At 71.2% G+C, this 57,333-nt stretch carries 49 protein-coding genes, 1 tRNA gene and 1 pseudogene (1 of these 51 only partly in view); 26 read left to right on the forward strand and 25 right to left on the reverse strand.

What is annotated here, in order from left to right:
* Together ACFU53_RS08315 and ACFU53_RS08320 are read right to left on the reverse strand one after the other, a co-directional pair.
* The coding region (locus tag ACFU53_RS08315) for an alcohol dehydrogenase catalytic domain-containing protein (RefSeq protein ID WP_383987553.1) at positions 1-764 on the reverse strand (764 nt) is incomplete at its 3' end.
* Between the two features lie 150 nt (positions 765-914).
* Positions 915-3,311: a SpoIIE family protein phosphatase gene (locus ACFU53_RS08320; protein ID WP_383987556.1), complete on the reverse strand. Its 2,397-nt coding sequence runs from the start codon at positions 3,309-3,311 to the stop codon at positions 915-917.
* A 1,000-nt stretch (positions 3,312-4,311) separates the two neighbouring features.
* Between ACFU53_RS08320 and ACFU53_RS08325 the strand changes: the two genes are divergently transcribed.
* From ACFU53_RS08325 to ACFU53_RS08340, 4 genes are all read left to right on the forward strand, one after another.
* Positions 4,312-5,244, forward strand: coding sequence for a PfkB family carbohydrate kinase (locus tag ACFU53_RS08325; protein ID WP_383987559.1), 933 nt, complete (start codon positions 4,312-4,314; stop codon positions 5,242-5,244).
* Between the two features lie 150 nt (positions 5,245-5,394).
* The gene (locus ACFU53_RS08330; protein WP_383987562.1) at positions 5,395-7,734 is read left to right on the forward strand and encodes a Tat pathway signal sequence domain protein; all 2,340 of its coding nucleotides are present in this window, start codon (positions 5,395-5,397) and stop codon (positions 7,732-7,734) included.
* A gap of 236 nt (positions 7,735-7,970) precedes the next feature.
* Complete coding sequence (locus ACFU53_RS08335; RefSeq protein ID WP_383987564.1) at positions 7,971-9,620, forward strand: glycosyl hydrolase family 28-related protein; 1,650 nt, start codon at positions 7,971-7,973, stop codon at positions 9,618-9,620.
* Between the two features lie 49 nt (positions 9,621-9,669).
* Positions 9,670-10,959, forward strand: a complete 1,290-nt coding sequence (locus ACFU53_RS08340; protein WP_383987567.1) for an alginate lyase family protein — start codon at positions 9,670-9,672, stop codon at positions 10,957-10,959.
* Positions 10,960-11,050: 91 nt separating this feature from the next.
* On the opposite strand, the gene ACFU53_RS08345 is transcribed toward ACFU53_RS08340, so the two are convergent.
* Together ACFU53_RS08345 and ACFU53_RS08350 are read right to left on the reverse strand one after the other, a co-directional pair.
* On the reverse strand, positions 11,051-12,028 hold the full coding sequence (locus ACFU53_RS08345; protein WP_383987570.1) for a glycoside hydrolase family 88 protein: 978 nt from the start codon (positions 12,026-12,028) through the stop codon (positions 11,051-11,053).
* Between the two features lie 138 nt (positions 12,029-12,166).
* Positions 12,167-13,048 carry a LysR substrate-binding domain-containing protein gene (locus tag ACFU53_RS08350; protein WP_383987573.1) on the reverse strand — a complete coding sequence of 294 codons (882 nt, stop codon included), beginning with the start codon at positions 13,046-13,048 and terminating at the stop codon, positions 12,167-12,169.
* 71 nt (positions 13,049-13,119) lie between these two features.
* Here ACFU53_RS08350 and ACFU53_RS08355 point away from each other — a divergent pair, with 71 nt between their 5' ends.
* The 4 genes from ACFU53_RS08355 (at position 13,120) to ACFU53_RS08370 (ending at position 16,163) form a co-directional block, all read left to right on the forward strand.
* Complete coding sequence (locus ACFU53_RS08355; protein ID WP_383987576.1) at positions 13,120-14,325, forward strand: thiolase family protein; 1,206 nt, start codon at positions 13,120-13,122, stop codon at positions 14,323-14,325.
* On the forward strand, positions 14,322-15,017 hold the full coding sequence (locus ACFU53_RS08360; protein ID WP_383987579.1) for a 3-oxoacid CoA-transferase subunit A: 696 nt from the start codon (positions 14,322-14,324) through the stop codon (positions 15,015-15,017). The genes ACFU53_RS08355 and ACFU53_RS08360 overlap by 4 nt, the downstream gene beginning before the upstream one ends.
* Entirely contained in the window at positions 15,014-15,694 is a 681-nt protein-coding gene (locus tag ACFU53_RS08365; protein ID WP_383987582.1) for a 3-oxoacid CoA-transferase subunit B, read from the forward strand. The genes ACFU53_RS08360 and ACFU53_RS08365 overlap by 4 nt, the downstream gene beginning before the upstream one ends.
* A 127-nt stretch (positions 15,695-15,821) precedes the next feature.
* Positions 15,822-16,163, forward strand: a complete 342-nt coding sequence (locus tag ACFU53_RS08370; RefSeq protein WP_383987585.1) for an alpha/beta hydrolase — start codon at positions 15,822-15,824, stop codon at positions 16,161-16,163.
* A gap of 243 nt (positions 16,164-16,406) precedes the next feature.
* Here the strand turns inward: ACFU53_RS08370 and ACFU53_RS08375 are convergent, their stop codons facing one another.
* The 13 genes from ACFU53_RS08375 to ACFU53_RS08435 all read right to left on the reverse strand — a co-directional run bounded on the left by ACFU53_RS08375 (position 16,407) and on the right by ACFU53_RS08435 (position 27,511).
* Positions 16,407-17,348, reverse strand: a complete 942-nt coding sequence (locus ACFU53_RS08375; protein WP_383987588.1) for a DUF6924 domain-containing protein — start codon at positions 17,346-17,348, stop codon at positions 16,407-16,409.
* Positions 17,349-17,549: 201 nt separating this feature from the next.
* The gene (locus ACFU53_RS08380; RefSeq protein ID WP_383987591.1) at positions 17,550-18,218 is read right to left on the reverse strand and encodes an ABC transporter; all 669 of its coding nucleotides are present in this window, start codon (positions 18,216-18,218) and stop codon (positions 17,550-17,552) included.
* Positions 18,215-19,753 carry an ABC transporter permease gene (locus ACFU53_RS08385; RefSeq protein ID WP_383987594.1) on the reverse strand — a complete coding sequence of 513 codons (1,539 nt, stop codon included), beginning with the start codon at positions 19,751-19,753 and terminating at the stop codon, positions 18,215-18,217. Before ACFU53_RS08385 ends, ACFU53_RS08380 begins: the two co-directional genes overlap by 4 nt.
* Positions 19,750-20,616: an ABC transporter ATP-binding protein gene (locus tag ACFU53_RS08390; protein WP_383987597.1), complete on the reverse strand. Its 867-nt coding sequence runs from the start codon at positions 20,614-20,616 to the stop codon at positions 19,750-19,752. Before ACFU53_RS08390 ends, ACFU53_RS08385 begins: the two co-directional genes overlap by 4 nt.
* Entirely contained in the window at positions 20,613-21,467 is an 855-nt protein-coding gene (locus ACFU53_RS08395) for an anti-sigma factor family protein (RefSeq protein WP_383987600.1), read from the reverse strand. Before ACFU53_RS08395 ends, ACFU53_RS08390 begins: the two co-directional genes overlap by 4 nt.
* On the reverse strand, positions 21,464-22,006 hold the full coding sequence (locus ACFU53_RS08400; protein WP_383987719.1) for an RNA polymerase sigma factor: 543 nt from the start codon (positions 22,004-22,006) through the stop codon (positions 21,464-21,466). Before ACFU53_RS08400 ends, ACFU53_RS08395 begins: the two co-directional genes overlap by 4 nt.
* Positions 22,007-22,223: 217 nt before the next feature.
* A complete protein-coding gene (locus ACFU53_RS08405) occupies positions 22,224-22,625 on the reverse strand; it encodes a cytidine deaminase family protein (protein WP_383987603.1) in 402 nt (133 codons plus the stop codon).
* 304 nt (positions 22,626-22,929) lie between these two features.
* Positions 22,930-23,100, reverse strand: coding sequence for a hypothetical protein (locus ACFU53_RS08410; RefSeq protein ID WP_383987606.1), 171 nt, complete (start codon positions 23,098-23,100; stop codon positions 22,930-22,932).
* Positions 23,081-23,218: a hypothetical protein gene (locus tag ACFU53_RS08415; protein ID WP_383987729.1), complete on the reverse strand. Its 138-nt coding sequence runs from the start codon at positions 23,216-23,218 to the stop codon at positions 23,081-23,083. Before ACFU53_RS08415 ends, ACFU53_RS08410 begins: the two co-directional genes overlap by 20 nt.
* Positions 23,170-23,433 carry a TetR family transcriptional regulator gene (locus tag ACFU53_RS08420; protein ID WP_383987609.1) on the reverse strand — a complete coding sequence of 88 codons (264 nt, stop codon included), beginning with the start codon at positions 23,431-23,433 and terminating at the stop codon, positions 23,170-23,172. The genes ACFU53_RS08415 and ACFU53_RS08420 overlap by 49 nt, the downstream gene beginning before the upstream one ends.
* Positions 23,430-26,792 carry a discoidin domain-containing protein gene (locus tag ACFU53_RS08425; protein WP_383987612.1) on the reverse strand — a complete coding sequence of 1,121 codons (3,363 nt, stop codon included), beginning with the start codon at positions 26,790-26,792 and terminating at the stop codon, positions 23,430-23,432. Before ACFU53_RS08425 ends, ACFU53_RS08420 begins: the two co-directional genes overlap by 4 nt.
* A gap of 54 nt (positions 26,793-26,846) precedes the next feature.
* The gene (locus ACFU53_RS08430; RefSeq protein WP_383987615.1) at positions 26,847-27,083 is read right to left on the reverse strand and encodes an RICIN domain-containing protein; all 237 of its coding nucleotides are present in this window, start codon (positions 27,081-27,083) and stop codon (positions 26,847-26,849) included.
* Positions 26,984-27,511, reverse strand: coding sequence for an RICIN domain-containing protein (locus ACFU53_RS08435; RefSeq protein WP_383987618.1), 528 nt, complete (start codon positions 27,509-27,511; stop codon positions 26,984-26,986). The genes ACFU53_RS08430 and ACFU53_RS08435 overlap by 100 nt, the downstream gene beginning before the upstream one ends.
* Positions 27,512-27,845: 334 nt before the next feature.
* Here ACFU53_RS08435 and ACFU53_RS08440 point away from each other — a divergent pair, with 334 nt between their 5' ends.
* The 8 genes from ACFU53_RS08440 (at position 27,846) to ACFU53_RS08475 (ending at position 38,218) form a co-directional block, all read left to right on the forward strand.
* Positions 27,846-28,901, forward strand: a complete 1,056-nt coding sequence (locus ACFU53_RS08440; protein ID WP_383987621.1) for a LacI family DNA-binding transcriptional regulator — start codon at positions 27,846-27,848, stop codon at positions 28,899-28,901.
* 157 nt (positions 28,902-29,058) lie between these two features.
* The gene (locus tag ACFU53_RS08445) at positions 29,059-29,232 is read left to right on the forward strand and encodes a hypothetical protein (RefSeq protein ID WP_383987624.1); all 174 of its coding nucleotides are present in this window, start codon (positions 29,059-29,061) and stop codon (positions 29,230-29,232) included.
* A 162-nt stretch (positions 29,233-29,394) separates the two neighbouring features.
* Complete coding sequence (locus ACFU53_RS08450; RefSeq protein ID WP_383987627.1) at positions 29,395-30,537, forward strand: LacI family DNA-binding transcriptional regulator; 1,143 nt, start codon at positions 29,395-29,397, stop codon at positions 30,535-30,537.
* A 372-nt stretch (positions 30,538-30,909) separates the two neighbouring features.
* Positions 30,910-32,301 carry an ABC transporter substrate-binding protein gene (locus ACFU53_RS08455; RefSeq protein ID WP_383987629.1) on the forward strand — a complete coding sequence of 464 codons (1,392 nt, stop codon included), beginning with the start codon at positions 30,910-30,912 and terminating at the stop codon, positions 32,299-32,301.
* 1 nt (position 32,302) lies between these two features.
* A complete protein-coding gene (locus ACFU53_RS08460) occupies positions 32,303-33,181 on the forward strand; it encodes a carbohydrate ABC transporter permease (protein WP_383987631.1) in 879 nt (292 codons plus the stop codon).
* A complete protein-coding gene (locus ACFU53_RS08465) occupies positions 33,178-34,110 on the forward strand; it encodes a carbohydrate ABC transporter permease (protein ID WP_383987634.1) in 933 nt (310 codons plus the stop codon). The genes ACFU53_RS08460 and ACFU53_RS08465 overlap by 4 nt, the downstream gene beginning before the upstream one ends.
* Before the next feature lie 54 nt (positions 34,111-34,164).
* Entirely contained in the window at positions 34,165-36,342 is a 2,178-nt protein-coding gene (locus ACFU53_RS08470; protein WP_383987637.1) for a beta-galactosidase, read from the forward strand.
* A 124-nt stretch (positions 36,343-36,466) separates the two neighbouring features.
* Positions 36,467-38,218, forward strand: coding sequence for an RICIN domain-containing protein (locus ACFU53_RS08475; protein ID WP_383987722.1), 1,752 nt, complete (start codon positions 36,467-36,469; stop codon positions 38,216-38,218).
* Positions 38,219-38,344: 126 nt separating this feature from the next.
* On the opposite strand, the gene ACFU53_RS08480 is transcribed toward ACFU53_RS08475, so the two are convergent.
* The gene (locus tag ACFU53_RS08480; RefSeq protein WP_383987640.1) at positions 38,345-38,482 is read right to left on the reverse strand and encodes a hypothetical protein; all 138 of its coding nucleotides are present in this window, start codon (positions 38,480-38,482) and stop codon (positions 38,345-38,347) included.
* Between ACFU53_RS08480 and ACFU53_RS08485 the strand changes: the two genes are divergently transcribed.
* Entirely contained in the window at positions 38,481-39,263 is a 783-nt protein-coding gene (locus tag ACFU53_RS08485) for a DUF899 domain-containing protein (protein ID WP_383987643.1), read from the forward strand. The two genes, ACFU53_RS08480 and ACFU53_RS08485, sit on opposite strands and share 2 nt — an antisense overlap.
* A gap of 41 nt (positions 39,264-39,304) precedes the next feature.
* Here ACFU53_RS08485 and ACFU53_RS08490 read toward each other — a convergent pair.
* From ACFU53_RS08490 to ACFU53_RS08505, 4 genes and pseudogenes are all read right to left on the reverse strand, one after another.
* Positions 39,305-39,448: pseudogene (locus ACFU53_RS08490) on the reverse strand (PT domain-containing protein); the annotation flags it as partial.
* Between the two features lie 179 nt (positions 39,449-39,627).
* Positions 39,628-40,053 (reverse strand): hypothetical protein, encoded by a 426-nt coding sequence (locus ACFU53_RS08495; RefSeq protein ID WP_383987646.1) that lies wholly within the window; start codon positions 40,051-40,053, stop codon positions 39,628-39,630.
* A gap of 6 nt (positions 40,054-40,059) precedes the next feature.
* Positions 40,060-40,731, reverse strand: coding sequence for a YrhB domain-containing protein (locus ACFU53_RS08500; protein WP_383987649.1), 672 nt, complete (start codon positions 40,729-40,731; stop codon positions 40,060-40,062).
* 81 nt (positions 40,732-40,812) lie between these two features.
* A tRNA-Ser gene (locus ACFU53_RS08505) sits at positions 40,813-40,885 on the reverse strand.
* A 323-nt stretch (positions 40,886-41,208) separates the two neighbouring features.
* On the opposite strand from ACFU53_RS08505, the gene ACFU53_RS08510 reads away from it, so the two are divergent.
* The 6 genes from ACFU53_RS08510 (at position 41,209) to ACFU53_RS08535 (ending at position 49,230) form a co-directional block, all read left to right on the forward strand.
* A complete protein-coding gene (locus ACFU53_RS08510; protein WP_383987652.1) occupies positions 41,209-41,871 on the forward strand; it encodes a lysophospholipid acyltransferase family protein in 663 nt (220 codons plus the stop codon).
* Between the two features lie 145 nt (positions 41,872-42,016).
* A complete protein-coding gene (locus tag ACFU53_RS08515; protein WP_383987655.1) occupies positions 42,017-43,147 on the forward strand; it encodes a DUF5937 family protein in 1,131 nt (376 codons plus the stop codon).
* Between the two features lie 340 nt (positions 43,148-43,487).
* The gene (locus ACFU53_RS08520; RefSeq protein ID WP_383987658.1) at positions 43,488-45,176 is read left to right on the forward strand and encodes an ABC-F family ATP-binding cassette domain-containing protein; all 1,689 of its coding nucleotides are present in this window, start codon (positions 43,488-43,490) and stop codon (positions 45,174-45,176) included.
* A 365-nt stretch (positions 45,177-45,541) separates the two neighbouring features.
* Positions 45,542-46,750, forward strand: coding sequence for an RNA ligase (locus tag ACFU53_RS08525; protein WP_383987661.1), 1,209 nt, complete (start codon positions 45,542-45,544; stop codon positions 46,748-46,750).
* A gap of 2 nt (positions 46,751-46,752) precedes the next feature.
* Positions 46,753-47,673 carry an AAA family ATPase gene (locus tag ACFU53_RS08530; protein WP_383987664.1) on the forward strand — a complete coding sequence of 307 codons (921 nt, stop codon included), beginning with the start codon at positions 46,753-46,755 and terminating at the stop codon, positions 47,671-47,673.
* 204 nt (positions 47,674-47,877) lie between these two features.
* A complete protein-coding gene (locus tag ACFU53_RS08535; RefSeq protein ID WP_383987725.1) occupies positions 47,878-49,230 on the forward strand; it encodes a DEAD/DEAH box helicase in 1,353 nt (450 codons plus the stop codon).
* Between the two features lie 16 nt (positions 49,231-49,246).
* Here ACFU53_RS08535 and ACFU53_RS08540 read toward each other — a convergent pair whose 3' ends face one another.
* Complete coding sequence (locus ACFU53_RS08540) at positions 49,247-52,180, reverse strand: ATP-binding protein (protein WP_383987666.1); 2,934 nt, start codon at positions 52,178-52,180, stop codon at positions 49,247-49,249.
* A 189-nt stretch (positions 52,181-52,369) separates the two neighbouring features.
* On the opposite strand from ACFU53_RS08540, the gene ACFU53_RS08545 reads away from it, so the two are divergent.
* The 3 genes from ACFU53_RS08545 (at position 52,370) to ACFU53_RS08555 (ending at position 54,204) form a co-directional block, all read left to right on the forward strand.
* Positions 52,370-52,831 carry a pyridoxamine 5'-phosphate oxidase family protein gene (locus ACFU53_RS08545; RefSeq protein WP_383987669.1) on the forward strand — a complete coding sequence of 154 codons (462 nt, stop codon included), beginning with the start codon at positions 52,370-52,372 and terminating at the stop codon, positions 52,829-52,831.
* 82 nt (positions 52,832-52,913) lie between these two features.
* On the forward strand, positions 52,914-53,390 hold the full coding sequence (locus tag ACFU53_RS08550; protein ID WP_383987672.1) for an iron chaperone: 477 nt from the start codon (positions 52,914-52,916) through the stop codon (positions 53,388-53,390).
* Between the two features lie 472 nt (positions 53,391-53,862).
* Positions 53,863-54,204 (forward strand): VOC family protein, encoded by a 342-nt coding sequence (locus ACFU53_RS08555; protein WP_383987675.1) that lies wholly within the window; start codon positions 53,863-53,865, stop codon positions 54,202-54,204.
* Between the two features lie 89 nt (positions 54,205-54,293).
* Here ACFU53_RS08555 and ACFU53_RS08560 read toward each other — a convergent pair whose 3' ends face one another.
* Complete coding sequence (locus ACFU53_RS08560; RefSeq protein WP_383987678.1) at positions 54,294-56,414, reverse strand: bifunctional serine/threonine-protein kinase/ABC transporter substrate-binding protein; 2,121 nt, start codon at positions 56,412-56,414, stop codon at positions 54,294-54,296.
* Between the two features lie 53 nt (positions 56,415-56,467).
* Positions 56,468-57,333 carry the final stretch of a bifunctional serine/threonine-protein kinase/ABC transporter substrate-binding protein gene (locus ACFU53_RS08565; RefSeq protein WP_383987681.1) on the reverse strand. It continues 1,327 nt past the right edge of the window, so 866 of the gene's 2,193 nt are visible here — the last part of the coding sequence; the start codon falls outside the window, past its right edge; the stop codon is at positions 56,468-56,470.

The following is a 57,333-nucleotide window of genomic DNA, read 5'->3' on the forward strand; positions in this document are numbered from 1 at the left end:
GCCTCGATGACGACGTCGGCGCCGAAGCCGCCGGTCAGCTCGCGGATCGCCTCGACGGCGTCGGTGTCCTTGGAGTTGACCGTGTGGGTCGCGCCCAGTTTCCTGGCGGTGTCCAGCTTGGCGTCGTCGATGTCCACCGCGATGATCTTCGCCGCGCCCGCCAGGTTCGACCCGACGACCGCCGCGGCCCCGACGCCGCCACAGCCGATGACCGCCACGCTGTCACCGCGTCCGACGTTTCCGGTGTTGATGGCGGCGCCGATGCCGGCCATCACCCCACACCCCAGCAGACCGGCGGCGGCCGCCGACGCGGCCCGGTCGACCTTCGTGCACTGCCCAGCCGCCACCAGGGTCTTCTCCGCGAAGGCGCCGATGCCCAGCGCCGGCGACAGCTCGGTGCCGTCGGTCAAGGTCATCTTCTGCTTCGCGTTGTGGGTGCTGAAGCAGTACCACGGGCGTCCGCGCAGACAGGCCCGGCACTGTCCGCAGACGGCACGCCAGTTGAGGATGACGAAGTCACCGGGGGCGACATCGGTGACCCCCTCCCCCACCGACTCCACGACGCCCGCGGCCTCGTGGCCCAGCAGGAAGGGGAACTCGTCGTTGATACCGCCTTCCCGATAGTGCAGATCGGTGTGGCAGACCCCGCAGGCCTCGATCTTCACCAGCGCCTCACCCGGGCCGGGGTCGGGCACGATGATCGTTTCCAGGCTGACAGGGGCACCCTTGCCCCGCGCGACGACAGCACGGACCTGGTGAGCCATGGCCACTCCTCGGCAGTAACGAGATCGGCAGTAACGAGACCTGAGTCTGGCGTTGCTTATCGCGGTACGCATCGCACGTACCGCAACACAGCATCGTGGAGCGCCGACCGGGGGTCAAGAAGTTCCACGGTCATCGGCGCTGCTCCGGATCTACGCGTTCCGCTCCTCGTCGGGGAGAGCCTGCTCGGCCCAGATGGTCTTGCCCGTGCGGGTGTGGCGGCTCCCCCAGCGTTGGGTGAGCTGGGCGACGAGCAGGAGACCGCGGCCGCCTTCGTCGAAGGCACGGGCCCGACGCATGTGCGGAGCGGTACTGCTGGAGTCCGAGACTTCGCAGATGAGCGTGGTCTCGCGGATCAGCCGCAGCTGGATCGGGGCCCCGCCGTAGCGGATGGCATTGGTGACCAGCTCGCTCACGATGAGCTCGGTGACGAAGGAGACCTCCTCCAGTCGCCAGGCGGCCAGTTGCCGGCAGGCCAGCTTGCGGGCATGGCCGACGAACGCGGGGTCGGCGGGAATGTCCCAGGTGGCGACCCGGTCGGCGTCCAACGCCCGGGTCCGGGCCAGGAGCAGGGCGACGTCATCGACGGGCCGGTCCGTCAGCAGGCTCCCCATGACTCCGTCACAGGTCTCCTCCAGGGGACGGCCCGTGCCGCGGAGAGCCTGGCGCAGCCGAGCGAGTCCGTCGTCCAGGTCACGGTCGGGTGCCTGGACCAGGCCGTCGGTGTAGAAGGCGAACACGCTGCCCTCGGGGACGTCGAACTCCGCGGTTTCGAAGGGCAGACCGCCCACCCCCAGCGGCGGCCCGATCGGCAGGTCGAGGAATTCGGCCTCGCCGTCCGGGGCGATCAGGGCCGGTGGCGGGTGGCCGGCCCTGGCCATGGAGCAGCGGCGCGAGACGGGGTCGTAGACGGCATACAGGCAGGTGGCCCCGATCTCGCCCGGGCTCTCCGCGTCGGCGTCCTCGGCCTCGTCCGCCGTCCGCTCGGAGTCCAGGCGCAGGACGATGTCGTCGAGCTGGGTGAGCAGCTCGTCCGGCGCCAGGTCTACGTCGGCCAGTGTGCGTACGGCCGTGCGGAGCCGGCCCATGGTGGCGGACGCCTGCACGCCGTGGCCGACGACATCGCCCACGACGAGCCCCACTCTGGCTCCGGACAAGGGGATGACGTCGAACCAGTCGCCACCGATCCCGGCGCGCGTGCTGGCCGGCTGGTAGCGGGAGGCGACCTCGACGGCGGCCTGCCGGGGTGCTCGGTGGGGAAGGAGGCTGCGTTGCAGTTCGAGGGCGATGGCGCGTTCGCGGGTGTAGCGGCGGGCGTTGTCGACACACACCGCGGCGCGGGCGGCGAGTTCCTCGGCCAACAGCAGATCGTCCTCGCCGAAGGGCTCAGCCGTGCGGTGGCGGGAGAGGATCGACAGGCCGAGGGTGATGCCGCGGGCTCGCAGGGGCACGGCAATCATCGAGTGGATGCCATGGATCTCGATGCTGCGGGCACGCTCCCGTGAGCCCGCCGCCCACAGCTGCGCGGTGATGTCGTCGACCTCGTAGAGCAGGGCGCGGCCGGTGGTCAGCGCGCGGCCCGGCGGCGACCCCTCGACGTAGGTGTGCCTGCTCCCGACCGGGATCACGGCCTCGGGGCAGCCTTCCAGCACGGACTGGTGAGCGGTGCGGCGAAAGACGAGGGCATCGGCACCGGGCGCGGGAGCCGCTTCCTCACCGGCCAGTACCGAGTCGAGCAGGTCCACGATGACGAAGTCGGCGAGATGATCCGTGCACACCTCGGCGAGTTCCTCGGCGGTGCGCGTCACATCCAGGGTGGAGCCGATCCGGTTGCCGGACTCGTTGAGCATGCTCAGACGTCGGCGGGCGAGGAACTGCTCCGTGCTGTCGATCGCGGCCAGGCACATGCCCCGCACCTCGCCGGTGCCGTCCTTCAACGGGCTGAGGGAGACCAGCCAGGCATGTTCACGGGCCTCGCCCGGCGCGCGCAGCCAGGCCTCGTACGGCACCGGCTCACCCGTCCGCAGTACGCGCCGCACCGCGTCGTCGAGCCCCTCGAAGCCCGGGAGCCGTCGCAGTCCGTCGACCGACTCCCCCACCCGTCGACCGAGCAGGTCCTTCTGCGGCCTGCCCATCACCCCTTCCATCGCGGAGTTCGCGGACACCGCGAGTCCGTCCTGATCGAAGAGCGCGATCGGCACGGGGAGCTGGTCCAGGGCCCATCGCCGGAGCCGCAGGGCCGGCTCCGGCACCGTGGCCGTCAGAAACCACTGGCCCTCCCCCGCCGAGTCCAGCAGCGGATGGGCCTCCAGCTCCAGTTCCACGTCGTGACCGTCCCGGTGCCGCGCGCGTACGGGGCCGCGCCAGTCGGCCGGCTCGGCGAGACGGCTCCGGGCCGAGGCCGGAAGGGCATCGGCCAGCAGGTCGGCCGCCTTGCGGCCGACCACCTCGCCGTGCTCGTATCCGAGCACCCGTCGGGCGCCGGCACTCCACGCGGTGACCAGCCCCCTGGCGTCGACCGCGGCCGAGGCGACACCGTGCTCGCCCATCGTTCCTTCTCTCCGTACGTCCGGAGCCGTCGTCCATGGGCTCACAGATCGACTGCAAGGCACTGCTTTCAGGGTTCATTGTGCGCCGGGCACGCCGCACATCGCGCGAACTGCGCGGATCCGATGCGCCCCTCCTGCCACGAGTGAGCAGCCGTACGGTGCGGTGCTTGGGCATGGAGCGCAGGGCGTCGACGCGGGGGCGGGTGAGGATACGGGGGGCGACCTGCTCGCGGGCCCCCTGGGCGCGGGGCAGCGAGCCGGGGTAGTGCACGCGGACCTGACGGCCCACGAAGAGGATGCCGTTGGCCGGCCGAGCACGGCCGAAGGGCCCCGCACCGGTCGCGCTGCGGCGCAGGCGGTCGAACGACCCGGCCTTCGGCGCAGACGCGGGGACTGCACGCGTTGGATCGGATCGCCGCTCGATCGGATCGCCGCTCGTGCCGGAGGGACAGGACAGCCGTGACGCCCGCAGTGCGGGCGGCCGACTCGGGCGGCCGGCAAGACAGTGGGCCCGCCCGGCTAAGCGTGGTCGTGGAGACCGCCGTGTGGGCGAGGGTACGGGGCCGTTGTGCGGCCTACGCTCGCCGGGGCCTCATGGAGCAGCGTGTCGTCGGTGAGCGCTTCCACCATGAACGGCGCGACGTCCACCCTCCCCGGTCACGTGGCCCCCGGAGGCAGAGACTGTCAGAGGCGTCCCCCCGTCGCCCACCTGGCAACCACCAGCAGCAGGATCGTCCGCCGATCCGTGGTGAGGCAACACGTGCCCGGCCGTACGAAGGCATGATGGCTTTGCTGGCACGGCACCACGGCACCACGGCCGCCACGCGGCGCGGCCGCCGCGAGGCTTCGGGCGGATGACGCGGCAGTACGTCGGCTGTACATGCATCTCAACGCTCCTGCCGTACAGCAGGTCAGTGGTCCATCGCAGTCGGCCCTGGCCGGTCGGCCGCCGTGGAGGCTGGTCGCCGAGTCGGCCGGGCGACGGGAGAGTGGGGAAACCTTGGCAGAGTCGGGGCACGGGCCGGTGGTGGCGGCGCGGGGGCGGCGTCCTCGCGGTCTGTTCGTCGGGTTGTGCACGCTGGATGTGATTCAGCTCGTCGACCATGTTCCGGGTGCCGACGAGAAGCTGACGGCTCGCGAGCAGGTCGTGGCCGCAGGCGGACCGGCCGCGAACGCGGCCGTCACGTTCGCCCACCTGGGCGGCGCGGCCACGCTGCTCACCTCGATCGGCCGCCATCCGCTGGGAAGCGCTGTCGCTGCGGACCTGGAGCGGCTGGGTGTGACCGTGGTGGACCTGACGGCCGACTCGGTCGAGCCGCCCGCTGTGTCGTCCGTTCTGGTGACCGCGTCCAGCGGGGACCGTGCCGTCGCCTCGACCAATGCGACGGGGTACCGGCTCGCCCCGCCCAACGATCTCGACGCGTTGGTGGCGGCCTGCGACATCGTCGAATTCGACGGCCACCACATGGAGTTGGCCGTGGCCGCCGCCCGCGCGGCACGTGCCGCCGGCCATCGGACCGTCCTCGACGCGGGCAGTTGGAAGGCCGGCACGGAGAAGCTGCTGCCGTCGGTCGACGTGGCCGTCTGCTCAAACGCCTTCCACCCGCCCGGCACGAACACGCCGACGAGCACGCCGACGGACACCCTGCGGTTCCTGCGGGATCACGGGGCCGGCTGGTCGGCGGTCAGCCGGGGCGGGCAGCCCATCGTGTGGGCGGGCCCCGACAGCGGGGGCACGGTGGATGTGCCTGCCGTACGGGTCGCGGACACGCTGGGCGCGGGTGACGTCCTGCACGGGGCGCTCGCCCATCGGCTCGCAATGCAGGACGACTTGACGTCGCAGGGCTTCGTCGAGGCCCTGCGCGGTGCGGCCGTGGTGGCCTCGCGGGCGTGTGCTTCGTTCGGAACTCGGGCGTGGATGCGGGGAGGGTGAGCCGACGTACAGTCGCCGTACAGTCGATTCATCGGAGCTATCCAAGCTCAGTAACGCCTCATTGCCACCTCGTTGACGCATGCTCACCCTGTCTCTATGTTTCATCGCGGTATAGCTCCGATGATTCGCGTGAGCCTGTTTGGAGGCACCATGCCCTCTCCCTTCGCGCCCGATCCGTCCAGACGTACCGTTCTCGCCACTGGATCCGCCATGGGCGGCGTCCTACTGACTTCGGGTCTGCCCACGCGGGCCACCGCGGCCGACCAGGCCGCGGCCGAGGCCGCCGCGACCTCCGCCGACCCCTGGCGCACTGTCCTCGACGACGCCGACCTGGTCTGGCGGCGGATGCCGGCGACCTGGTACGAAGGCCCGTTCCTCGGCAACGGTTTCCTCGGTTCCGGGATATACGCCGAGCCGGGCGCCGCGTCGACGGCCGTCCGCTTCAACATCCAGCACTCCGAAGTACAGGACCACCGGCCCGAGTTCGGCTCGCTGTTCGGTCTGGCCCGGCTGCCGATCGGATACTTCACGCTGGAGCCGGTGGGCGCGATCACCGGCCTGGACTGGCGATTGTCGCTGCGGGACGCCGAGTTGACCGGCACGCTCACCACGGAAAGGGGCACGCTGTCCCTGCGGGCGCTCGTCCACAACGACCGCTCGGTCCTCGCCGTGGAAGTGACGCCGAGCAAAGGTGAGCGTGACTTCCGCTGGGTGTTCCACCCGGCGGACGCGATCAGTCCGCGGGCCGCTTTCAAGCCGCTGCCGGACGGCTACCGCGGCAACCCGCCCGCCGAGGTCACCGACCACGACGGCGTGACCGCCGCCGTGCAGCCACTGCTGGCCGGCGGGCAGCACGTCACCGCGTGGCGGGAGCGGACCAGGGGCCGGACGCGGACGCTGTACGCGCATGTCGCGCACTCCTATCCGCGGACCACGGCCCTTGGCCGGGCCCTCGCGGCGGTCCGTGCCGCGGACCGACTGCCCTACTCCGCCCTGGCCGCGCCCCACCGCGCATGGTGGCACGCCTACTACCGCAAGAGCTTCCTGTCCGTCCCCGACGCCCGTATCCAGCGCTTCTACTGGATCCAGCTCTACAAGACCGCCGCCGCCGCCCGCCGCGACGCCCCGGTGATGGCGACATGCGGCCCTTGGCTGGAACCGACGCCGTGGCCCAACACCTGGTGGAACCTCAACGCGCAGCTGGAGTACTGGCTGGTCCACGGCTCCAACCACCTCGAACTCGACGCGATCACGCGGGTGTTGAGCGAGTACCGGAGCAACCTCGCCAAGGAGGTGCCGACCCCGTACCGCGCCGACTCTCTCGGCATCCCCCGCACCACCGATCCCAGCCTCGTCAACGGCGCGGCCAGCGCCCTGATGGGGTACGGCGTCGGCATCCCCGGCCAGGATCCGCCGACCCCCGAAGTCGGCAATCTGACTTGGGCGTTGCACAACGTCTGGCTCAGCTACCGGCACACGATGGACAAGTCGATCCTCCGTGACGTCCTGTTCCCGCTGCTGCGCGGGGCGATCAACTACTACCTGCACTTCCTGGAACCCGGCCCGGACGGCAGACTGCACCTGCCCGCCACCTTCTCCCCCGAGTACGGCGGCAACTCACGCGACTGCAACTACGACCTGATGCTCCTGACCTGGGGCTGCCGCACCCTCCTCGAATCCGCCGAACTCCTCGACATCGACGACGCGCTGGCACCCCGCTGGCGTGAGGTGCTGAGGAAGCGAGCGCCGTACCCGACGGACGCGAACGGGTTCATGATCGGCGCGGACATCCCCTTCGCGAAGTCCCATCGCCACTACTCCCACCTCCTCGCGGTCTACCCGCTGTACGAGGTGACCGGCGACTCCCCCGAAGAACGCGCCCTCATCGAGAAGTCGTTGGCGCACTGGGTGGGCTTCGAGGGCGCCCTCCAGGGCTACACCTTCACGGGCGCCGCCTCGATCTCCGCGCTGCTCGGCAGGGGCGAGGACGCGTTGCGGTACCTCGGCGAGCTCATGACCCGCTTCATCAAGCCCAACACCATGTACCAGGAGTCGGGGCCGGTCATCGAGACACCTCTCTCCGCCGCCCAGTCACTGCACGACATGGTGTGCCAGTCGTGGGGCGGCATCATCAGGGTGTTCCCCGCCCTGCCCGCCGCCTGGGGTGACCTGGCGGTGCACGACTTCCGTACGCAGGGCGCCTTCCTGCTCAGCGCGCGCCGCCAGGGTGGCACCACGCGCTGGGTGCGACTCGTCAGCGAGGCGGGCGCCCCCTGCGTGGTGCGGCACGGGATCGTGGGGCCGATCGACGTACGGGACGGGCGGGGCCGCCCCCTCCGGTACTCCGCCGTCGGCGACGGCGCGATCCAAGTCCCCCTGCGCAAGGGCGATTCGGCGCTGATCACCACCGCGGGCGACCGACCCGACCTGACCCTCAGGCCCGTACGCCCGAACGGGGACGCGCCCCGCTGGGGGCTGCCCGGCATCTGAGCCGCGAGGGGGGGGCGGGATCTCAGCCAGTTCACTCACCTGAACCGGGCAGTGAGCCCCTCCCCCCAAAGGTCCACACCAATAAAGGCTGTACTAGCCCTTTCGCCCTCCAGTGCGCCGTGGCATGCTCACCGCTCAGCGCACATCTGAACGTCGTTCATATCCATGAAAGACCATGGGAAGGGCGAACGGGCATGAGAGACGCACACGCGGCCGTCAACGGCCATCAAAATGTCATGAGCATGACCAGGCGTGCGGCACTGGGAAGTGCCATCGCCATAGCAGCCGGTGCCGGTACCGCGGCGGCAGCCGGCTCGGGAACGCGGCCGACCGGTACCCCGCTCCTCTGGCGGGAGTTCACGCGCACGCCCTTCACCCACCCGCAGATCCCGTACATCGGACGGGCAGGTTGCCGCGGCGGGGCGGTCCCCCTCCCCCGGCGCCCCGCTGTCGCCGACGTACGCGATTTCGGCGCCGTGGCGGACGGCACGACCGACTCCGCCCCCGCGATCAACCGTGCCATCGCCGCTGCCGGCAGGGCCGGCGGTGGCACGGTCACCATCCCGCCCGGCACGTTCCGGATCGACGACGTGATCCGCCTGGACCGCTCGAACGTGATCCTCAAGGGGGCGGGCAGCAGCCGTACGACGCTGTACGCGACGAAGAACCTCACCGAGCTGATCGGGACGTACGGATCCCGCTACGGCGGCGACAAGTCGGGCTGGTCATGGGCGGGAGGCCTGATCTGGCTGGCCCCCAAAGCCCGTTGGGCCTCCCTCGTCGCCGCGATCAGGGCGAAGGCGTGGCCCTTCGAGGGATGGACGGGCAACAGACGCGACGAGTGGCGCCCGCTCACCAGGGTCGCTCCGGCCCGGCGGGGCTCCTGGACGATCACGGTGACGGACCCGTCGCCGCTGCGCCCCGGCGCCCTGGTGCTCCTCCGGCTGGCCGACGACGCGGACCACACACTCCTCGAGCACATGTGCGGCGGCGGCCCGGGGCCGGAGGCCTACTTCTGGGACGACAAGACGAAACTGACGTCGTACGTCCCCTACGAGTGGCCCGTGCGGATCGCCCGAGTGCGGGGCCGGAAGGTCACCCTCGAACGCCCGCTCCCGCTCGACGTACGCCCGGAATGGAACCCGCAACTCACCACGCATGTACCGGAGTTGACCGGATCAGGCGTTGAGGGGCTGACGCTGGAGGCGGCGGAGACCCCACAGCAGCCGCATCTGCTGGACAAGGGCCACAACGGGGTCGTGCTCCAGTGCGCGTACGACTGCTGGGTGGACGACGTGACGGTCCGCCATGTCGACAACGGCTTCGGCCTCGTGTCCGCCTCCGCGTGCACCCTACGACGGACACGTGTCACCGGCCGCGGTACCCATCACCCCTACTTCTGCCGCGAGGGGTCGCACGACAACCTCATCGAGGACTTCACGATCGAGGAGCGCACCGGCCCCGCCCCCTCGAACACCCAACTGCACGGCATCAACGTCGAGGGACTCTCCTCGTACAACGTCTGGTCCCGCGGCGACATGCGCATGGGCACCTTCGACAGCCACCGCGGCCTGCCCTTCGCCAACGTCCGCACCGACATCACCCTGAACAACAACGGCCGCCACGGCGGTGACGCGAGCGCCGGTCCTCTGTTCGGCGCCCGCTTCACCCACTGGAACATCCGCGTCACCAACGCCCGCGCGGGACTGGTCAGGATCGACGGCCTGGCACCGTACTCCGCCACCGTCGGCATCGACGAGGTCAGGGAGTTCGACCAGATCGACGTCCCCGACTTCACGGGTGACCTGCATACGCGCCTGGAACTGTACGGCAGCCCGCACGCGGTACGACCGCGCAACCTGCACGCGGCGCAGCGCGCGCTGTAGCACGCGAATCACCGCCCCGCACGTTCACCTACCTGAACGGAGTGGATCGATGAGCGCACTCTCGACAGTGTCACGCCTGGGCGTCCTCCTGGTGGCCTTCGCCGCGTTCGCCGTCGGCGCCGCCGTCCCCACCGCCTCGGCGCGAATGACGGCAGGGACCATGCCCAAGGTCCCGCACACCGCCGTACTGGACGGCGCCCGTCTCCATCAGACCAAGCTCCGCCTGGATCGCGGTGACCGCCAACTGCGGCGAGCTGTGCAGGCGTTGACGTCCCGCGCCGACAAGTGGCTGGGCCAGGGCCCCTGGACGGTCGTCGACAAGCCACGGCCCGCGCCCGGTGGTGACCGCCACGACTACCTCAGCCAGGCTCCGTACTGGTGGCCCTCCAAGCCCCCGACCGCCGACAACCCCTGGGGCTGCCCGTACGTGCAACGCGACGGCGAGCGCAACCCCGAGGTCGACTCCGGCACCGACCGCCGGGACGTCGAGAAGACCTTCGACGCCGCGTACGACCTCTCCCTCGCCTGGTACTACACCGGCGAGAAGCGGTACGCCGAGAAGGCCGGGCAGGTACTGCGCACCTGGTTCCTCGATCCGGCCACGAGGATGAACCCGAACCTGAACCACGCGCAGTTCATCCCCTGCAGGTTCGACGGTCGCGCCATCGGCATCATCGACTTCTCGCAGTCCTTCACCAGCGTCCTCGACGCGCTCGCCCTGCTGGACACCGGCGCCCCGGGCTGGACCAGGACGGACCGCACCGGTATGGCGAAGTGGAACAGCGACTTCCTCGGCTGGCTCAGGAACAGCGACTTCGGCAAGGAGGAGGCCGCCGCGACCAACAACCACGGCACTTTCTACGACATGCAGCTCGCCGCACTCGCCTACGCGACCGGAGACAAGGACCTGGCCCGTCGCACGGTCCTGAGCGTCCGGAGCACGCGCATCGCGGCGCAGATCGCGTCCGACGGCCGCCAGCCGCAGGAGCTGACGCGGACCAGGAGCTGGCACTACTCGACCTTCGCCCTGGTCGCCCACACCCGGCTCGCGGCCGTCGGCCGGCACGTCGGCGTGAATCTGTGGGCGTACCGGGGCCCGGACGGACAGAGCCTGTTCAAGGCCGTGGACTACCTGTTGCCCGCCGCGACAGGATCCGTCGCCTGGCCGCACCAGGAGCTCGGATTCCTCCGGTACGCGGCGACCGACGTGGTCCACGCGGCCGCCGACGCCGGGGATGCGCGTGCGCGACGGGCGGTCCCGTTGCTGGAGGAGCCGCCGGGCGGCGACCTGTGGGCTCTGCGTCCGGCGGTGGAACAACTGGACTCCATCGCGGGCTGATCAGCGCCGGTGCCTGCCCTGGTCCGAGGGCATCCCGCGCAAGCCGTGCGCCGACCGCGTACCTGGCCGTGTGTCGACCGAGCGCCGGCCGTCAGACCGTGGACAGGTCGATCGCCCGGTCGACATCGCGTGGCCGCAGCACGCGCAGGACGCCTTCGAGCAGGTAGTAGTCGGCATACGGAAGGGAGATCTCGATCCCGTCCTCGTTCGGCCGGTTGCGCGTGCAGCGGGCCACTACCGCCTCCGCGCGGGCGGAGTTCCTCGTCAGGCAGGTCTCCGCCAGCGCGGTGAGCAGTCGTAGCGCCACCTCACGGTACGAGCGCCGCCCGGTGGCCGCGGACAGGTCGCGACGTCCGCAGGCCGTGATCGCGCCGGCCGACGCGTCCTTGACGTCGTGGGGCTGGTGCGGCGCACGGTAGTCCCACACGGGGACGTGGTCCGGGGTGAGGGCCCGCACCGCGAAGTCCGCGAGTCTGCGTGCGGTGGCCAGGAACTCGCCGTTCCCGGTCCGCCGGTACATGGTGGTGAATCCGTACAGTCCCCACGCCTGCCCACGCGACCAGCACGACGTGGGGCTGTAGCCCTGCACGGTGTTGGGGCCGATCGGCGCGCCGCTGTCCGGGTCGAAGTCGAACACGTGCGGGGTCGATCCGTCCGGGCGCGGGAACACCCGTTGCGTCGTCTTCGTGTGCTCCACCGCGATGTCCAGGTACTTCGCGTCGCCGGTCTGCCGGCTCGCGAACGCGAGCAGGTCGAGGTTCATCATCGTGTCGATGATGACCCGGCCCTCGTTCCTCTGATCGGTCAGCGCTCCCCACGCGCGGATGAAACGCCCGCGCGGGTTGTACCGCTGGATCAGGGAGTCGGCGGCCCGTAAGGCGCCCGCCCGCCATACGCCGTCGCCCGTGAGCCGCCAGGCGGTGACCCACGACGGGTAGAAGAGGAAGCCGAGGTCGTGCGTGCCCGTGTCGTACTGACGAGGGGCAAGCTTCTCCGCCGACGACAGTGCCCATGAGCGAAACGCGTCGTCCCTGGTGTGCAGCCACGCCATCCACAGCGTTCCGCCCATGGGGCCGCTCCAGACCCCAGCGGTGAATGGCCTTGAGCCGGGCACCGTACGACGCGAGGAAGACCGCCTCGTGACGCTCGGGGATGGCGCCGAGCTCATGCCCACCCTCGGCGTCGGCGATCGGCGTCGGTGGAGGTCTCAGAATGTCGCCTGGATGATCCCTACGGTGCGCACCAGGTGCGGCTCGGAACGGTCGGCGCGGTGGGCGACGGCCAGCTCCACGCCGGCGTCGGCCCCGGCCAGCGGTAGGTAGGCGACGCCGTCGAGCGCCAACGCGGTCACGGGCTCGGGCACGACTGCGACGCCGAGGCCGCCGGCCACGAGCGTGACCAGCGTCGAGGTCTCGCCGACCTCGTGGCGGATGTGCGGCTCGACGCCGGCGTCGCGCAGAAGGCCCAGCACGACGTCGTACATCACCGACCGGCGGTCGGCGGAGTGCACGATCAGGTCGGTACCGGCGAGGTCCGCGGCGCGCAGCCGTGACCGGCGGGCGAGGGGGTGGTCGACCGGTACGGCGACGACGAGCCGGTCTCGGCGCAGGGTGCGCACGGTGAGGGAGAGGTCGGCCACCGGAGGACGCAGCAGCGCGACGTCGATCGCGCCGGTGCGCAGCGCCTCGACCTGGTCGGGCGCGAGCATCTCGCCGCGGAAGGAGAAGTCGACGCCGGGAAGCTCCTTCGAGAGCCGCCGCGAGAGCGCGGGCAGGAGGCTGTACGTCGCCGAGCCCACGCATCCGATCACGAGGTGGCCCACCGCGCCGGCCGCGACGCGCCGGGCGTGGTGGGTGGCCTCGTCGACGTCGGCGAGGATCGCACGCGCCCGATCGAGGTAGGCCCGGCCGGCCTCGGTGAGATCGACACGGCGTGTGGTGCGGTGCAGCAGCTCGACGCCGAGCTCGGCCTCGAGCTGGCGGATCTGCTGGGAGAGCGGCGGCTGGGCCATGTGGAGCCGCTCGGCGGCGCGACCGAAGTGGCGCTCCTCGGCCACCGCCACGAAGTACCGAAGATGACGCAGATCCATATGTCATCCATATCAATCGGCTCGGATATACGTACTTCAGAATATCGTGGCCCGGGACTAGCGTCGCCGCCATGAGTGCTTTCCTCTACGCCGCGACGCGGACGCCGTTCGGCCGCTTCAACGGCGCGCTGGCCGGCGTCCGCCCTGACGACCTCGCTGCCGCCGCTATCACCTCGACGCTCGCCAAGGTGCCGGGCCTCGACCACGCCGCGATCGACGACGTGGTGTGGGGCAACGCCAACGGCGCCGGCGAGGAGAACCGCAACGTCGGCCGCATGGCGGCGCTGCTCGCCGGGCTTCCGGTGAGCGTGCCCGGCACCACGGTCAACCGGCTGTGCGGCTCGAGCCTCGACGCGGCGATGATGGCCGGCCGGATGATCGAGTCCGGCGACGCCGAGGTGGTGTTGACCGGCGGCGTGGAGTCGATGACGCGGGCGCCGTGGGTGCTGCCCAAGTCGGCGAAACCGTTCCCGGTCGGCGACGTCACCGCGGTCTCGACCACGCTCGGCTGGCGGCTGGTCAACCCGCGGATGCCGAAGGAGTGGACGGTCAGTCTCGGTGAGGCCAACGAGCAGCTCCAGGAGCGCTTCGGGATCTCCCGCGAGCGGCAGGACGAGTTCGCCGCCCGCTCCCACCGGCTCGCCCACGAGGCGTGGGAGTCGGGCTTCTACGAGGACCTGGTGGTGCCGGTCGAAGGCGTCGACCTGACCCGCGACGAGGGCATCCGAGCCGGATCCACACCGGAGGTGCTGGCCGGGCTCAAGCCGGTCTTCCGTACGGCGGAGCAGGGCGGCACCATCACGGCGGGCAACGCCAGCCCGCTCAACGACGGTGCCTCCGCGGTGCTGCTGGGCAGCGAGAAGGCCGCGGCCACGATCGGGGCCGACCCGATCGCCCGCATCGCCGGCCGCGGCGTGATGGCGCTGGAGCCGCAGGCCTTCGGCTACGCCCCGGTCGAGGCCGCGGGCCGTGCGCTGGTCCGGGCCGGGATCGGCTGGGACCAGGTGGGCGCGGTCGAGCTCAACGAGGCCTTCGCCGTGCAGTCACTCGCCTGCCTCGACGCGTGGAAGGTCGACCCCGGCATCGTCAACCAGAAGGGCGGCGCCATCGCGATCGGGCACCCGCTGGGCGCCTCGGGCGGTCGCATCCTCGCCACGCTGGCCAAGGTGCTGCGCGAGACGAGGCAGCGCTACGGCGTCGCCGCGATCTGCATCGGGGTCGGGCAGGGGCTGGCCGTCGTACTCGAGAACTGCGACGTGACGGGGGCGGCCGAGTGAGCCGGGCCGAGATCGTCGAAAGCGCCGATGCGGCCGTCGCAGGCATCGAGGACGGGTCCACCGTCCTCGTAGGCGGCTTCGGCCTGGCCGGGATGCCGTTCGATCTGATCGACGCGCTCATCCGGCAGGGTGCGAAGGACCTCACGATCGTGTCCAACAACGCCGGCAACGGCGACGTCGGGCTGGCCGCGCTGCTGGCCGCCGGCCGGGTGCGCAAGGTGCTCTGCTCCTTTCCGCGCCAGGCCGACTCCTGGGTCTTCGACGGCCTCTACCGCGCGGGAAAGGTCGAGCTGGAGGTGGTGCCGCAGGGCAACCTCGCCGAGCGGATGCGCGCGGCCGGTGCCGGCATCGGCGCGTTCTACTGCCCGACCGCGGTCGGCACGCCGCTGGCCGAGGGCAAGGAGGAGCGTGAGATCGACGGTCGGAAGTACCTGCTGGAGTACCCCATCAAGGGCGACTACGCACTGATCGGCGCGCACGTCGCGGATGCGCTGGGCAACCTCGTCTATCGAAAGACCGCCCGCAACTTCGGCCCCGTCATGGCCACGGCCGCGACCACGACCATCGTCCAGGTCGGCGAGGTCGTCGAGCACGGGATGCTCGACCCCGAGGCCATCGTCACCCCGTCCATCTACGTCGACCGGGTCGTCCAGGTGAAGGCCCGTCACTACACCGTGCAGGGGGCACGATGACCACCACGTCAAGCGGTCAGGCGTACGCCGGGGCGCCGAGGAGTGCTGACCGCCGGCTCTCGATGGACGAGCTGGCCGCCGTCATCGCCCGCGACATCCCGGCCGGTGCCTTCGTCAACCTCGGTATCGGGCAGCCCACCAAGATCGCCGACCACCTGCCGGCCGGCTCCGGAGTGGTGCTGCACACCGAGAACGGCATGCTCAACATGGGTCCGAAGGCCGAGGGCGACGCGGTCGACCCCGACCTGACCAACGCCGGCAAGGTCCCGGTGACCGAACTGCCGGGGGCGGCGTACTTCCACCACGCCGACTCCTTCGCGATGATGCGCGGCGGGCACCTCGATGTCTGCGTCCTCGGGGCGTACCAGGTCGCCTTCGACGGCGACCTCGCCAACTGGCACACCGGTAAGCCCGACGACATCCCTGCCGTCGGCGGTGCCATGGACCTCGCCATCGGCGCCAGGGACGTCTACGTGATGATGACGCTCTTCACCCGCTCCGGTGAGCCGAAGCTCGTGCCGCGGTGCACCTACCCGCTCACCGGCGTCGGCTGCGTCAGCCGCGTCTACACGGACTGCGGCGTCTTCGACGTCGGCCCCGACGGCGTACGGATCCGGGAAACGTACGGCGTCAGCGCCCACGAGCTCGCGGAGGCACTCGGCATCACGCTGTCCTAGCTCGGCGAAGGGCGATGTCAGCGCTGCAGCCATGCACTGACGTGGCGTGCATGCTCGCCACACTCGCCACACATCTGCGCAGGCCAGATCCATCGGAGTCCGACGTGAACCCCTACCGTCCTGCGACATGACGACTGCAACAACCAAGCGGCGCGCCTCGATCATCCACGGTGACGGTGCGACTCCTGAAGATCACTGGTTCGGCCGGCTCGCCGAGCAACTCGACACGGACGGCATCCGGACCATGATCGCGGCTCTTCCGAACCCGCAGGACCCGGACCCCGCGCGGTGGCCGGCCGACGTACACGCCTCGTTGGGATCCCCTGACGAGAACCCGATCGTCGTCGCGCACGGTCTGGGCTGTCTGACCGTGCTGCGGTGTCTGCGCTCACTTCCGGGACCTGGCAACTTGGCACCCTCGTGCTGGTCTCCGGATTCGTCGACCCCCTGGCTGCCCTCCCGGAACTGAACACCTACATCGGAGACGGCTGTGACGTGGAGGGCTCAGCGACCACATCGGTCGACTCACGATCCTCAGGTTCGACGCGGACCCGTTCGTTCCGCCCGGTCACACCGACCGTCTTGCCACCCTGCTCGGATTCTCCGCGGAGGTGGTTCCCGGAACCGGTCACTTCCTCGCTTCCGACGGCGTCACTTCGCCGCGCCAGGTCCTTGAAGCCATCACGTCGTAAGGGACGGAGCTCATCCGAGCTCATTCCTCCCACCACGGCTCCACGCCCGCCACGGCGACGAACTCGTGGAAGTCCATGTTGCCGATCTCCAGGTTGCACGCCAACGATCCGACCACGCCGCACGGTAGGAGGGTGGAGTGCCCCGGGGTGTCGTACAGGTCGACGACGGTCAGCGGTCGGCCGGGGTCGGCCCAGGTCCTGGCATCGGCGAGCGCGACCAGCGTGGTGTGGTCCCCGGGTGGGACCAGCGCGGGGACCTGGCCCGGCCCGAGGTCCTCGAAGGTTCGGTCGTCGACGACCAGCGCCTCCAACGGGAAGTGCTCGACATCGATCTCATCCAGGTCCAGGTGCGTGCCGAGCCGGCCGTTCTCGTCGGTGCCGCCGAGTTCGTCGAGCAGCGCGCGCCAGCCTTGCTCATCGTCGAAGGAGGTGCGGACGAGCAGGGTCTGGGTGGTGGAGGGCAGCGCCGGGAAGGACCGGCGCGGGGTCAACGTCGGTGCGGGGAAGGCCGGTTGGCCGCCGTCGCCCTCGTACATGCCATAGCTGTCCATGCCGCGCACCAGGTCGTCGAAGGCGAGCGCGCCGCCCAGCAGAGCGGCGAGAATCCCGCCGAGCCGGGCCGACGGGACCCGGACGCCGCGCCCTGGTATCGCCGCCAGGTCCACCAGCAACGGCCCGTCCCCGCCGTACACCACAGGGATGTCCGCCAGGACGACGACCGGCGGTACGAGGCCGTCGCCCGGGACGAGTGCCGGTACGTTGCCGCCGAGCAGGTTGTCCCATCCGCCTGCTTCGACCAGGCGGAGCCGCACGCCGCTGCCCCCGAGGGCGAGCACGTCGCCTTCCCGTCTGCCTCCGATCTCGTCGAGCAACCCGCCCCACAAGGCCTTGTCGTCCTCGTAGCACGTGCAGATCAACAGCACTTCACCAGGCGCGGGCTGGGGAAGCTCGGGAAAGGACATGACGCTCCTTCGAACGGGCGGCGCGGGGACCAGGACACTAGCCCACCAGTGCCGAGGCCGGAGCACGACTTCGGTTCCACCCCAGCAGGCCGGGGCGGAACCGCGTGCCCGGTCGCGTCGGCCGTACGGCACGGCGTGCGCGGGCCGGTGGAGCGCGGTCGACCGCCTTCGCCACGTCGGCGGTCAACCACCTCCGCCGCGCTACGGGCGCATGCTTCCGAAGCGGCGGCGCGGTTCCGGGGCGCACAGCAGCCAGACGGCGAGCACGGTGGCAAGAACGGCGGCCCAGAGCATGTGGGCATCGTCCCAGCGCGGGTCGCTCGGCGGTACGAACAGCGCGAAGCGGGGTGGAAGGAGAGCTCCGGCCGTGATCGGCAGCACCAGTACGGCGCCCGCCACGGCCGGCCCCGCCACCCGTATCGCGCTGAACCGCACCGACCCCGCGGCCAGAGCGAGCGCCAGCGCGGACAGTGCGCCGGCCTCGACCGTCACCGCCCCCGACGGCAGTGCGGCCCATTGCTCGGGGTCGGCGCCCGCCCATAGGACGGCCAGCACCGCCGCCCACCATGCCGCGGCCGCCGGCAACACGGCGGCCGCACGCAACGCCTGTCGCAGCGGACGCGGCACGGGAGGGACGCCGGTGGTGTGCCGGGCCGGGTCGTCCAGGACGAACCCCATCCCGACCGCCCCGCACAACGCGGCCACCCGCACCAGGTTGACGAGCACCTCCGCCGGGAGGTCCATCGAGAAGAGCACCGGTACGGCGGCGATGGCCAGCCCGAGTCCCCAGCCGGCGGCGAACAGGGTCCACGGCAGCGACCGCACCGTGGGCCGCACCAGGGCCGCCACCACCAGGAGCCGTCGCCTCACGCGCACTGATACTCCCGGTCGTCGGCGGTCTCGGCCGGGGCGGTGACGCCGAGCAGGGTCGCCGCGCGGTCGGTGGTCGTACCGGAGGCGGAGAGCTCCGCCCAGGACGCCTCCACCCTGCGGTCCACCTCCCCCTGGGGCTCGGCGAACAGCTTCTGGACAACGGCGAGTTCACGGCCTCGCAGGGCGATCGCCGTCACCGGAGCCTGAATCACCCCGGGGCTGTTGAAGTTGTCCCCGGTCCTGTCGAACATGGCCTGGCCGTCCCGGGTCGCGCGGACCGCCAGCCAGACCATCAGGACGCCCCGCGCGTCACAGTGCGCGCCCCCGTAGCGCTCGTGCCCCACGACCAGGCCCCGGGCGACGCTCGCGGCGAACTCCAGTTCCCGTTCACCACCCCACGCCGTGGTCGCCGTCAACTCGCCGGGTGCGGCGGGCGAGATCTCCGTGTTGCCCGACGGTCCGTCGAGCGCGGCGACCTTCTGCCGTACGGTCAGTGCCCGCGTCGTCTCCGGATCGCCGGCCAGCGACCGCACCTTGTCCGTCACCCGGGCCCACTCGTCGATCCAGGGCGTGAACTCGGGGAAGGCACAGTACGTCGTCGCCCCGCGTCGCTCGCAGCTCTGCACCGCCGCCGGGTCACGGGTCGCCACCTCTCGCGCCTCGCGCACCGCGTCCGACGGCGCCATGCCCTGGAGGACCACGGCGGTCACGACCGCGCCGAGCGCCCCCAGGGTGGTGGCTCGTACGGCCCGCGTCCGGCCGCCGCTCAACAGCACCGCCCCTGCCGCCACCAGCGCCGCGAGCGCCAGCAGGTACAGCGCGTGCCATGCCGCGGGCCGCCCCAGCAGCTCGGACGGCATCGGCCGGGCGCCCTCGTCGAACAGTACGGGGGCCATCCCGCGCAGCCAGGCCGCGCTCTGCGAGTCGGCGACGAAGACCATGGTGACCGCCAGGAAGGCGACCACGGCCAGCGGTGCCACGAACGCCGACCGCGCGACCCGGCCGAGCAGCACGCCCACGGCCGCGGGCAGGAGGACCAGCAGTGGCCCGGTCGCCAGCTCGGACACCGAACCGTGGCCCACCGCCCCGGGCTTCAGCGCCGCCGCCGTGAACTGCCCGACCACGATCAACGCCCCCACCAGCACCGCCGGCAGCACCGACAGCAGATGCGCGACCGTGCGCCGCCACGGCGGCAGGACCAGCACCCCCAAATACGCGTCCGTGCCCCGCCGGTGTGAGCGCAGCACCGCCAGGTTCACGGCGACCATCACCGCCAGACCCAGCAGCAGTTGTCCCGTCTGTGTCTCGCGGTCGATGTCCTGCAGGACCGGATAGGCGTCTTCCGACTCGCTGCTCGGCCACAGCACGAGCGTCAGGTACGCCACCAGGGCGACCAGCACCAGGGGGTGCAGCAGCAGGCGCCGCGCCTCCACGCGGGCCAGTGCGAGCACCGCCCGCCGACCGCCCTGTACCCGCACCGGCCTCGGCTTCGGTTTCGGCGTGGCGACCTGGGTCCCGGTCATGGCCGTCATGCCGCCACCTCCGCCACCGGGTCGCCGCCGAGCGCCAGCAGATAGCCGTCCTCGAGCGTGGGTTCGACCAGCCGGGCACCCGCGGGCGGGTCCCCGACGTTGCGGAACTCCCCCGTCCCGGTGCGCCAGCCGGCTCTGGCGCCCGGCTGCCGCTCCCCGCTGTTCCACACCCGGCCGGCGGCCACCGCCGTCAGCTCCGCCGCCGTGCCGTCGAACCGCACCCGGCCCTTGTCCATCACCACCACCCGGTGACACAGCATCGCCACGTCCTCCGTCTGATGGGTGGACAGCAGCACCGTCCGGCCCTCGCCGGCCTCCGCGATCAACTCCCGGAACCGCATGCGCTGTTCCGGGTCCAGCCCAACCGTGGGCTCGTCCAGGACCAGGAACCCCGGGTCGCCGACCAGTGCCGCCGCCAACGCCACTCGCTGGCGCATACCGCCGGAGAGTCTCCGGATCCGCTTGCCCCGCACATCCGCGAGACCGACCGCGTCCAGGACCCGGCGGGCCTCGGCGTGCCGGGCCTGCCGGTCCGTCAACTCCTTGAGGATCGCCACGTAGTCGATGAACTCGAAGGCGGTGAAATCCGGATGGAATCCGGGGTTTTGCGGCAGATAGCCCAGAGCCCTTCGTACGTCCTGCCGTCCGCTCACGGTGCTCGGATCGTGCCCGAGGACGGTGAACGCGCCGTTGTCCGGGGGCGTCGCCGTCGCCAGGATCCGCAGCAGCGTCGTCTTGCCCGCGCCGTTCGGCCCGAGCAGGCCCGTGACACCTTCGGCGAGCCGCAGCGTCACCTCGTCCACCGCCCTGGTGCCGCGATAGCTCAGGGTCAGCCCGGCAGCCGAGACCGTGGGTCGTGTCATGACAGCCTCCTGGCTGCGAATCGAAGGGATCGGAAGGAAGGACCGGGAGGACGACCGCTGTCGAAGCGGTCTCGTGCCGCGACCAGCAGCACCGTCGCCACCACCGCGACCGCCGCCGCCGCGCCCTGCCCCTCGGCGGTGAAGGGCAGCGGAGTACCGGACGCCATCAGACGGCTCAGCACCACCAGTGCGGTCCAGCCGACAGCGACCGATGCCGGCGCGAGTACGGGCCCCAGCCGGGGCGTCAACGCGACACCCGTCGAGGTCAGCGCGAGCGCCGGCAGCAGCCAGCCGAGCGCGGCCAGGCCGAACGACGGCAGCGCCAGGCTGGCGAGCCCGCTCAGGGCTGTCGTCGTCGACAGCACGGCGACCGTCCGCACCATCAGCAGGCGGAAGGTGTGCATCGGCGCGATCACGGCCATCTCGTACGTCGGGTCGAGCCCCGGTCCGAACGACACCGCCACCCCGACCAGTGGCAGCAGCGGCGCCGTGGCCAGGAGCATCAGCGGAGACGCGACCAGCCCCACGCCGACCGCGAGCAGCAGGGTGAGCGCCACGGCGCCCAGCCAGGAGCGGCGCAGCACCGGAGTCGCCGCGAGCAGCCGCGCGGTGTGGTCGGCGACCCCCACCCGGATCAGGAGCGACTCGGCGGGGCCGGGCCTCGGGGCGTCCAGTTCGGCGTCCAGGCGGGCCCAGCCCGCGTTGATCTCGGCGGGCGGGACATGGGCCGAGAGCGCGGCCCGGCAGTCGGCGCAGGCCGCGAGATGCGTTTCGACGGACCACAGCCGGGGAGCCGCCAGCGCTCCGTCGGCGTACTCCCGCAGGTCCCCGTCATCGGCGTGCCAACTCATGTCAGCCCTTCCCGCAGTTGCTTCCGGGCGCGCATGGCCCGGGTCTTGACCGTGCCCGGTGGAATGCCCAGCAGGACCGCCGCCTCGCGTGTCGTCAGGCCGTCGATGACCGTGGCCTGCAGCACCGCCCGCAGCTCCGGCGAGAGCCCGGCCAGCGAACCCGCGAGGTCGCCGTGCTGCACCCGGGCCAGCACCTGCTCCTCGGCCGACGCCTCGTCGCGCTGCCGCAGCCGGGCGAGCGCCTGGCGAAGTCGGCCACGGGCTCCGTCGCCCCGCAGCCCGTCCACCAGGCGGCGCGATCCGATCCGCCACAGCCAGCCCGCCACGTCACCTTCGCGCCGATAGCGGGCGGCTCCCCGCCACACGTCGAGAAAGGTCTCCTGGACGACGTCGTCGACCAGCACCGGATCGGCACACCGCCCGCGCAGCCGCAGCACGAGCCACGGTGCGTACCGGCGGTACAGCTCTTCGAACGCTCGACGGTCCCCGTCCGCGACCGCCCGCAACAGCTCGGCGTCGCCCGGACTCCCCCGTTTCATTTCACTCACACACCCTCATCGGACGAGACGTCCCCAACGGTTCACACAGCGCCGGTCGCGTCTGCCCCTGCGTGCTCGAGCCGTCGCGGGGCCCCAGGCGGTCAGTCCCGCGTGCTGTCCTGAAGGACAGAGCCGGCGCAGACGCCATCCGCTTGTCGATCGTGGGGCCGCCCGCTTCTCAGAGTGCCGCATCACGGCTCGTGCTGAGCGTCGAGGTCTACTCGGCGTCGAGCTGGTGGTCGGCCCAGACGTAGCTGTCGGGGAGCAAGTCGGTGACGAGGACGGTCCGGACGCGGTCGTCTTCACCGACGATGACCTTGAGGGCGGGGAAGTAGTCGAGAAGGACCTGACGGCACCGGCCGCACGGGGGGACAACGCCCCGGTCGCGGTCGCCCACCGCGACGATCGTGTCCAGCTCGTAGGTGCCCTGGGCGGCTGCCGCGCCGATGAGGACCAGCTCGGCGCACGGGCCTCCGGTGAAGTGGTAGGCGTTCACCGCCGTGACGATCCGGCCGTCCTTGGCGCGGGCCGCGGCCGCCATGGTGTGGTTGTCGCCCCGGCAGCGAGTGCGAGCGACGTCGGCCGCGGCCCGGATGAGTTCGTGGTCGACGTGAATCATGATGCTTCCGCTCTCATCCCGCCGCGGCAGAGGGACTCGGCTCTCCCCCTCCCGACAAGCGACTCGGCTGCTCCTCGACGTACGGCAAGCCCTGGCCCGTAGCTACCAGATCCAGGGTCGGGTTCTCAAGCACAGGTGGAACCGGCGTAGCCCGCAGACCTGCGGCGAGACCCGCCTCGCCACAGGTCTCGCCACGATAGCTTCGAACTCATATCCCACAGGGGCCTCATACGACGATGATGGTGCCATGGAGCGGGGTGAGCCAAGACCGAACAGGAACCGCAGAAGAGCGAAGGCGGGAACGTCACATTTGATCGCACGACCTCGCGTCATCGTCGGTGAACGCCTCGGGATCGAGCGGGTCGGCGCACTCGGCCACCCAGGTGGTGACGAAGGACGCTCCGCCGCCGGTCAGGAAGACGGCGAGATCGTCGGCGGCCTGCGCATCGAGCCGGTCACCGCAGAGCTGCCGCATTGCCCTGCCGGTCAACCGGCAGGAGCAGAGTGATCAGCCCGCGGTAGAGGGCGAACGCGCAGGACCCGGTCAGGAGGGCGCGGTAGAAGACCCAGTGTTCGGCGAAGAGCCGGGCCACCGCCAGCGCCCGTTCACGTCCGCTCGCCCCCTCCGTCGTCCGCGAGGTGGCAGCAGTTCCCGCCTGGCGAGGCCGAGGCCGGCCTCCAGCAGTAGCGTGTCCCGATCGCCGAAGTGCTGGTAGACGACCCGCCGGCTCACGTCCGCGGCCTCGGCGATGTCGGATCGGGCATCGCGATCCACACCGGGATGGAGCACAGGTGTCAGTACCGTCATCCGATGCGGAACTCGGCGAGCTGGAGGCGGTACTTGGCGGACTCGTCGGAGGCGGGCTTGCCGAGTTTCGTGACTTTCAGCCGCAGGTATCGGCCGGTGGCGGAGCTGAGGGCGTAGGTCTGGGCGGCTCCGTTGGGGTTCGGTTCGCCGGTGACGGTGCGGGCGGTGGTGTACGAGGTGGCGCCGTCGGCCCGGGTCTGGAGGGTGAAGTCGACGGGGAAGCCCGCCGTCCCGCCGCCGGCTCCCTGGGTGTCGGTCCGGGGGTGGAGGGCGACGGAGCCGATGGCACGGTCGGCGCCGAGGTCGAGCTCGATCCACACGGGCGTGCCGCCGACGTCGGCGGAGGGGAAGTCGATGCTGGTGAAGCCCTTGGCGCCGGTCACGCTGGTGAGGGTGCCGTCCAGGACCCGGGTCTTGCCCCAGTCTCCGTTCTCCAGCGTGTAGTTGCCGGTGACAGTGGTCGCGGCGGTCGGGACGGTGAGTTCGGCGAGCTGGAGGCGGTACTTGGCGGTCTCGTCGGAAGCGGGAACACCGAGCCGCGTGGCCTGGAGGCGGACGTATCGGGCGGTGGTGGTCCTGAAGCCGTACGTCTGAACCTGGCCGCCGGGGTTGGCCTGCCCCGTGACCGTGCGGACGGTGGTGTACGAGGTGGCGCCGTCGGCCCGGGTCTGGAGGCTGAAGTCGACGGGGAAGCCCGCCGTCCCGCCGCCCGCTCCCCCGGTGTCGGTGCGGGGGAAGAGGCGTACGGCGTCGAGGTCGGTGTCGGCTCCGAGGTCGATCTCGACCCAGACGGGGTTCGCGCTGACGTCGGCGGAGGTGAACTCGTTACTGGTGTAGCCCCTCGCCCCGCTGACGCTCGTCAGCTTGCCGTCGGTGAGTCGGTTTCTGCCCCAATTGCCGTTCTCCAGACTGTTGTTGCTGGTGACCGGCCGTCCCAGGGCGAGATTGTCGAGACGGCCCGCGCCGGTGACAGTGAAGGCCCACGTGCCCGGCTGGAGCACGAAGTAGACGTACGCGGAGTCCTTGCCGTCGTAGCTCAGGCCGCTGAGGCTCCCGGTGGAGGAGCCGCCGCTGAAGACGGTGGTGTCGCCTGCCTTGATGACGGGCTGGGAGCCGCCGTAGGTGGGCACACCGACGCGCGCCGTCGTGCCGTTCGGCGAGGTGAGGGTCAGCGTGACCTTGGCCCCGTCCCGCTCGATGCCGAAGCGGATGTCGCCCTTCACGGTGGGCGTCACCGTGCTTATCTTCGTGAGGGTGCCGGTCTGGGGGATGGCCTCGTACGTCTCCCAGCCGGCCTTGGTGGGGCGGACGCCCGCGGCGTAGGCGGACAGGGCGTACAACGGCCCGCCGTTCCAGGCGTGGTTGTCGGTGCCGGCGGCCTTGTCCCACAGCTCCCACAGGGTGTGGCAGGCCGGGTCGGCGACCTGGGCGGCGAAGCGGTTGCGCATCCGCTCCTCGGCGACCGTGGCCGCGCCCATCAGATACAGCGCCTCCAGGACGTAGAACTCCATGTAGGGGCTGGCGTTGAGGTGGGTACGCAGCACCTCCGTCACCGCCCGGTGGCGGGAGGCGGGGGCCAGGCCCGCGACGACGGCCAGGCCGTTGGCCCGGTCGTCGGTGTCACGGGTGTAGCCGGGCGAGCGGTACTCGTTCTTCGAGGAGTTCCACAGGACGCGGTCGAAGTTGGCCTTGATGCTGTCGCGCCTGGACTTCCAGCCGGCCACGTCGCCGCTGTTGCCGCTGAGGTCGGCGAGCTTGGCGGCGGTGTCCAGAGCGAGGTAGTACCAGCAGTTGTCCAGGACGCGGGCGTCGATGTCGGAGCCCCAGTCCTCCCAGTCCCAGTCCCCCGCCCGGTGGTTGACCAGACCGTCACCGTCCAGGCTCCACAGGTCCAGGTACTTCTTCACCGCCGGGTAGGCGCCCGTGACGGCGGCCGCGTCGCCCGTGTAGAGGTGGTACGTCCAGAACGACCACACCGAGGCCAGCATCTGCACGGGCAGTTCGGCGGTCCAGATCGTCGTCGGGACCGGGGAGTACAGCGCCCCGCCGGGCTTCTGCCAGGCGGCGAGCTGGGCGATGGCCTTCTTGCCGAGTGCGTGGGACTTGGTGTCGAAGGTGTAGAAGCCCTCCTTGAGCTGGTTGACCACGTCGCCCCACCACTGGGCCCGCTCACGCGTGGGACAGTCCATGTAGTTGTCCCGCATGTTGACGTACATCGTGCGGGCGGCCTTGGTCCACAAGGTGTCCAGGAAGGCGTCACTGCTGCTGAACGACCCGGCGAAGTCCGTGTCGTAGCCGCTCTCGCGGTACTTCAGCTCCAGAATCGTCACGTTCGCGGGAATCGTGTACCGCACGGCCGTACCGCTCATCCACGCCAACGCCTCGAACTCCTGCGCCCCTCCCCTGCAGACGTAGGTGGCGCGCATGTTGTAGCCGGTGCCGGGCTCGATCCCCGTCAGATTGGCGCCGTCGTCGTAGTGATCGGTCTGGACACCGATCACCGCACCGGCCGGAGCGTCCACCTTCAGGTACGGCGTGACCTGGAGGTTCGAGGGCAAGGTGGCCGAGATCGCGGTGGCCCCGCGGCCTGTGGACGGCAGCGACGACGCATTGGTGTAGGACTTCAGGCCCGAGTAGCGGAACTGCGGGATCGGCCGCTCGACCAGATCGTTCCAGGGGGCCGCGCCCGCGGCACCGAGGTCGGTCGGCGCGCTCCAGCCGCTGTCGTCGAACCCGGCGGCCTCCCAGCCGGCCATCGCGGTGGCGTTGCGGGCGTCGTAGTGGACGTTGGACTCGGGCAGCCGGAAGTTGACCTGCGTACCGCTGGTGTTGTTCGAGTAGCCCGGGTGGACGGTGTGCCTCCAGTTGGTGTCGCTGACCAGCCGGGTGGTGTTCGAGCCGACCTCGATGTCCGACTGGAACAGCAGGCCGCCCTTGCCGCTGCTGTTGTGCGAGAAGCCCTGCTTGCCGAAGTACCACACCAGCAGCGCGACCGTGTTGCCACCGCTTCTCAGGTAGGGGGCGAGGTCGACCTCGTCGTAGTACGTGTCCGTGCGGTTGGGGCCGCGCTTGAGCCCGCCCTCGAAGACCACCAGCGTGCCGTTCACCCACAGCCAGTACTTCGAGTCCGCCGCGATCCGCGTCACCGCCTTCGACGGCGCGGCGCCCAGGGTGAGCGATCTGCGGAAGGCCACCCACTGGTTCGTCGAACTGGTCGGAGCCCAGACCCATTTCGCGGTCCAGGAGACAGCGGCGGACGCAGTGGATGCGAGCCGGGGCACCATCAGGGAGCCCAGGGTGGGGGCGAGGGCGACGGCTATGGCCGAGCGCAGGGCGGACCGGCGTGAGATGTCGGGCATGGTGGCTCTCCTACTTCGAGGGGGTGATCGGCGGAGGGTGTGGCTCGGCGCGGGTCAGACGACCATCCACCGCTGGTTCGCGCCGGTGGTGCAGTTCGCCCGGTCGAGGGCGGCCCCGTCGGCGGTCGACGCGCCGGCGACCTGGAGGCACCTGCCACTGCTGACGTTGGCGAAGGTGACGTAGCCGCCGATCACCGCTGTCCTCGTCCACAGCTGGTGCGAGGTCCCGGTGCACGTCGACTGGACGGCCACCGCGCCGTCGGCGTGGAAGCGCCGGAGATCTGCAGGCATGTGCCGCTGTTGCCGTTGACCACCCGGTAGTGGGAGCCGACGGCAGCAAGCACCCACTGCTGGTTGGCCCCGGAGTTACAGCTCCCGGAGTTCACCGCCGCCCCGTCCGCCGTGCTCAGGGACCAGACGTCGGCGCACTTGGCGCTGTTCCGGTTCAGGAGGTGGTTGTTCGCGGCCCCGAGCTGGCCGGCGATCACCGGCCCGCCGCCCGCGAAGGTCACCTGACGGATGTCGAGGGTCTCCCACCCGGAGTTGCCGGCGGCCTGGAGGTTGCCGGGCGCTTTGTCGACGAGCAACTTGACCGCCGTGGCGCTGCCGTCCCCGCTGGACGAGCCGAGAGAGCGGGCGCCGCACGGCCTGGGCAGGAACGGCAGAACGGCGGCTGCGGCCAGGGCCGCCCTTCTCTTGGTGAGAGTGCTTGACCTCATGACGTTCCTTCGCTTCGAGGTGAAACGATTCAATACGGCGATGCGAGTCTTCGGTCGATACCTGAGGGCAGGCTTCGGGGCGCCGAGACGAGCGGAGTCACCGAGTCGACCGGTGAGGCCGACAACGGTCAGGAGCTGTGAATTCTCCGGTCGCGGTCGACCGTCCCCGAGGCTCCGGGCGGCCCGGCTGCGGCACAGCCGACGCCATCCGCTTTCGTGTAACGTGCCACAGAGGGACGCCCCAAAGGTTGAGGCGAAGAGGCCGGAGTCGTCAAGCCATCTGCGAGTAACGTTCCCGAAACGCCGGATGGGGCAGAGCGGTGCATGACGACGGATGCGGGGACCCCCAGTGCAACCAGCAGGCGGCTCGAGGAGAGTCACGATCGGCGATGTCGCGCGCAGCGCCGGCGTGTCCACCTCGGCGGTGTCGAAGGTCCTGAACAACGCCTACGGGGTGAGCCCGGGGATGCGGGAGCGGGTACAGACGGCCATGGCCGAGCTGGGCTACCGCCCGCACGCCGCCGCCCGGGGCATGAGGGGCCGCACCTACACGCTCGGCGTCCTCCTCGCGAGCATCCGCAACGCCTTCTACGCCGACCTCCTCGACGGCGTGAACGCGACCCTGCGGGACACCGAGTACGCGCTGTTCCTCGGCTCCGGCGGCTCCTCCGAGATGGAGGACCAGACCAGGCTGATCCACGCCATGGTGGACCGGCAGATGGACGGTCTGATCCTGATCGCACCCGCCGTCCCCCGCGCGGAGGTGGTGCGGGTCGCGGCCGAGGTGCCGACGGTCGTGATCGGCCACCACGACCCCTCCCCGGCGTACGACTGCGTGGTCAATCAGGACGGGGCCGGCGTAGACCTGGTCGTCGACCATCTGGTCGCCCTCGGGCACCGGGACATAGCCCATGTATCGCATCCGACGGTGCGCGGCACCCAGTGGGAGCAGCGGCCCGAGCATCACGTCCGGGCCGCCTACCGAGCGGCGATGACCCGGCACGACCTGGCGGACCTGGCCCGGATCGTGCACTCCGGCTACTCGGACGAGGGCGGCTACCGCGGCGCCATGGAACTGCTCACCTCCACGCGCCCGCCCACCGCTGTCTTCGCCGGCGCGGACGTCGCCGCGACCGGCGTCTTCCGGGCCGCCGCCGAGCTCGGCCTGCGCATCCCCGAGGACCTCTCGCTCGCCGGGTACAACAACACCTCGGTCGCCGCACTCGCGCCGGTGAGCCTGACCAGCGTCGACCAGGCCGGCGCCATGATGGGCGAGACCGCGGCCCGGCTACTGCTGGAGCGGATCGAGAAGCGGCGTGACCGCGCCGTCGTCATCGCGTCGACACCTCACCTGGTGACGCGCGGCAGCACCGCATCGCCCCGCACCTGACTCGCCCGCGCTCCGGCCCCGGGGACGGCCGAGCCCACGGGAGCCGAGGCATGTCGTATCCGCCGGATTTTCCGCTCCCCTCTTGACGCGTCGGGCATCCTCCCTCCACGGTTGAGTCGTTTCAAACGTGGAACGTTCCATACGACAAGGAGCCGGCATGGGTCTTGAGCGACCCGAACCCGGCACCGAAGTGGTGTCGTCGGCAAGGCGGCCGACCTGGTCGTCCTCGACCCGCGATCCGTTCACGGGCCCGCCCGAGGACATCGCGGCCACCCGGGCCCTGCAGACCTTCGTGGACGGGGTACGCGTGCACGCGGCTCCCGACGCGTGATGTCGGCGGCCCCGACGCCTGACGCCCGCGGAACGGATGCTTGCCGAACTCTTGACGACAGTCGCGTGACTGCGTAGACATGACTACGCAGACATGACAGCGCAGTCAGAGAGGCGATGTCTGACATCATTGGACTGTTCGTGACGGTCACCGGGAGGCATCATGACGCGAGGTACGGGGCGGGGCGCAGGCCCCGCGGCGCCGAGCAGTACGGATGTGGCACGGCTGGCCGGGGTCTCGCAGAAGACCGTGTCGAGGGTCTTCAACGACGAGCCGTACGTCTCCGCGGACGTGCGCAGACGTGTCACGGAGGCCGCCGAGCAGCTCGGTTACCGGCGTAACAACGCCGCCCGGGCACTGGCCTCGGGGCGGACCCGCTCCATCGGGGTGGTGACGCTGGGGACGGCTCTGTACGGTCCTGCCTCACTGCTCATGGGGGTCGAGCGGGTCGTCCGGGACACCGGCTACGCGCTCCGCGTGGTCAACACCGTGGAGGGCGATCCGGCGGGTATCGCTGGGGCCGTGGACTCGCTTCTCGACCAGGGCGTGGACGGCATCGTCATCTCCGAGCCGATAGACGAGTCGGGAGAGAACGGCGGCATGGCTCCGCGTGTCGCCGTGCCGGTGCTGGTCATCGGCGCGCCGCCGTTCGTCACCGCGCCCGCGGTGCTGAACGCGGGTGACGGTGCCGACCTGATGGCGCGTACCGCCACCGAGCATCTGCTGGCGCTGGGCCACACGACGGTCCATCACCTGGCGGGCCCGCAGCGCTGGTACGCCGCCCGGGACCGTCTGGAGGGATGGCGGTCGACGCTGACGGCACAGGGGAAGGATTTGCCCGAGGTCGTCCGGGGCGACTGGTCGGCCGCGTCGGGGTACGCGGCCGGACGCGAACTGGCCGAGAACCGTGACGTCACCGCGGTCTTCGCCGCCAACGACGACATGGCGATCGGACTGATCCGCGCGCTGGCGGAGGCCGGGCGTCGGGTGCCGGAGGACGTCAGCGTCGTCGGCTTCGACGACATTCCGGTCGCCGCCTATGTGACTCCTCCCCTGACCACAGTCCGACAGCCGTTCGACGCCGTGGCGCAGGAGGGGCTCAAGCGTCTCGTGCACGCCATCGAGAACCCCGACGCGGACCCCTTGCCGCCGAGCGACCCACCGGTCGACCTCGTCGTCCGCGCCTCGACCGCGCCACCGCCGAGCCGGACGACCCCGGCCCGCGGACGGCGTACCGCCTCCCGCGTCCGCGTGGGCACGCCCGCCCCGCCCCACGCGAACGGAGGCGCCGCCCCACAACACTGACCACCTCCTGCCCGCCCGGACAGCACCACGCACGGCCGTCGCGTGACGCCCGGAACGAGCCGCTGTACCCGTCACGCCCCCGCCACTCCGGCGCGCCCCTCGCGCAGTCGCCGTAGGGCCGCCCCCGCATCAGGCAGCCTGCCCCCAGCCGGGTCTCCGCGCCCGCCCGGGCACCCTTGCCCCCTTCTCTCCGCCGCGCCCCCCGCAGTGCCCGCAGCACTCGGTGTGTGTCGTCGGCTCCGTCCACGGTGACGCGGTCTGGACCACATCGGCGTTCGAGCCCGGTCCTCGCGTCCACCCCTTCGCAACCCACACACCTCCGCACGCCCTCATCAGGCGTGCCGCCACCTTCGCCACCGGCGGGAGTTCACCATGCCCAGAAACGCGTCCACGTTCGCCTCGACCGCCATGAGCCGTCGGCTGTTCCTCACCACGACGGGTGCCCTGTCGCTCGGGACGGCCCTCACCGCGTGCGGCGGCGGCGACTCCGGCGGTTCCTCCGGCTCCGCCGAGCCGGTCGGCCAGGCCGACATCGACAAGGCGATGAAGACGCCGACCGAGCTGACGTTCTGGACCTGGGTCCCGAACATCGCCAAGGAGATCGCGCTCTTCGAGAAGAAGTACCCGGCCATCAAGATCAAGGTCGTCAACGCAGGCCAGGGCACCCCGCAGTACACCAAGCTGCGTACGGCGCTGAAGGCGGGCAGCGGTGCCCCGGACATGGTGCAGATCGAGTACCAGGCGATCCCGACGTTCACCATCACCGACAGCCTGCTGGACCTGCGCCCGTACGGCGCCGCCAAGTTGAAGGACAGGTTCGTCGACTGGACGTGGAGCCAGGTCAGCGGCGGCAAGGGCGAGGTGTGGGCGATCCCGCAGGACACCGGCCCGATGGGTCTGCTGTACCGCAAGGACATCTTCGACAAGCACGGCATCGACGTGCCGGGCACCTGGGACGAGTTCGCCGAGGCGGCGCGCAAGCTCCACAAGGCCGACCCCGACGTCTACCTCACCAACCTCGCGGCCAGCCAGCCCGCCGCCTGGCACGGACTGCTCTGGCAGGCGGGCGCCAAGCCGTATGCCACCTCCGGCAAGAGCGACATCACCATCAGCGTCGACGACGCCGTCTCCAAGAAGCTCGGTGCGTACTGGGGCGGGCTGGCGAAGGAAGGGGTCATCAGCACCGAGCCGGACTTCACCGACGGCTGGTACGCCGGGCTCAACAAGGGCAAGTACGCCACCTGGATCACCGCCGCCTGGGGCCCGGCCTTCCTCTCCGGCTCGGCCAAGGCCACCGCGGGCAAGTGGCGCGCGGCCCCACTCCCCCAGTGGGACGCGGCCAAGCCCAGCGCGGGCAACTGGGGCGGCTCGACCACCGCGGTCATCCGCTCCACCAAGAACCCCGTCGCGGCGGCCGTGTTCGCGCAGTTCCTCAACACCGATCCCGCCAGCGCCAAGATGTTCGCCACCGAGCAGTTCTTCTTCCCGGCGACCAAGGCCCTGCTCACGGACACGGAGTTCGTGTCGGACGCGCCGTCCTTCTACGGCGGTCAGAAGGTCAACCAGGTCTTCGCCGACATCAGCTCCACCGTGGACCCCTCCTTCCAGTGGCCGCCGTTCCTCGACCAGGCGGCCACCGACTGGACCGAGACGGTCGGCAAGTCCCTCGCCGACAAGACCGACACCGTCCGCGCGCTCGGCACCTGGCAGTCGCGGCTGACCACGTACGCGAAGAACCAGGGCTTCACCGTCAAGGGGAGCTGAGGTGGCCGCCACGCGCCGCCACCGCTCGGCGGGACCACTCTTCGTCGCACCGTTCCTGGTGCTCTTCCTCCTGCTCTTCCTCGCCCCGCTCGGCTACGCCGCCTACCTCAGCCTCTTCCAGACCCGCCTCATCGGCGGGACGGTCTTCGTCGGCCTCGACAACTACGTCCAGGCCTTCGGCGACTCCCAGTTCCTGCACGGCGTCGGACGGGTCGCGCTGTTCTTCGTGGTCCAGGTCCCCGTGATGCTGCTGCTGGCGCTGCTGTTCGCCCTCGCGCTCGACAGCGGACTGTTGCGCCTGTCGCGCGTGATCCGGCTGGGCATCTTCGTCCCGTACGCCGTACCCAGCGTGGTCGCCGCGCTCATGTGGGGCTATCTGTACGGCCCGGACTTCGGCCCGTTCGCCCAGCTGAGCCGGAACCTGGACCTGCCGGCCCCCAGCTTCCTCAGCGAAGGCTGGATGCTCGGCAGCCTGGCGAACATCGTGACCTGGGAGTTCGTCGGCTACAACATGATCATCCTGTACGCCGCCCTGCGCACCATCCCGCACGAGCTGTACGAGGCCGCCGCGATGGACGGCGCCGGCGCCTGGCGCATCGCCTGGTCGATCAAACTCCCCGCGCTCCGCCCGGCACTGCTGCTCACCCTGCTGTTCTCCGTCATCGGCAGCTTCCAGCTCTTCAACGAGCCGAACCTGCTGATGAAGATCGCCCCGGACGTCATCAGCAGCTCCTACACCGCCAACCTCTACGCCTACACGCTCGCCTTCACCGGCCAGCAGGTCAACTACGCGGCCACGGTGTCCTTCCTCCTCGGCCTGATCATCGTGATCGCCTCCTACGGCGTCCTGCTCACCGCGAACCGCAGGAGGACCCCGTGACGACGACAACCCCTGCGCCCACGGTCGCCGCGACGGCGAGGAAGAAGCCGGCGCGCATCGCGTACCGGAAGAGTCGCCCGGATCGCCGCAGCACCCCGCTGACGATCGCCATGCTGGCCGCCCTGGCCTACTTCCTTCTCCCGCTCTTCTGGCTGCTCATCGCCTCGACCAAGAGCACCCAGGACCTGTTCAACAGCTTCGGCCTGTGGTTCTCCGACACCCCGCAACTGCTGACGAACATCAAGGAGACCTTCACCCAGGACAACGGCGTCTTCGTGCACTGGCTGCTCAACACGGTCATGTACGCCGGAGTCAGCGCGGTCGGGGCCGCGCTGCTCGCGGCCGCCGCCGGGTACGGCTTCGCCAAGTACCGCTTCCGCGGCGACCGGGCCGCCTTCAACCTGGTGCTCGGCGCCGTCATGGTGCCGACCACCGCACTGGCCATCCCGACCTACCTGCTCTTCGCCGAGGCGGGCCTGGCCAACACCCCCTGGGCGATCATCCTGCCCTCACTCGTCAACCCGTTCGGCCTCTACCTCATGCGCGTCTACGCCGAGGACGCCGTCCCGGACAGCATTCTGGAGGCCGCCCGCATCGACGGGGCCGGCGAGGCCCGGATCTTCTTCCGGATCGCCCTGCGGCTGATGGGTCCAGGCGTGGTGACGGTTCTGCTGTTCACCCTGGTGGCGACCTGGAACAACTACTTCCTGCCACTGATCATGCTCAACGACCCCGACCTGTACCCGATCACCGTGGGCCTGGCCTCCTGGGCCGCGCAGGCGCAGAACGGCGGGGCCGGAGCCAGCAGCGACATGCTCGCACTGGTCGTGACCGGCTCCCTGATCTCGATCGTCCCGCTCGTCGTGGCCTTCCTCATGCTGCAGCGGTACTGGCAGAGCGGTCTGGCCGCCGGCGGCGTCAAGCAGTAGGGCACACAGCCCTCGTACCACTCCCCCCACTCTTTCTCTCGGAGGTTCTTCTTCATGGCGGCTCTGCCTGACCGCGTCCTGTTCGGCGCCGCGTACTACCACGAATACCAGCCGTACGAGCGGCCGGCCGAACGCCTCAAGACCGACCTGGATCTGATGGCCGACGCGCATGTCACCGTCATCCGGGTCGGTGAATCGGTGTGGTCCACCTGGGAGCCGGAGAACGGGAAGTTCGACCTCGACTGGCTCCAGCCCGTCCTCGACGGCGCCCACGAACGCGGCATCTCCGTCGTCCTCGGCACCCCGACATACGCCGTACCGCCATGGCTGGCCCGCCAGTACCCGGAGATCACCGGCGAACGACGCACCGGCGAGCGCATGGGCTGGGGCGCCCGCCAGGAGGTCGACTTCACCCACCCCGCCTTCCGCTTCCACGCCGAACGGGTCATCCGCAAGGTCGTCGCCCGCTACGCCGATCACCCCGCCGTCATCGGCTTCCAGGTCGACAACGAACCCGGCCTGCACCTCTTCCACAACCACGGTGTCTTCCAGCGCTTCGTGGACCACCTGCGCGAGAAGTACGGCGACGTGGAGACCCTCAACCGCGAATGGGGCCTGGTCTACTGGTCCCACCGGCTGTCGACCTGGGCCGACCTGTGGACACCGGACGGCAACGAACAGCCCCAATACGACGTCGCCTGGCGAGAGTTCCAGGCGGCGCAGGTCACCGACTTCATCGGCTGGCAGGCCGACCTCGTCCGCGAGTACGCCCAGCCCGAGCAGTTCGTCACCACCTGCATCTCCTACAAGCGCCCCGCGGTGGAGGACGACGAGCTGACCGACCGCCTCGATGTCGCCTCCGGCAACCCGTACTACGACATGCAGGACGGCCTGCTCCTCCCGGACCCCACCCCCGACGGCCACGAGCAGAAGTGGAAGACCACCGGCGTGTGGTCGCTGTACCAGACCGCCGACTGGATGTTCTCCTCCCGCCAGGAACCGTTCCTCGTCACCGAGACCAACGCCGGCTCGATCGGCATGGCCTGGGACAACCGCCCCGCCTACGACGGACAGTGGCGCCAGGCCGCCTGGGCGCTCGTCTCTCGCGGGGCCCGCATGATCGAGTACTGGCACTGGCACACCCTGCACTTCGGCGCCGAGACCTACTGGGGCGGCATCCTCCCCCACACCGGGCAACCCGGCCGCACGTACGCCGAACTCGCCCGTCTGGGCGCGGAGTTCGAGGCGGCCGGACCCCTGGTCGCCGGACTCGAGCCGGACGCCGACATCACGATGGTGTACTCGACGCCGAGCAAGTGGCTCATGCAGAAGTACCCGCCGCTCGCCAAGCCGGACGGCGAGCCGGACCCCACCGCCTACCACCGCATCTTCGACCCCTTCTACCGGGGCGCCTTCGACGCGGGCCGCCAGGTCCGTATCGTCCACGCCCGTCAGCTGCACGACCCGAGCGGTGACCGGGAGGGCCTGTCGCCTGAGGAGGCCGTCCGCCGCCACCCGGTCCTGGTCGTCCCGGCGCTGTACATCGCCGCCGACTCGACCCTCGACTGGCTCGCGGCCTACGCCCACGCCGGCGGCCACCTCGTCCTCGGCCCGCGCACCGGCTACGCCGACCACGAGGCCCGCGCGCGCACCGAACGGGCCCCCGGACGCCTCACCGAGGCCGCGGGCGTCGGCTACGACGAGTTCAGCAACCTCGTCCGGGAGGTGCCGGTGCGACCGGCGCCCGGCGGACCGCTCCGCCTCCCCGAGGGCGCCACGGCGACCCGCTGGGCGGACGGCCTGACCACCACCGACGCCGAGGTGCTGGTCACCTACGACCACCCGCACTTCGGGCGCTGGCCCGCCGTCACCACCCGCCGCCACGGCGCGGGCCAGGTCACGTACGTCGGCACGGTCCCCGGCCGCGATCTCGGCCGGGCGCTGGCCGAGTGGCTGACGTCGTCCGCGCGCCACACCTGGCACGGCCTCCCAACGTCCGTGACCGCGACGACCGGCACCTCACCCGACGGCCGTCGCGTCCACATCGTCCACAACTGGGCCTGGGAGCCCGCGAGCGTTCCTGCCCCGATGTCCCTGTCCGACGCGCTGACCGGCACGTCCATCCCGGCGGGAGCGTCGCTGGAACTCGGGCCGTGGGACGTGCGCGTGCTCGTCTCCACCGACACCGACACCGACACCCACACCGACACCGACACCGCTTCCGAAGCCTGAGGCCTTGCGGCCTTGCGGCCTGAGGCCCGAGACCCCCGACCGTCCCTGTTCCATCCCCGAAGGAGTGGCTGTGCACAGAAGAAGACTCGGCAGAGCGCTGGGCAGCGTCGTCGGAGCATCGGCGATGCTCGCGATACCGATGACCGCCGCCCAGGCGTACAACCCGACGGGCGGGACCGTGTACCAGCTCGGCAGCGAACCCTGCCTCAAGGGGCGGGGCAACTGCGCGGTCTACCCCAAGTCGGCGCAGCTGCCGAGCGGGCGCCTGGTCGCGTCGTTCGAGAAGTCCACCGTCGTGACGGCGACGGGGAGCGCCGACCGGCAGACCCTCCCGATCCACAAGAGCGACGACGACGGAACGACGTGGCAGTCGCTGTCCGAGGTCAAGGCCCCGGCGTACCTGTCGACGGATCCCCGCTACGCGAAGTACACGAGCAACTGGACGAACCCGTTCCTGTACGTGCTGCCGGAGCGCGTCGGCAAGCTGAAGGCGGGCACGCTGCTCCTGGCGAGTGTCGTGTCGGGCGACGACCAGTACTACAAGGAGCGCAAGGCGGCTGACCCGAACTGGACGCCGTCCAACGACGGGGACCGCGGTGACATGGCGATCGCCCTGTACTCCAGCACCGACGACGGCGTGACGTGGAAGGTGCTCAACGTCGTCGCGACCGGCGGCTGGCAGGGCGGCAGCGCGGGCGCGGTCGGGCAGAACATCGCGAGCGCGAACACGCACAAGCAGGTGGATCCCCTCTGGGAGCCGTACCTGATGGTCCACAAGGGCAAGCTCGTCTGCTACTACTCCGACGAGAACGACTACATCGGCTTCGATCCGACGACCGGCGTCCCGAAACCCGACCCGGCGAACGACACCGCCAAGGACTCGCACGGCCAGATCCTGGTCCACAAGACCTGGAACGGCAGCAGCAAGCAGTGGAGCGAGCCCGTCGTCGACATCGCCGGACTGACCGAGGACATGGGCGGCGGCAAGACGGAGATCGGCGGCGGCCGGCCCGGTATGACGAACGTCGTCCCGACGACGGACGGCAAGTGGCTGCTCACGTACGAGTACTGGGGCGGCGGGGCCAACACCAGGTACCGGATCGCGGACGACCCGCTGAAGTTCTTCCGCGGTTCCCCCACCGGCATGGGCGTCGACGCGCTGCCGGTCGTCGCCGGCTCCCGCCCGCTCGCGGCAGGCGGCAGCCCGGTCCTCATCCGCCTCCCCGGCGGGCGCCTGGTGTACAACGCCGCCGGAAGCGGCAACGTCTGGGTCAACGACACCGGACGCGGCGACGGCGTGTGGAAGGAGTACCAGACGACTTCGCGTGCCGGCTACAGCCGGAACCTGCAGTACGTGGAGGGCACCGGCCGCATCGTCATCCTCAACAACCAGGGCACGTCGACCATCGCGTACGCCGAGGTCGATCTCGGTCGGTCCGACGGCGTCTACCAGCAGTTGGTGAACCGGAAGACCGGCCAGGTCATCGGCACCGGGAACAACACCACCGACGCGAACATCGGCAACGGGGACGTCCCCGACGTCGTCCTCGAAGACGCCGGAGCGGCGGCGAACCCGGACACCCAGTACTGGCATGTCGTCACCAAGCGCGACGGCGGCGTGACGCTGCTCAACAAGTCGGGCGGCCGCGCGGCAGCCGTCTGGACGGGCAACGCGACCGTCGGTCAGCGCGTCGGCCAGTGGGTCGACGACAGCACCACGGGCACGTGGAACCTCGTCGAGTCCGCGAACGGTTACGTCAGACTGCAGTCGGTGAAGAACAAGGACCTCTACCTGACCGGCGCGTCCGCCGGGGCACCGCTCACCTTGCAGAACGCGGCGGCGGACGGCTCTCAGGACTGGAAACTCGTCCCGTAGCCCCTGTTCCGCCTCAGGGTGTGGGCCAGGCCTGCCCATGGACGCGTACGCGGTAGACCGCTGATCGCCGGCGCCCCGTGCCTGGGCGTCGACAGGCGGCGCGCGTACTCCGGGGGAAGGTGAACGTCAGGCGGCGGCCGCGTACGTCTTGTGCGTGGGCGCCCCTGCGGCGATGAGTTCCGGCCGGGTCGCGAGTCTGTCCTCGTGAGCGTCGAAGAACGTCGTACGACGCTGCCCGGTACGAGACACCACGGAGGACGTCATGACGAACACGCCCAGTGACCCGACCATCGCGCTACCCGGCCGCCCGCCCGTCGTCGACCTGGCCACCTGGCAGGCCGCCCGTGACGAGCTGCTGGTCCGCGAGAAGGCCCACACCCGCGAGGGCGACGCTCTCGCCGCGGCCCGCCGCCGGCTGCCGATGGTGGAGTTCGACGGGGCGGTCGAGGTCGTCGGACCCGACGGCCCGGTCCCGTTCCTGGACCTGTTCCAGGGCCGCGACGAGCTCGTGGTCTACAAGCACATGTGGTACGACGACGCGCCGCACCAGGGGCAGTGCGAGGGCTGCACCACCACGGCCTGGCACCTGAAGGACGCCGTCTACCTCAACGCCCGCGGCGTCTCGTTCGCCGTCCTGACCACGGGCCGGTGGGACGAGGTGGCCTCCTACGTCGAGTTCATGGGCTACACCCAGCCCTGGTACTCGGTGCGCGACGTGGACGCGCCGGTCGGCGGCGAGATGGGGTACCTCACCTGCTTCCTGCGCGACGGCGACCGCGTCTTCCTCACCTACTCCACGACAGGCCGTGGCAACGAGCGGGTCAGCGGGTCCCTCGGCCTGCTCGACATGACGCCCTACGGCCGGGGCGAGGCGTGGGAGGACAACCCCGAGGGCCGGCCCGAGGGGGGCCACCCGTGCTGGTCCTGGCGCTCGGACGCGGACGGGAAGGCCACCTGGGGCCCGACCAGCCGCCCCGTGCCGCAGTGGACCCGCCCCGACGCGACCCCCGTGGAGACCCTCGGCCGGCACGGCCACCACCACTGACGCCCCTTCGTCAACTTCGTCGACCTCGTCGGCAAATGGGGTCAGGTGCCGGGCGGAACCTCCGGACGAGGCGAGCGTCCGCCTGCGCGCTCGGTCGGCCGGCCCGTCGATCGGTCGACCGGTCGGTCGGTCGGTCGACCGGTCGGTCGGTCGGTCGGTCGACCGGTCGGTCGGTCGGTCGGTCGACCGGTCGGCGGGCAGTTCGCCCAGAAGGTGAAGGACTCCTGGCAGGAGAGGCACTGTCCAGGCTTCCCAGGGCCTCCTCCAACTCGGTGAGGATGCTGGACCTAGTGGTGAGTCGGGTAGGGGAACTCCCCGAATGCCCGACGCTTGACCGCGATCACGGTACCGTCGGCCATGAAGGTCACTCGTCCCAGTCGAACGCGAACTGGCCTGTGGCGCTGTCGCGGCTGACGTCGCAGCGGCGGGGTGTCAGAAAGAACTCCGCCTCGGCCCACCCGGCGATCGCCGGAGCGAGGGCCGCCTCCGCGTAACCGACCTCGACAATCTCCAGGGCCCGGATCGAAATGAGGAGGTAAGGGCTGGTCTCGATGAGCTCGATGTCGCCGGATACCTTGCCCAGGCCGAACTGCAAGCAGGCGACTTCGTGTTCGTTGAGTGTCAACCGGTTCCCGTGAAAGGCGTTGTCGACTTCGGAAGCGTCCAGCCAGACCCGCTCGCTGACGGGGGCGCCCCTGGCCGGCACGCTCGTCAGGCGGGTGGTCTCGGCTGCGATCCCGAGAAACAGCCCGAAGCCGTTCCTCTGCACCTTGTAGCGATAGGTCTTCATGGTCCCTCAGTGGTCTTGTGGGCCGGGTCCCGGTTTTACAGACGCGATTTCCGGAGGCCCATGTGCGCCCACAGAGCGAGTCCGCTTTAGCCCCGCTCCCCCGCCAACTTCGTCAAACGCAACTGGCGCACCGGATCGAATGGTTTCGACGGCGAACACCGGGTTGAGAGGCTCTACGAGTTCCTTGGTGGCCACAGCCACGAGGCGTGCTGGGGCGTCACCTTCCAGCAAGGCGCTCACGAACTCGATGGCTTCCGCAGGCGACAGGACCGGCAGCCTCTGACGCAGGGTTCGCGCAGCGTGCATGCTTCCGCGCACAGCGGCGACTCCGCGTATCGCATCGTGTAGATCGTCTACTGCGGTGCGTACCGGCATCCCCCGTATCCGGGCCCGGTAGTCGGCCTCCCACTCTCCGGTTCTGGCAGACACGACGCCGATCCGGTGCAGTCCCCCGTCGACACGGTCCACCAGGTACGGCCCATGGCCGATCAGCATGAACTCTGAGTTCCGTGTGCGTAGGAACTCCTCGGACTGCCAGTAGACGATCCACACCAGCGTGTGCTCCTCGACACGGACCACAGCCATCCGCATCGCGTCCCCGCCGGCAGCCCGCCACTCCTGATAGTCGCTCTCCAGCTGTTCTTCGACAGCCTGAACGGCGACTTCTCGTTCAATCACGCGTGCAGCATCCCGTACGGATCTCCGTCTCGACCAACGGATTCCGCACGACAGACTGTTCGGGAACGTACATGGGGAAGGCGACGAGGGCAGGATTCGAACCTGCGTCCACCCGGGAATCGAGCCGGGCGCTCCTCCGCAGAGCTTCCTCGTCGCCGTCGTGATCATTGCTGGGGTCCCCGCGTCGGTCAACTGATTCAAAGAGTCGGACCCGCGCGTCCGCCGCCGCCGGTCACCACCACTCTTGGGCGGCAGCACGCTTCTCCTTGCCGGAGAAGACCCCTGCCGACCGAAGTGCGCCGGCCATGAGAGGGTCGGCGACGGCGAGCCTGGCGACGTCCCCGATGATCTCGGCATGGGGACGGAAACCCGTGCCGTCTGGGTACCGGCACCCACGGAGTTGAGTACGAGCACTCAAGATCCGCGCAGCACGCGCGCCGACGATGGAGGTCTTCCTCGTCAAGACCGGGAGACCCCATGTTCAGCCGCCTCGCCGACGTCCTGGTACCCACCATCGGACGTCTCACGGTGACCGTCGACGCCGGATCCGAATGGGCGCCGGGCAGCATCATCGCCGCGAACCACACCTCGCTCGCCGATCCCGCCATCGTTCTCGCCGCGCTGCACCGCCTCGGCGTCCAGCCGGTCGCCATGGGCGCCGCGGGCCTGTGGCGCATCCCCCTGCTCGGCCGTGCGCTGGTCCGCGAGGGGTATGTCCCCGTGTACCGCGGGGACCCGCGCGCCGCCGACGCGCTCGACCTCGCCGCCGCCGCGCTCGCGAAGGGCCGAACGGTACTCATCTACGCCGAGGGCGGGATTCCGCTGCGCAGGGACTCCGCCGAAGCCGCGCCCGGAACGTTCCGCAGCGGCCTGGCCCGGCTCGCCGAACGCACGGGCGCGCCCGTCGTCCCGGTCGGCCAGGCCGGGGCACGCCGGGTCACCTCCGGAAGCACGGCCAAGCAGCTCGCAGGGCTGGTCACCGCACCGCTGCGCCGCCCCGCCCTGCACGTTCACGTCGGGGCACCGCTCACCCTCACCAGCGGCCACGCCGCGAACACGAAGCGAGCACATGCCGCGGTGACAGCCGCCTGGCGCACGGCAGCCGCCCACCTCGGCGAACCGGCCGCGCTCGCCGCGTAGCGGCTGTCGCTCTCTCCAGCCGGTCGGCGGCCGGATCGCCGAGCGACTCGGCGGACGGACGCTGCTGTTCTTCGCCTGGTACGCGCTGGGGATCCCGCTCGGTCCGGGCGCCCCGGTGCGGTGAGCTCCGCCGTACGCTGACAGCGTGAGCATCGTCCTCGACCTCGGAGGGCTCGGCCCCGCGGACCTCGCGGTCGGGCCTTCCGCGCTGTCGGAACTGATGGCGAGCCTGCATGTGCTCGCCGGACCCGAGCACCATCCCGAGGCCGCCGCCTGGACGGCCCGCGCCGCCGCCGCGGGCCCCGAACTGCACGACGAGCTGTCCGTGTTCGCTCCGCTGTGGGCCCGCTACCGCTGCCGCCTGTTCTTTCCCCGTACGCTGCCCCTTCCGGCGAGCCTGGACGAAGAGTTCGCGGCGATCGAGGCGCTGTCGGCCGAGGACTTCCTGCGACTGGTCGCGCCCGGAGTCCTCGGCACCAACGCGCAGCCCATGCCGGCGGCCCGCGAGCTGCGCGCCGGCACCGCGGTCGCGGAGGACTACGTACGCCGCTGCCTGCGCCGGTCCTACGCCCGCGGTGAGCTGGCGCGCCAGTTGGTGGCGGCACCGCTGGAGCTGCGGGACCGGCTGCTGACGGTGGTGCGAGCAGCTGACACCGCGTTCTTCGCCGAGGACTGGCGCACCCTGCGGCCGGCCCTGGAGGATCACGCCCGGGCGGTACGCCGCCGGCTGGCGACCCTCCCCCAGCCTTCGGCCGGGGGGACCCCCATCTCGCTTCGCTCGCCCGCCGAGGTGCTCACCGAACTGCTGCCGACCGCGGCCCGGGTCGGGCCCGGGGAGCGGATACGGCTGGACAAGCTGCAGATCGACGAGGTGAAGGTGGCCCCGCGCCCCCTCGTCCTCGTCCCGTCCGCCCGGGTGTGGCCGCATCTGACGGTCAAGAACGAGCCCGGGTCGTGCGTGGTGGTGCAGTATGCGGCGCGCGGCACCACCCCGGCCGGGGAGCTGACCCTGCGGGATCTGCGCCACCGGCTCATGGCGCTGAACTCCCCGGCCCGGATGGAGCTGTGCCGCCATCTGCTGGGCGAGCCCATCACCACCTCGGAACTCGCCGCCCGCCTCGGCTCCAGCGAACCACAGGTCTCCCGCGCCCTGCGGACCCTGCGCGACGCGGGCCTGGTCCGCTCCACCCGGGACGGCAAGCTGGTACGACACCGGCTCGCCACGGATGTCGTCCAGCGCCTGGGCCACGACGTGCTGGCGACCGTGGCACGGTGAGGCGGTACCGAGTCGCCCCGGCCCACGGTGGAGACGGCCAGGTCGAGGCGGTTGCGATGTCCCACCACCGCCGAAGCGCGGGACCGTGACGCCCTCGTGGGCCTCGCTGGTGCCTATTTCGGTGGCCGTCCGTTTCGGCAGGTTGCTACGCTCCTCGCATGAGTTACGTCCTCTACCTCTGACCGGGCTGCCGGCTCCACTCCTCACATGGGTGAGGGGCAGGAAGCCACGAGTTCACCCACGACCCCCCGCTCTGCGCCGGGCCGGGTCGTTCGTCAGAGTCGGTGCACTCCCCCGGTGATCCCGGGGTGACGTGTGCCTCCTTCCGGAGGAAGAGAACGTGACTGTCCTGGCTTTGCCTGCCCGCGACCGGGCTCAGTTGACCTGCGCCGGTATCCGCGTCGACCGTGGTGGGCGCACCGTGCTGCACGATGTCGAGATGAAGGTGTCCCCGGGATCCCGCTGGGGCGTCGTCGGCGAGAACGGACGCGGTAAGTCGACCCTGTTGCACGTCCTGGCCGGTGCGCCGGCCCCCGACGAGGGGGAGGTCCACCGTGTGGGCACCCTCGCGCTGGCCGAGCAGGAGATGCCGGCGGAGGACGAGCGCACGGTCGGCGATGTCGTCGACGAGCACCTCGCCGATGCCCGCGCCGCACTCCGGCGCCTGGACGCCGCCGCGTCGGCCTTGGCCGAGGAACAGCCCGACGCCGTCCAGGAGTACGCCGACGCGCTGGAGGCGGCGCAGGCGTTGGACGCCTGGGACGCCGACCGCCGGGTCGACGTCGCCCTCGCCGGGCTCGGCGCCGTCAGCGACCGTGCCCGCCCGCTCGCCACGCTCTCCGTCGGCCAGCGCCACCGGATCCGGCTGGCCTGTCTGCTGGGCGCCGACTACGACTTCCTGCTGCTGGACGAGCCGACCAACCACCTCGATCTGGCGGGACTGGAGTACCTGACCGCCAGGCTGCGCGCCCACTCCGGAGGCGTGGTCGTGGTCAGCCACGACCGGGCACTGCTGTCCGATGTGGCCACCACGATCCTCGACCTCGACCCCACCCGCGACAGCCGCCCACAGGTCCACGGCGGCGGATACGCGGGCTATCGCGAGGGCCGGGAGGCCGAACGGGTCCGGTGGGAGGCGGAGTACGAGCAGCAGCAGATCGAACAGGTCCGCCTCGAGCATGCCTTGTCGGAGGCGCAGAACCGGCTGAGCACTGGATGGCGCCCGGACAAGGGCACCGGCAAGCATCAGCGTGCCACCCGTGCCGGGGCGCTGGCCCGCTCCGTGCACCGCCGTCAGGACGACCTGGAAAGCCACAGGGTCACCGCGCCCGTACCGCCGCGGCGTTTCCTCATGCCCGAACTCCCCGCCCGGCCCGGCGTACTGCTGCTGCGCGCACACGAGGTGAGCGTCCACGGACGGCTGTCCCGGTCGACCACCCTGGCGGTGGCGTCCGGCGACCGGCTGGCCGTCACCGGGCCGAACGGAGCAGGCAAGTCCACGCTCCTGTCCGTCCTGGCCGGGCAGGTCGCACCCACCACGGGCCGGGTGCACCGGGCGCGCACCGTACGTCTGCACCTCCTGGGACAGGAGTCGCCGCACGCGACGCGGCGACGAGCCCGTGACCTCTACGAGGCGCACACCGCGCGGCTGGTGACCGCCGGGGTCCTCGCGGAGGGCGAGGTCGTGGGGCTCGGGGCGCTGGGTCTGCTCACCTCGCGCGACGCCGAGAAGCCGGTGGCCGAACTGTCGATGGGTCAGCAGCGCCGTCTCGACCTCGCCCTGGCGCTCGCCACCCGGCCGCACGTCCTGCTGCTGGACGAGCCGACCAACCACCTGTCCATCGCCCTGGTCGACGAACTCACCGACGCCCTGCACGCCACGGAAGCGGCCGTCGTCGTCGCCACGCACGACCGGCAGATGCGACGCGACATCCACGACTGGCCACGCCTCACGCTGTCCCACCGGGAGGCGGCACAGCAGGAGGCAGCACAGCAGGAGGCAGCACAGCAAGGGCGCGCTCACTTCTGACAACTCAAGACCTTGGTCGTGGGCGAGGGTGGGCGGCATGACGACTTGAAGAGCACGGAACGAACGGCTGATCTGGCGAAGGGTCGCGACCTGGGACACGGTCGTCGACGGGGATCGGCGGGTCTGTGCCGACTGCGGACGCCTGTCCGCTCGTACAAGTACCGCTACTATCCGCCATCTGCTGTGGGTCGACCCGGCGCGCGACCTCGTGATCAGCTCACGCCGGGGCGCGGAGGTCGAGACGCTCCTCGCGGATGTGTCGCGGGCGGTGGCGCCCGGCGGGTGAGCTGCGGCAGTCCCCGAAATCCGGTGTGCGCAAGGGCCTCCCCCACGTGACAATCAGGGACCACCAAGGGGAGGAACACATGAGCCAGGCTTACCTGACTCTTCATGAGCTGCTGCCGCCGGAGGAGTTGGCGGCGGCGCTCGAAGCGGGGCACGTCACGCGCAAGGCACACCCGGAACTGCCGATCTCCATCCTCACGTACACGAGGACATGCCAGTACGAGCGGGTGTGGAACCGGGTGACCACGCGCTGCCGCGGCCTCGTGGCCGACGACGCCACCGGTGAGATCGTCGCGCTTCCGCTGCCGAAGTTCTTCAACGTCGGTGAGCACGAGTCCGGTCAGCCGTACGCCCCGAGCCTCCCGGACGAGCCGTTCGAGGTGTACGACAAGGTCGACGGCAGTCTGGCGGTGATCTTCCACTACGCCGGCCGGTGGCGGGTCGCGTCCAAGGGTTCGTTCGTCAGCGTCCAGGCCACCTGGGCGCAGCGGCTGCTCGACGGGAAGGACACGTCCGGTCTCGTCCCCGGGGTGACCTACCTCGCCGAGATCCTTTACCCGGAGAACCGGATCGTCGTCGACTACGGCGACCGGCGTGATGTGGTGCTGCTGGCCGCGTTCGCCAAGGACGGCACGGAAGTCGCCCTGGCGGAGGCCGCGATCGGCTGGCGCGGCATCGGCTCGGTCGTCACCGTCCGGCCCGCCGTGCCGCTCGCCGAGCTGCTGGCCATGACCGAGGGCAACCGGCTGCCCGGCGGCCTGGCGGCCACGGGCACCGACGCGGAGGGCTTCGTGCTGCGCTTCGCCTCGGGCGTACGGGCCAAGGCCAAGTTCGCCGAGTACGTGCGGCTCCACAAGGTGCTCACCGGTGTGACCGAGCGGGACATCTGGCGCGGTCACGGCATCCAGCGGTTCGCAGGTCTGCCCGCCAAGCAGGTGGCCCAGGCGCTGAACTGTTCGGCCGAGGACATCGACGCGTCCGGCGGCCGACCCCTGGACGCGCTGCTGGAGCAGGTGCCCGACGAGTTCGACGCCTGGGTGCGGGGTGTCGTCGCGGGCATCGAGAAGCAGGTGGACGACCGCGAGCGGGCGATCGACGAGGCGTTCCGGTCGCTCGCCCCTCTCGCCGGCGACCGGGGAGCCTTCGCCCGCGCGGTGCGTGAGCTGCCCGACCCGGCCGTGCGTCCCGCCATGTTCCTGCGCCTGGACGGGCGTCCGACCGAGCTCGTGACGTACCGTTCCACCCGGCCGGAGGCGTCCGACCCCTTCAAGAACGACGAGGAGAACTGACCGTGCCCGTGGTACACGTCATGACGGGCCTCCCCGCCTCGGGGAAGACGACCGCCGCGCGCAAGCTGCAGGCGGAGTCCGAGGGGCGGATGCGCCGCGTCAACCTCGACGATCTGCGGGCGATGCTCGACATCCCGCTGCCCGAGGGGGCCGAGCGTCGGTCGTACGCGCACGAGCAGACCGTGCTGGCGATCCAGGACGCGGCGGTGCGGGCGGCCGTCGACGGCGGTTTCGACGTCGTGGTGGACAACACGCACATGACACCGCACATCCCGAAGCGGCTGAAAGCGGCGGTGGCGGGGCTTGCCACCTTCGTCGTGCACGACTTCACCGACGTGCCGGTGGAGGAGTGCCTGCGGCGCGACGCCGAGCGGGAGCGGCCGGTCGGCGAGGAGATCATCCGGCTCCTCGCCGACAAGCACACGAAGTCCCGCAAGGGTGGCTGGCGGCTCACCGCGGGGTGGCTGAACGACGAGCCCGCCGTCGAGCCGTACACCGCCGACCCGGCGCTGCCCTCGGCGGTCATGTGTGACATCGACGGCACGCTCGCCCTCAGGGGCGACCGGGGTGCCTACGACTTCACCCGCTGCGAGGAGGATCTGCTCAACGTGTCGGTGCGCGGGGCGCTGCACTCCTTCCGCAGCGCCGACGGCGATGTCGTCGTCCTGCTCTCCGGCCGCGGTGAGGAGCACCGCGAGCGGACGGAGTCGTGGCTGCGTAAGCACGAGGTGCCGTACGACGAGCTGTGGATGCGCGCCGCCGGCGACGGGCGCCGCGACGACGTGGTGAAGGCCGAGCTCTTCGACCGGCATGTACGCCATCGCTTCGCCGTACGGGTCTCCCTCGACGACCGCGACCGCGTCGTCGCCGTGTGGCGCCGGATGGGTCTGCCGACCTGGCAGGTCAACTACGGCAGCTTCTAGCCGGCGGGGCCGTTCGGTACGCGGGCCGGCCGGCCGGCGGGCGCCCGCTGGTAAAATGGGGGCACGCTTCGACACCGCAGGGGCCCGTACCGAGGGGTACGGGCCCCGGCGCGTTCCGGGCGCCAGACCAGGAAAGGTTCCCCATTGAACGCGAAGCCGTCGGCCTCCGGACTGTCCCCCGCCGACACACCCCAGCGCGCGGCAGTGCCGCAGGGCGAACCCTCGACGCCGAAGGCGGTGTCCCGGGAGCCGGCCGGGTCCTTCGACACGCTCGGGCTGCCGCCGGAGCTGCTGCGGACCATGACCGACCTCGGGGTGACGGAGCCCTTCCCGATCCAGGCGGCGACGCTGCCGAACGCGCTGGCCGGCCGCGATGTTCTCGGCCGGGCGCGGACCGGGTCGGGCAAGACGCTGGCGTTCGGGCTCGCGCTGCTCGTCCGGACGGCCGGCCTGCGGGCGGAGTCGAAGCGGCCCCTCGCGCTCGTCCTGGTGCCGACCCGGGAACTCGCGCAGCAGGTGAGCGACGCGCTGGCGCCGTACGCGCAGACGCTGAAGGTGCGGCTGGCGACGGTGGTCGGCGGGCTGTCGATCAACAAGCAGCAGGCACTGCTGCGGACCGGCGCCGAGGTGGTCGTCGCGACGCCGGGGCGGCTGGCCGACCTGGTGTCGCGCCGGGACTGTCACCTGAATCAGGTACGGATCACGGTGCTGGACGAGGCGGACCAGATGTGCGACCTGGGCTTCCTGCCGCAGGTCTCGGAGATCCTGGACCAGATCCCCTCCGACGGGCAGCGGCTGCTGTTCTCCGCCACGCTCGACCGGGACGTCGACCAGTTGGTGCGGAGCTACTTGCACGACCCGGTGCTCGCCTCGGTCGACCGGGTCGCGGGCTCGGTCACCACGATGGAACACCATGTGCTGAACATCCACGGCGCCGACAAGTACGCGACCGCGACCGAGATCGCCGCGCGGGACGGCCGGGTGCTGATGTTCCTGGACACCAAGGCCGGCGTGGACCAGTTCACCCGCCATCTGCGGGCCAGCGGCGTACGGGCCGGCGCTCTGCACAGCGGGAAGTCGCAGCCGCAGCGCACGCACACCCTCGGCCAGTTCAAGGACGGTGCGATCACCGTGCTGGTGGCCACCAACGTCGCGGCGCGGGGCATTCACATCGACGCGCTCGACCTCGTCGTCAACGTCGACCCGCCCGCCGACGCCAAGGACTATCTGCACCGGGGCGGACGCACGGCGCGCGCCGGGGAGTCCGGGAAGGTGGTCACCCTGGTCACCCCCAACCAGCGGCGGGATGTCAACCGGATGATGTCCGACGCCGGGATCCGCCCGACGGTCACCCAAGTACGCTCCGGCGAGGCGCAGTTGACCGCCATCACCGGGGCGCAGCGTCCGCCGACCGTGACGAAGTCCAGCGGCGGCAACGCCCCCTTCCGCGGCCTCGGCACCCGTCCGGGCCGTCCCGCGAAGGAGTCCCGCAAGACCGCCGAGGCCCGCAAGGCCGCGGAGGCCCGCGCGGCGGCGCGGGTACGCAAGGGCCGCTGACGCCGGCGGAACGGGCTCAGGAGCCGGGCGCGAGGCCGAGGCCGGCGAGTGCTGTCGTGCCTGCGGCGGTGTGGCCGTTTCCGGCGAGGAGGAGCGTGCGGGCCGACTGGTAGGGGCAGCCCGCCGCGTCGAATGCTGTCGCGGCGGCGAGTTGACGGGGCGGGTCGCCGTCCAGGAGGGCCTGCGCGCGGTCCAGTTGAGCGGTGGCGACGGGGTTGCCGGCGACCAGGGCCCGGGCCGCGACGACCCGTTTCCGGGCTTCGGGATGGCCGGTGAGGACCGACGCCTCGGCCCTGAGTCCCACGTACCAGTGGAGCCAGATCCAGGAGACCCACTTCCACACCTGCTCCGGCTCCGGTGCGAGCCGCTCCAGGGCCGCGTCCGGGTCCCCGTGGTGGAGCAGGACCATGGCGTCGAAGACCGCGCCGTAGCCGTGGTGGTGCTCCGCCGCGGTGCCCGCCTCGTCGACGATCGCGAGCCAGATCGCCCGTGCGTCGTGGTCGCCGCGCAGGCCGTGGATCATGGCGACCGACGCGGCGGCCGGGCCGAGCGAGAACGACCGCTGTCGGCCGCTCCGCCGCCATGCGTCGAGGAAGCGCTCGCTGCCGGTGAGTACGTCGGCGGCGTTGCCCGCGAACGCGTCCGCGACCAGGAGCCAGGACGTGGCGTGGTGTTGCACCTCGGCGAACAGGGGCTGGTCGGCGAGCTGCCTGCCCCAGCCGCGGGCCCGCGGCAGATCGCCCACGCCGAGAGCGGTCCCGGCGGCCATGGCGAGAGCGTCCATCCGCTCGTGCGTGCCGGCGGGGGTGCGCGGTACCGGGGCCAGGATGTCGATGCGGCGCCGGGCGGCGGCCGCCGCGCCGAAGGAGTCACCGGCCCAGGTCCGGGCGCCGGAGAGCGCGTCGAGGGCGGCGGACTCGGCCACCGGGTCGCCCGCCCGCCGGGCGAGTTCGACGGCTCGTTCCGCGTAACCGACCGTCTCCTGCGCGGTGTTGTCCACGCCTCCCTGGACCGCGCCGAAGGCGTCCGCGACGACTGCGGCCTCGGCGAGGGCGAGGGAGGCGGTGGCAGCGGCAGCGGCAGCGGCAGCCGGGTCCGTCGGCGGATCGGTCGGCGGATCGGTCGGCGGATCGGCCAACAGGACGACGGAGTCGGACAGTTGTCGTCCGGCCTCCGCGAGCAGGGCGGTCACCTCGTCCACGGCCGGGAGCAGGGTGAACTCGCTGGAGAAGCGGTACGCGACAGTGGCGGCGGCCGCCAGGTCACGTGCCGCACCGGCGGTGTCGCCGGCCCGGCGGGCCGCCTCGGCGGCGGCACGGTGCAGGCGGAACATGTCGTCGCCGAGCCTGCGGCAGCCGGCCACTCCGGCGGCCTCCCGCAGCGCCACGGCAGCGGCGGCAGCGCCGGCCGCGTCACCGGCCACGCCGACAACTGCGGCAACCGCGAGCGCAGCCGCCTGCTCGTACCGCTGCTGGGACTCGCCCAGCAGGTTGCGGGTGAAGGTCAGCTCGGCCAGGGCGAGGCGGTGGGCGTCCGGGCGCCGCTCCGGGCGGTCTGCGGCCCAGGCGAGGGCCGCTCGGAGGTCCTCGGCCATGGCGTCGAAGCGGGCACGCCAGTCCGCGCCCTCGGTCTCGGTGAGGGCGGTCGCGCCGGCCAGGCACCAGTCCAGGTGGCGGGACCGGACGTCCGTCAGCTCGGCGGCGTCGGCGAGCCGCTCCGTCCCGTACTGGCGGATGGTCTCCAGCGCCTGGTAGCGGGTGCCGGTCGGGGACGGTGTCGCGGTGAGCAGGCTCTGTTCGGCGAGCCGTCCGAGCCCGTCGGCGACTTCGGCCGCGTCCAGTGGGGCGAACCCGGCCACGGCCGTGGCCGCCTCGGCGGTGAACGGCACGACGAACACCGAGATCCGGCGCAGCAACGCCCGGTCCGGCGGTTCCAGCAGGTCGTGGCTCCAGTCCAGCGCCGCCCGCACCGATCGGTGCCGGTCGTCCGCGCGGGGGCCGCCGGCCAGGATGCGCAGCTGGTCGGAGAGGCCGGCCGTGAGGCCGTCCAGTCCGAGGGAGGGCCACCGTGCGGCGGCGAGTTCGATCGCGAGCGCCATGCCGTCGAGCCGTTCGCAGATGGCCGCGATCCGGTCGCGTACGGCCGGTTCCGGTGGCAGGCCGACCGCCGCCGCCCGTTCCAGGAACAGGGTCACGGCCTCCGACTCGGCGCCGCCGGCCCAGGACAGCGGCGGAACCGGGAAGACCCATTCGAACGGCACCATCATCCGGGCCCGGCTCGTCGCGAGGACCCGTAGCTTCGGGCAGGCGACCAGCAGCCGTTCCAGGAACGGCGCGACCCCGTCGCGTATCTGCTCGCAGTTGTCCAGGACCAGGAGTGCCCGGCGGTCCGTCAGGGCGGTCAGCACCGACTCGTCGATGCCGCGCCCGGGTTGTTCGCCCACACCCACGGCCGCCGCGATCGCCGCCCCCACCCGCCCCGGGTCGGTGACCGGCGCCAGGTCGACGAACCACACCCCGTCGGCGAAGTCACCGGCCGCGACGGCCGCGACGGCCAGGGCGAGTCGGGTCTTGCCCACTCCGCCCGGACCGACCGCGGTCACCTGCCGGCGCATCTTCACCGCCTCGGCCAGCTCGGCGCGCTCGCGTACCCGGCCGATGAACGCGGTCAGCGGTGCGGGGAGGGAGGGTGGCGGGCTTGGCCGCTCGGCGCGGGCGAGTTCGGCCGCGCGCCGGGAGAGCGCCCGCCGGTCCGGCTCGTCGAGCTTGCGCAGCAGGGCGGAGACATGTGACTCGACCGTGCGTACGGAGATGAAGAGCCGCGCGGAGATCTCCGCGTTGCTGAGGTGCTCCCCGAGGAGCGCGAGCACTTCGGCTTCCCTGGCCGAGACCGCTGGGACCGAGACCGCTGGGACCGAGACTGCTGGGACCGAGACTGCTGGACTGGACACCGACCCATTATCCGTTGATCCGTATCCGTTGATCCGTGGCGTCTCCGTGGTGGATTCCGTGCTCACCACGGAGGCGGGCCGTGGCCCTGCGGGGAGAGGCTGTGACCACGGCGATCGCACCTGGCGGACACACCGGGTGGGACGCGGCCCCGACCGCAGAACAAGGAACAAAGGAACAAGGGAGTGACCATGACCGGATCGCCCGCCGGCCCCCGCCCCCGTGCGGTGCGTCGCCGTGACACGGAGCACCGGCTCGCCCATGACGTCGATGTCTGGGTGGCCAGTGCCTCGGTGGACGGTGTGCCGTATCTGGTGCCGCTGTCCTTCGACTGGGACGGCGAGACGCTGTTGGTGGCCACCCCGGCCGACAGCCCGACTGGCGGGAACCTGGCCGCTACCCGGACCACTCGGCTGGGGCTGGGCCCGACCCGGGACGTGTCCATGATCGAGGGCGAGGTCGAGGTCCTCCCGATCGACGCGTTGCCACAGGAGCGGGGGGACCGGTTCGCCGCGCGCACCGGCTTCGACCCGCGGGCGTCGACCACGCCGTACCGCTGGTTCCGTGTCACCCCGCGCCGCATCCAGGCGTGGCGCGAGGCGGTCGAATTGACGGGGCGTGAGCTGATGCGCGACGGCGGCTGGCTCGGCTGACCGCCGCGATGACGTGATGACAGGTCCCCGGAACGAAGTGAATGACATTACCGATCAGACAGTGCGAGGAAGGAAGCCCGCCATGACGAACACACGGAAGCCCACCCGGAGCAGTGGCACGGCCGAGACGAAGTTCGACGGGTTCACGGCCGAGGAACGCGACGCGATGAAGGCGCACGCGCAGGAGCTGAAGACGTCCGCGCGTCGCAGCCCGCGCACGGCCAAGGCGGACGGGGAGAGCGATGTGCTCGCGAAGATCGCCGGAATGTCGGACGCGGACCGCGTTCTCGCCGAACGGCTGCACGAGATCGTCCGGTCCACGGCGCCGGACCTCACGCCGAAGCTCTGGTACGGCATGCCCGCGTACGCCAGGGACGGCAAGGTCGTCTGCTTCTTCCAGAGCGCGCAGAAGTTCAAGTCCAGGTACGCCACGCTCGGCTTCAGCGACCAGGCACGGCTCGACGAAGGCACCCTGTGGCCCACCACGTACGCCCTCACGGAACTGACCGCCGACACGGAGGCACGGATCGGCGAACTCATCAGGAGGGCCGCGGCCTGAGACCGCGGAACAACTCGTTCGGCATCGAGTGGCGGCTCGCGTCAGGTGCCCGACGTTCGGCGCTCGGCACCGAGCACACGCAGATCGCCCGGCGCGTCGCGTGCCTGGCCGCCGCGGCGGACAGGTGCGTGGGCCTGGAGCGGCAGTACACCAGGCTCAGCCCACAACGCGGGGACACCCGACCGGGACCCCGTCCACTACCGGGCCGGCCGACACCGTCGTCATCGACCTCGGCACCAACGACGGGGGTACGGGGTCGGTTCGGCACAGTTCGAGGCGGCCTGCACCAGCCGGGGGGTGTCCTTGGTCGACACCACGGGACGGCTGGCCTCCGGCGCCCTCACCGACTCCGTCCACCGAGGACTCCGTCCACCCCAGCGACGAGGGGCACCGCGCCGTCGCCGACCGTCTCGCCCCGGCCATCGCCGCCAGGATCGGCGCCTGATCCTGTCGTCGGACCTACCATGGCCTCATGGCCGTCGTCCTCTTCGCAGGTATCCCCGTGAACGACTACACAGCGGCGCTCTCCTGGTACGAGCGGCTGTTCGGTTCCCCACCGACGTTCTTCCCGAACGACACGGAGGCCGTGTGGGAGCTGGCCGAGCACCGCTATGTGTACATCGAGCACCGACCCGGGCGCGGCGGCCACGCCCTGCACACCGTCTTCGTCGACGATCTGGACGCCCGTGTCGCCGGGATCACCGGTCGGGGGCTGGAGCCCAGCAGTCGCGAGACCTACGCGAACGGCGTACGCAAGGTCACATACCACGATCCGGACGGGAACGAGATCGGGCTAGGCGGCGGTCCGCTCTGATGTGTCCGTTCTGATGTGTCCGCTCTGATGTGTCCGCTCTGATGTGTCCGCTCTGATGTGTCCGGGCGGCGGAGGCCGCGGGCGGGGCTTCACTTCTGCTTCCCGATGTCGTCGGAGCGCGTCACGAAACGTGCGGCTCCCCCGGTCACCCGGAACAGGAACCCGCCGCTGTCGTCGCCGACCTGGAAGAACTGCGAGGTGGCGTCGAAGCTCATCCGGCGGGTGATGCCCTGCCAGGGGCGGCGCAGGAGTTCGGAGCGCAGGGCGGAGCGGCCGTCGTCGCCGACGGAGGCGAGGCCCTGGGCGGCGAACCGGACGGCGTCGTACGCCTCGGCCGCCCAGGGGCCGGGCGCGGCCCCCGCGTTGCGGGCGCGGTACGCGGCGGCGAACGCCTTGGTACGGGGGTCGGCGCTCGCGTCGGTGTAGCCCGTACCGATCCTCCAGTCCTCGCCGACGGCGAGGAAGGGTACGGCGAGGACGTGCTCGCCCGCGACCCGGGCGCCCCGGTGGCCCGCGTCCCGCAGCGCGCGGGCGCAGGCGGCGGCGCGGTCGGGGTCCACTCCGGCGAAGAGGACGGCGTCGCGGGGGCGGGCGGCGATGCGGCGCGCGACCGCGGTGAAGTCGTCGTCGGCGGGGGCCTCCTCCACCGCCGTCTCGCTGTCGAGCTTGCCGTGGACGGTGGCGATGCGGACCGTGGGCAGGCTCTCGGTCTCGGTGGCCAGGTCGTGCACGATCACCGTGCGGGCGGGCTTGACGACCCGGTTCAGATGACGCAGCACCGCGTGCGGGCCGAGGGTCAGGGTGGAGCGCAGGACGAGCGCGGTGGTGGTGTTGGTGGTGTTGAGTGCCTCGGTGTCGGCGCGGGTGACCAGCACGGTCAGCCGGGCCTCGGTGCACGGGGGCAGGGCCGTGAGTACGGCCGCGTCGCCACCCACGGCGATCACCACGGACACGTCCGGGTCCCCGGCGAGCCGGACTGCCGCCTCGGTGGAGCCCGCCGTGGTGCCTTGGTCGTCGGTGGTGCGCAGCACGAGGTCGACGGTGCGCCGGGCGTCCTGGTTGTGTTCCTCGACGGCGAGGCGGGCGCCGCGCTCCTGGGCCGTGTGGAAGGGGTCGTCCGGGCTGCCGAGCAGGGCGACCACATGGCGGGACCGCCGGGTGGAGCCGGTGTGGGTGGACGCCGCGCCCCGGCCCCACCGCCACCACGCGCCCGTGCCGGCCGCCCCGGTGACGCCGAGCGCGACCCCGGCGACGAGCAGGCGCCGACGGGTGGGCGAGGGCGCGGCGCCGGGCGCGTTCACCGGGGAAGGGCCGACGATCACGGTGGGGTCGGGCACGGGCAGGGCGAGGACGCGTGCGGCGCGGGTGGCGACGAGGGCGGGCAGACCTTCGGGCAGCCATCCGGCGGAGGTGAACTCGCCGAGGACTTCGCGGAGTTCGCCCGCGTCCGGCCGCCGCTCGGGTTCCTTCGCCAGACATCGCCGTACGGTGCTGCCGAGGGCATCCGGTACGCCGTCCAGGTCGGGTCGCTCGTGCACCGTCCGGTACAGGACGGCCGCGGCGCCCCCGGCACCGAACGGGGGCCGGCCGGTGGCCGTGCGGGCGAGGACGCAGCCGAGGGAGAAGACGTCGCTGGGCGGTCCCACGGTGTGCCCTCGGGCCTGCTCGGGCGAGAGGTAGCCGGGCGAGCCCACGACGGTGCCGTCCGAGGTGAGCGCGGTCGCGCCGACGGCCCGGGCGATCCCGAAGTCGATCAGGCGCGGCCCGTCCACGGCCAGCAGCACGTTCCCGGGCTTGACGTCCCGGTGGACGAGACCGGCCGTGTGCACGTCGGCCAGGGTCTCGGCCAACGCGGCACCCAGGCCGCGCAGTTGTGCCTCGGGCCAGGGTCCGTGCAGGGCGACGGCCTCGGCGAGGGACGGGCCCGGCACGTAGGCGGTGGCCAGCCACGGGGGGCGTGCGTCGGCGTCGGCCGCGACGACCGGCACGGTCCACCGGCCCGTGAGCCGCGACGCCAGCTCGGCCTCACGGCGGAAGCGGGCCCGGAAGCCCGGGTCGCCCGCGTACTCGGCGCGGATCACCTTCAGCGCGCACCAGGCACCGTGCGGCGAACGCGCCAGATACACGACGCCCATGCCACCCGCGCCGAGCCGTCCCGCGAGCCGGTGACCGCCGATCACGGACGGATCCGACGGCAGGAGCCGTTCCACGTCAGCCGCCTCCTCGTCGCTCCGCATCCGCCCCCGGCCGCTCGCCGTACGCCTCAGCCCCGGTTCTCCGCGGCCCGTTCCAGATCGCCCAGCGAGCCCAGTTGCCGAAAGCGCCCGTCGCGGACCACGTGGACGTACGTCTCGTCCGCCCACCCGTACCCGGTGTTGTCGTAGCGATGATGGTCGTCGAAGGTGTATGTCCGGGCGATGCCCGCGTACTTCACCTTGCTCAGCCGCTCGGCGAGCGCGGCCCGCACCGGCCGTCGGTCCGCCTTCGCCGGCACCGTGCGGGCGAACTCGGTGAGCAGCAGCCGAGCGCTGTCGTATGCCTCGCCGGCGTACGGCTCCGGGGCGGCGCCGTACCGTTCGCGCCACGCCGCGGTGAAGTCCTTGGCCTTCTTCGTCGACAGTGCGGAGGGGTCCACGGCCGAGGTGACCACGTACCAGCCCTCGCCTGCGGCTCCGGCACGGCGCGGGAAGTCGGAGCCGTACAGCTGGTGCTGCAACCAGCGCGGCCCGGTGAATCCGGCCGCGGCCAGGTCCTGGGCCACGCGGACGGTGGTGTCGAGGGGGCCGAGGTACACGAAGGCCTCGACACCCGTGGCGAGCACTTCCCGGACGACCCTCGGGGTGTCGTCCGTCTCCTCCGCGACGACCCGGGGTACGACGGGGGCGCCGAGGACGTCGCGCCAGTCTCTGACCAGCAGACTGCCCTGGTCCTGGACGACGGAGCCCCCGGCCCGGTCGATCACGATGCCGACCGGCCGTACCTGTCGGGCCACGAAGGCGTGGAGCGCGATCCAGCCGCCGAGGGCGGCGTGGGCGGTGCCGCTCTGGAACGAGGTCTTGGGTGACAGCAGGGAGAAGCCCTGCTCGCCCGTGGTGCTGGACACATGGGTCAGCCCCGCCTCGCCGTAGA

It is taken from the genome of Streptomyces sp. NPDC057474, assembly GCF_042802555.1.
In the GTDB taxonomy this organism is placed as follows: domain Bacteria; phylum Actinomycetota; class Actinomycetes; order Streptomycetales; family Streptomycetaceae; genus Streptomyces.

What these genes read in the sequence shown, in the direction of transcription:
- ACFU53_RS08330 (WP_383987562.1), top strand. Translation starts at nt 5,395, where the DNA reads ATGCCCTCTCCCTTCGCGCCCGATCCGTCCAGACGTACCGTTCTCGCC.
- ACFU53_RS08430 (WP_383987615.1), bottom strand. Translation starts at nt 27,083, where the DNA reads ATGCCTGCAGATCTCCGGCGCTTCCACGCCGACGGCGCGGTGGCCGTC.
- ACFU53_RS08425 (WP_383987612.1), bottom strand. Translation starts at nt 26,792, where the DNA reads ATGCCCGACATCTCACGCCGGTCCGCCCTGCGCTCGGCCATAGCCGTC.
- ACFU53_RS08385 (WP_383987594.1), bottom strand. Translation starts at nt 19,753, where the DNA reads ATGACGGCCATGACCGGGACCCAGGTCGCCACGCCGAAACCGAAGCCG.
- ACFU53_RS08395 (WP_383987600.1), bottom strand. Translation starts at nt 21,467, where the DNA reads ATGAGTTGGCACGCCGATGACGGGGACCTGCGGGAGTACGCCGACGGA.
- ACFU53_RS08450 (WP_383987627.1), top strand. Translation starts at nt 29,395, where the DNA reads ATGACGCGAGGTACGGGGCGGGGCGCAGGCCCCGCGGCGCCGAGCAGT.
- ACFU53_RS08480 (WP_383987640.1), bottom strand. Translation starts at nt 38,482, where the DNA reads ATGACGTCCTCCGTGGTGTCTCGTACCGGGCAGCGTCGTACGACGTTC.
- ACFU53_RS08345 (WP_383987570.1), bottom strand. Translation starts at nt 12,028, where the DNA reads ATGGGCGGAACGCTGTGGATGGCGTGGCTGCACACCAGGGACGACGCG.
- ACFU53_RS08485 (WP_383987643.1), top strand. Translation starts at nt 38,481, where the DNA reads ATGACGAACACGCCCAGTGACCCGACCATCGCGCTACCCGGCCGCCCG.
- ACFU53_RS08510 (WP_383987652.1), top strand. Translation starts at nt 41,209, where the DNA reads ATGTTCAGCCGCCTCGCCGACGTCCTGGTACCCACCATCGGACGTCTC.
- ACFU53_RS08470 (WP_383987637.1), top strand. Translation starts at nt 34,165, where the DNA reads ATGGCGGCTCTGCCTGACCGCGTCCTGTTCGGCGCCGCGTACTACCAC.
- ACFU53_RS08410 (WP_383987606.1), bottom strand. Translation starts at nt 23,100, where the DNA reads ATGCGGCAGCTCTGCGGTGACCGGCTCGATGCGCAGGCCGCCGACGAT.
- ACFU53_RS08400 (WP_383987719.1), bottom strand. Translation starts at nt 22,006, where the DNA reads ATGAAACGGGGGAGTCCGGGCGACGCCGAGCTGTTGCGGGCGGTCGCG.
- ACFU53_RS08525 (WP_383987661.1), top strand. Translation starts at nt 45,542, where the DNA reads ATGAGCCAGGCTTACCTGACTCTTCATGAGCTGCTGCCGCCGGAGGAG.
- ACFU53_RS08405 (WP_383987603.1), bottom strand. Translation starts at nt 22,625, where the DNA reads ATGATTCACGTCGACCACGAACTCATCCGGGCCGCGGCCGACGTCGCT.
- ACFU53_RS08445 (WP_383987624.1), top strand. Translation starts at nt 29,059, where the DNA reads ATGGGTCTTGAGCGACCCGAACCCGGCACCGAAGTGGTGTCGTCGGCA.
- ACFU53_RS08495 (WP_383987646.1), bottom strand. Translation starts at nt 40,053, where the DNA reads ATGAAGACCTATCGCTACAAGGTGCAGAGGAACGGCTTCGGGCTGTTT.
- ACFU53_RS08420 (WP_383987609.1), bottom strand. Translation starts at nt 23,433, where the DNA reads ATGACGGTACTGACACCTGTGCTCCATCCCGGTGTGGATCGCGATGCC.
- ACFU53_RS08455 (WP_383987629.1), top strand. Translation starts at nt 30,910, where the DNA reads ATGCCCAGAAACGCGTCCACGTTCGCCTCGACCGCCATGAGCCGTCGG.
- ACFU53_RS08370 (WP_383987585.1), top strand. Translation starts at nt 15,822, where the DNA reads ATGACGACTGCAACAACCAAGCGGCGCGCCTCGATCATCCACGGTGAC.
- ACFU53_RS08375 (WP_383987588.1), bottom strand. Translation starts at nt 17,348, where the DNA reads ATGTCCTTTCCCGAGCTTCCCCAGCCCGCGCCTGGTGAAGTGCTGTTG.
- ACFU53_RS08555 (WP_383987675.1), top strand. Translation starts at nt 53,863, where the DNA reads ATGGCCGTCGTCCTCTTCGCAGGTATCCCCGTGAACGACTACACAGCG.
- ACFU53_RS08550 (WP_383987672.1), top strand. Translation starts at nt 52,914, where the DNA reads ATGACGAACACACGGAAGCCCACCCGGAGCAGTGGCACGGCCGAGACG.
- ACFU53_RS08320 (WP_383987556.1), bottom strand. Translation starts at nt 3,311, where the DNA reads ATGGGCGAGCACGGTGTCGCCTCGGCCGCGGTCGACGCCAGGGGGCTG.
- ACFU53_RS08340 (WP_383987567.1), top strand. Translation starts at nt 9,670, where the DNA reads ATGAGCGCACTCTCGACAGTGTCACGCCTGGGCGTCCTCCTGGTGGCC.
- ACFU53_RS08440 (WP_383987621.1), top strand. Translation starts at nt 27,846, where the DNA reads ATGCGGGGACCCCCAGTGCAACCAGCAGGCGGCTCGAGGAGAGTCACG.
- ACFU53_RS08390 (WP_383987597.1), bottom strand. Translation starts at nt 20,616, where the DNA reads ATGACACGACCCACGGTCTCGGCTGCCGGGCTGACCCTGAGCTATCGC.
- ACFU53_RS08545 (WP_383987669.1), top strand. Translation starts at nt 52,370, where the DNA reads ATGACCGGATCGCCCGCCGGCCCCCGCCCCCGTGCGGTGCGTCGCCGT.
- ACFU53_RS08475 (WP_383987722.1), top strand. Translation starts at nt 36,467, where the DNA reads ATGCTCGCGATACCGATGACCGCCGCCCAGGCGTACAACCCGACGGGC.
- ACFU53_RS08365 (WP_383987582.1), top strand. Translation starts at nt 15,014, where the DNA reads ATGACCACCACGTCAAGCGGTCAGGCGTACGCCGGGGCGCCGAGGAGT.
- ACFU53_RS08335 (WP_383987564.1), top strand. Translation starts at nt 7,971, where the DNA reads ATGAGCATGACCAGGCGTGCGGCACTGGGAAGTGCCATCGCCATAGCA.
- ACFU53_RS08350 (WP_383987573.1), bottom strand. Translation starts at nt 13,048, where the DNA reads ATGGATCTGCGTCATCTTCGGTACTTCGTGGCGGTGGCCGAGGAGCGC.
- ACFU53_RS08435 (WP_383987618.1), bottom strand. Translation starts at nt 27,511, where the DNA reads ATGAGGTCAAGCACTCTCACCAAGAGAAGGGCGGCCCTGGCCGCAGCC.
- ACFU53_RS08355 (WP_383987576.1), top strand. Translation starts at nt 13,120, where the DNA reads ATGAGTGCTTTCCTCTACGCCGCGACGCGGACGCCGTTCGGCCGCTTC.